The sequence below is a fragment of the Gottfriedia luciferensis genome (assembly GCF_002156865.1).
GTDB lineage: Bacteria > Bacillota > Bacilli > Bacillales > Bacillaceae_G > Gottfriedia > Gottfriedia luciferensis.
Genome location: NZ_NCTA01000013.1, coordinates 1 through 57,671 on the forward strand (window position 1 = coordinate 1; position 57,671 = coordinate 57,671).

Below are 57,671 nucleotides of genomic sequence, written 5' to 3' on the forward strand. Positions count from 1 at the left end.
ACTACAGGGTTCTCGCTTTCTTAAGAACAGGAACAAGGAAAAGTAGGATCCAGGAAAAGATTTTAAAGAATTTTATTAAATTCCTTTCCCTGCTCTTCCTGCACTTAACTTGTCTCAGCCTTCCCGCATCTCCCATAGGAGTCGAGCTCCCTTTCGTTCCAATCAATTTATTCTTCAATTAAAGTATTCTTTCAAAAACAATTTAAAAATTCTTTACAGTAAACAAATTAGTTTAAACGACAATTGCTCTAAACAGATTATCATTTATATTCATTAATTGATCATCAAAAATGACTTAATGACCTTTTATATATAAATAGTATTGTTTTCAGAGTGTAAAAACAGAACTTTGTCAGTAAATTATAAACATTTATCGCTGATAATTAAGCTTTGTGATGTTGATTTCAACTACAGGGTTCTCGCTTTCTTAAGAACAGGAACAAGGAAAAGTAGGATCCAGGAAAAGATTTTAAAGAATTTTATTAAATTCCTTTCCCTGCTCTTCCTGCACTTAACTTGTCTCAGCCTTCCCGCATCTCCCATAGGAGTCGAGCTCCCTTTCGTTCCAATCAATTTATTCTTCAATTAAAGTATTCTTTAATAAACAATTTAAATAGCCTTTACTTAGAAAACGTAAAAAGTATTGCTTTCAAAGTGTTGAAACAGAACTATGTCATTAATTATAATTATAATTATTTATCACTGATAATTAAGTTTTATGACCTTGATTTCCACTACAGGGTTCTTGCTTTTTTAAGAACAGGAACAAGGAAAGGCAGGATCAGGAAAAGATTTTAAAGAATTTTATTAAATTCCTTTCCCTGCTTTTTCTGCTTTTTCTGCTCTTCCTGCCCTTCCTTCCTGCCTTCCCTGCTCTTAACTTATCGTTCCAATAAAATTCATTTTTTCAACTTCGATCGAATCATAGACACCGTCTATGAGTTTACGTACATCTTGTAAAGTGTTTTGTAAAAGAACTGAAGCTCCTTTTGTACCGGTAAATTCTTCTGCTACGAAGAATGGTTGAGTTAAATATGCTTCTAATAGTTCTCCTCGTTTATATGTTAGTTTCTCATTTTCAGGTAATGAATCAATACCATGTACTGCTACTAGTGATCTTAATTCACGATATCTTCGAAGTAATTTTTGAGCTGATTTTTGTACTAAATTGTGGGTTTGATCTTGATGATTATCTTCTAATACTGTAGACGTTGAATAGATCGGATTAATAGCGGGATATTTATGTCGGAATGCCAAGTCTGCATCAAATTGCCATAAAGTTTCCAAAGGACCATATGGAAAATCCTCATCTACTGCTTCACCTTTTAAGTCGACTAAGAATGTTGTAACGCTTTCAATTCCTATATCTGCTAATTTTTGTTGAAGACGATTAATTTCACCTGTAATGACATGTGAACGATCCGCTGCAAATGCGATATCAGTTGTTTTTCCGACTTTTGCAATTGCCTCGTAAACTTCATCGATTGAATGACAAACTAGTTTCACATCAGACAAAATATCATCAATTTCTGGATGTTCACCTTCAGGTTTTAAAACAATCGTAAAGTATGATTCATTATTTAATTTATAAAGCATTTCTGCCAGGACCACTAATTGCCCCATCCCTGGTCTTGCAACTAAACCAACAGTACCACCTTTTACTAATGGAGCAAATAAATCAATTGTCTTAATTCCAGTTTCAATCATTTCGATCTTCTCCCCTCTTATAATCAGTTCATCTAAAGTACATTCTGCTAATGTTGCTAATGCAACTAAAGTTCTAACTTCAGAGCGACCGATTGGAATTTTACCTGTACATAAATTTGAAACAGTTGCTGGTCGAAGCCCTACAGATTTAGCAGTACTTGTTAAATTTGGTACTCTACGGCGTAACAATGAAACATTTAAGCGTAAATTTTCCATATTTCTCCTCCTTTAAGTCTAATTTATTCGAATTCACAGAAAAATGCAACTGTTTTTTACTCTTAAAAGTATTTTTTTTACGTTATAGAGTAAAAATGTATGTTTTTAGAAAAGCATTCTAGTTCTCAAATTTAAATTCTTGGATATTTGACTATCCGCCCAAACAAAAAAAATTTTATTTTCATACTTTAATAATGATTAAATGGAAAGGAGTTGAAAAAATGTACTTTTACCCAGATTATAGAACTTTTCCTGGTTTCCCAGGACAGCCAGGTCAACCAGGCGGATTTCCGGGTCAACCGGGTGGATTTCCAGGGCAACCAGGTGGATTTCCCGGAACTGGTGGAACAACTCAAGGTCAACCTACTTCTCCACCACCTTCATTCACTCCGACATTATCACAAGCTACACCATTTGCAGTAGATCCAGGTGCAATCGCTGGTTGTCGATTTAGAAATACTTATGTATGGTTGAATAATGGAGAATCATTTTGGTTTTTCCCAACATTTGTTGGTAGAACTTCAGTTGCAGGATTTAGATGGGTTGGCTTTAGATGGGTTTTCTTTGGAATCGATACAAGACGGATTAGGTCATTTACGTGTTTCTAAAAACTATTATTACCTAAAAAAAAGCCTTGTGATTTCATATCACAAGGCTTTTGAATGTTCTCAAACACTTAAGTTTATATACCTAACTCTTTAATAATTCTAATTGGTTTTGACTAAATAGATTAACTTGATTCCGTCCATTTGATTTTGCAGAATAAAGAGATTTATCCGCATAATCAATAGCATCCTTTGGATCAACTAACTCAGTTGGAATTAGTGATACGATTCCAATACTAACACTTACAAATGGTACAGCATTTGCATTTAGATTAGGAATCTTCAAATCTAAAATATCTCTCCTTATTCTTTCAGCAATTACTTTGGCTTCATTTTCATTTGTATTTGATAGTATACCAATGAACTCTTCGCCACCGTATCTTGCAGAGAAATCCACATCACGAAGTAAATTCACAGAAATAATATTAGCTACTTGTTGTAGGCATTTGTCCCCTTTTAAATGCCCGTAAGTATCATTGAATTCTTTAAAAGAATCAATATCAATAAGCATAATTGAAATCGATGTTTTATTGACTAATGCCTCATCCCATTTCATTTGAAAAACTTCATCAAAATATCTTCTGTTCGCAATTCCAGTTAAACCATCTGTAATTGATAGTTTATGCAATAAGTGATTTGCTTGTTTTAATTTTCTTTCAGCTTCCTTTTGTTCAGAAATATCTCTAAAAACAACCATTGTTGCTAATTGTCCTTCATAGATTACTTTAGATCCGGAGAAAGCTAAATCAATCTTTAGACCGTCTAAACGAATATATCTACTTTCTTTTTGCTCTTGCTTTTGTTCACCATTAATAAATTGGTAATACCGTCCATAAGATTCCTCTAGTGTTGTAGGATCAATTAGGTCAAATACATATAAACCTATTAATTCTGATATTGAATTAGCCCCTAGTAAATTAGCTGCTTTTTTATTTGCTAGTTTGATATACCCATTAATTTGAACAAATATTCCATCCGGAGACGTCTCAATTAACGTCCGATATCTTTCTTCACTTTCCTTTAAAGCAAGTTTTATTTGCTCACTTTTCTCTAAAAAATGAATAAATGAACTGATGATAAAACCACCAAATAAAATTGCTGACTCATATAGCGGCATGATCGGATAAAGCGGATGAGAAAATTTAATTGAATGATAGATAGTAAAATAACTGGTTAATATAACTAAAAATGAGATCATTGTGATCCATTTCATCCAATATTGTTTAACCCAACCACTTAGTAATCCACTAACAATTGAACTAATCGAAATCGTTACACAAGCATAAATTGAGCCAATATTAACACCATAATAGGAAAATCGGAATACAATCAGCATGAAACCTGTAATAATTGTAGCCCTAATCCCACCAAAATAAGCAGCTGATAAAATAGCAAGTTGTCTGAAATCTAAGATGTTATGTTCATAAATATGCACTCCAAAAAATATTAAGATAATCCCAAGGATTCCATGGATTACCCCAACTAGGATTGAAAATTTGTTTTGAAATCTTCGTTTTAAAATAAATTGGATTCGATTAAAACCAAATAAGAAAAATATTAGTAACGAAAAATTAAGAAATAAATCTTTAATCATATATACACCTTTGTTTATTTTAGCATCAGCTTTATCTTTTTAACTAGTTTAAAAACAAGCCCATAGATAAAGTATTATAGTATCTACCATCTATATAAGTATCTTCTTTCATCCTACCTTCAATTTCAAAACCTAAATTTTTATATAATTGAATTGCTTTATGATTATCTTCATTTGTAACTAATTGAATTTTTCTAGTTACTTCATTTCGTTTAGCCCAGTCAATTAAAGATTCCATCATTAATTTTCCAAGACTTAATCCCCAATATTCTTTTTTGATGACAATTCCTAATGTTCCTACATGTTTTGTACGTTCTTTTTGACTCGAATTGATTGATGCGATGCTAATTATTTGATTATTTACTGTACCTAATAAAATAATCGAATTGTTTTCATGAAATGTAGAATCTAAATAGACTTGATATTCTTCAACATCTCTTTTAAATTCATTTCCACCAAAAGATAAAAAATTCGTTTCTCCACCTACAATATTGTAAAAATCAATGATAGATTTTGCATCATTTTTGGTAGCTTCACGTACATTTATGACTTCTCCGTTTTTTAATTTAAAATCAAACATCGGATTACTGACTCCTTTACACATTAAAAAGAGCTGCAAAAGCAGCCCATCATGTTCAATATTTTTTATTTTCTACTCTAATTATCTAGCTTTATTTTATCATATTACTTTTAAAAATCCATTTTATTCTCTACGACCTTATTCCTTTCACTTGCAATAACAACTAAAAATGCTCCGGATAAAACAATAGTTCCACCTATTATTTGAAGGAAATTCATATTTTCATGGAAAAGAATTGTCGAAAATACAATTGTCACAACCGGTTCAATCATACTTAAAATCGATCCCTTTGTCGGACCAATCAATTTAACCCCAGCAAAAAATGCTCCCATTGATATTACGCTCGATATAATTGAAATGCCAAGGATAGATAACCAACCAATGAAATGAAAATGTATATGTATCGTTTTTGTCGATAATCCAACAATAAAGAATGAAATAGCTGCAAATAAAGAAATATAGGCACTCGTTACGACTGGTGGAACTTGTAATGAGATTCTCCCTCCAACTATTATGTAAATTGAATAGATTACTGCTGCTGCTAATGCTAATAAAATTCCGAGTAAATTTAAGTTTTCTGATGGAGCTCCTAATACACAGATAATTCCGATTAATGAAATGATAATTGATAGAAGTAAAATTTTTGTTAATTGTTCTTTGTTTACGATAAATGATAAGATTGCTACAAACACAGGGTATAAATATAAAATTAAAGCAGCTAGAGAAGCTGGTATGTATTTTACTGAACTAAAATAGAAACTTGACTGTAACATGTATAGTACCCCACCAAGAAGGACAAATAAAAATAGTTGATTCTTAGTAATTGAAATTAATTTTTTATTTAAAACTAAGTAGCTAAAAAAAAGAATTGTTGCAAATGAAAATCGTAAGAATAATAATGTATTTACACTTACATTTTGATCATAGGCATAAAGTGCAAAAATTGGCATTAATCCAAAGGCAGTTGCCGATATTAAAATTAATAAATATCCAAAGTACACTGTCTTAGCCCCCTTATCTTACTTATTTATGAGAATATTTAGATTAATCAAAGTTTATCATAAAATCAATTGTAATTCCCTATGTATTTTACTGTTCGATTTGGATTTAAAATAATCATGATAAATGAATTGGAGTGATGAAAATGGAATTATTAGGTATTCATCATGTTTCACTACTTACTGGGAAAGCCGAAAGGAATTATGAATTTTATACTAAAGTTTTAGGTATGAGACTTGTTAAAAAAACTGTTAATCAGGATAATACTTCTAGTTATCATTTATTTTATGGTGATGCAAAAGCGAACCCTGGGACAGAAATAACGTTTTTCGATATTCCAAGTTTAGGAAATACATATCCTGGCCATTCAAGTATTTCATCAACATCCCTGCGAGTGGCTACGACAGATTCACTAAATTATTGGAAAGAACGATTTATAAAAAATGGAATTGAGCATGAAGAGATTGTAAAAAGAGCAAATCGAGATACGCTTGCATTTCAAGATTATGAGGGGACAAGACTAATTTTAGTCGCTGATAATAAAGAGAAAGGTGTTCCCGCAGGAGAGCCTTGGGATCAAACTGATATCCCCCTTCCACATTGTATCATTGGATTAGGTCCAGTTACTTTAACAGTAAAAGATCCATTACCTACAAGTAAAACGTTAACAGATGTATTAGGTTTTCGACACATCGGATCGTATCCTTCTACTAGTGGAGAGTTTACAAATATTGAAGTTTATCAAACTGGATTAGGTGGTGCTGGAGCTGAGGTGCATTTGGAAGTTAGGCCAGATTCACCAAGAGAGAGACCCGGACGTGGTAGCGTACATCATGTTGCATTTCGAGTTCCTACAGTTGAAGAGTATAACAAATGGGCAGATAAACTTAATTCACTTGGGATTTCAAATTCAGGTAAAATAGATCGCTACTATTTTAAAGCACTTTATTTTAGAGAACCCAATCACATCTTGTTTGAATTATCAACCGATACTCCTGGATTTGATGTTGATGAGCAAATGGAAACTTTAGGAGAACGATTAGCATTGCCACCATTTTTAGAGCCTAAAAGAGCTGAGATTGAAGCAAGCTTAAGACCTTTAAAATAATGAATTGATTAGAATTTGTCAAAAAGAAAGACATCAGAACCAACTGATGTCTTTTGTAATTGAAAGATTTGACTATCCCTTCTCACCAATATTTATCCATCAATGACTTTGACCATTCTGCTTGTTTGACTTCACCTTTAGGTAAAAACTCTTTCATAATTGGTTTTATATCAATTATTGGTGTGCCATCGATTGCATCTAGCCCTTTAACAGTTAGAATACGACCACTGTGTTTCAAAAGCTCTACAGAAGTTAATCCTAATTTATTTGGTCTATTTTTTCCTCTTTGCGCAAATATTCCAACTTTCGGATAATTCATATTGTTTCTTGGATGTCTTGCATTGTATTGTATCATTTCATCAGTAACTTTATTAAAGTAAAAAATAATCTCTAAATGAGAAAAATCACTAATTCCACTTAATGCCTCTTCATTCATTTCTTCTACTAATTCAATTTCAGAGATAATTGAACCCCAATTATCATCTATGATTTCTTTTCTTGTATTTCGAACAAAAGCAACCGGATTAATTGTAAATGGCATAGACTATTCTCCTGACAAATTGTTTTTACCATTATTATACAGAATTTTAAAAAATCTAGTAAACTGGAATTAGCGTTTCTTTTTTTACTTTGCCCCTAATCTTCTAACTATTGATATACCTTTCATCGAACTCATTATTTTACCTCTAATTCATTTTTGCTGTAAGTAAATTTTTTCAATGGAAAGTTGGTTATTTTCAGCATTTTCTTTCCATCCAGCTGTGAATGATTCATCAAGCATACTATTTCAAGACTCTGATAAACTTATATAGTAGATATTAATTTTACATTCTTGTTATTCAGCCTTTCAAATCGAATCGTTCCTAATTTCAATAGATCAACATCTAGTGTGTCAATCTCATTACAAATGTACATATATCTACTTAAAATCAACTTTTTAGAATCGATCTGTCAGCTTTGTCTATAACTTTCTTACTAGATGTTTCATCACGCGCTAAATTCTTGTATAATAGGTAGGATGTAAAAATATTGATATATATATATTTGTTTTAGAAAGGACTTTATAATAGATGGCAAATAAAGAATTATTAACACAAGTTGCTAAACGCCGTATTTTTGGGATCATTTCTCACCCGGATGCAGGTAAAACAACTTTAACTGAAAAATTACTTCTTCATGGTGGAGCAATTCGTGAAGCTGGAACTGTAAAAGCTCAAAAAAATTCAAAATATGCAAAATCTGACTGGATGGAAATTGAGAAACAACGTGGAATATCAGTAACATCATCAGTTATGCAATTTGAATATGATGAAAAAATGGTATCAATCATGGATACGCCTGGTCATAATGATTTTGGTGAGGATACATATCGTGTACTTACTTCTGTTGATTCTGCAGTCATGGTAATTGATGCTGCAAAAGGTATCGAAACACAAACGAAGAAATTGTTCCAAGTTTGTCGTATGCGTGGTATTCCGATTTTTACATTTATGAATAAATTAGATCGTCAAGCGAAAGACCCATTAGAATTAATGGAAGAATTAGAGGAAGTTCTTGGAATGCCTTCAGTTGCAGTAACATGGCCAATCGGTAGTGGTATGCAGTTTGAAGGAGTTTATGATCGTTTAGAAAACGAAGTTCATCTTTTTAGAAAAGACGAAGTCATTAAGCTTGGTAAAGATGGCGTACACGGCCCTGAATTAGAAGCTCATTTAGAACCATCTAATTTAGAAAACTTACGTGATGAAGTTGATCTTTTAGAAGGTGCTGGGAATGAATTTGACATCGAGTTAGTACAATCTGGTGAACTTACACCTGTATTTTTTGGAACTGCTTTAGTTGATTTTGGTGTAACACCATTTTTAAATCATTTCCTAGACATGTCACCTGCTCCAGGACCTCGAAAAACAATCAATGGTGAAGTGAACCCGACTGATGAAACTTTTAGTGGATTTATTTTCAAGATTCAAGCAAATATGAATCCTGCCCATCGCGATCGTATTGCATTTTTACGAATTTGTTCAGGCGTATTTGAACGAGGTATGAACGTAATGCTTTCTCGTACAGGAAAGCAAATTAAATTAAGTCAATCAACGCAATTAATGGCGAATGATCGTGAAACAATCGATAAAGCTTATGCTGGTGACGTAATTGGTATTTATGATTCTGGTACTTATCAAATTGGGGATACGATTACATCTGGTAAACAAAAACTCTTTTTTGAGCCATTACCAACATTCCCACCAGAGTTATTCTTACGCGTTAGCCCAGTTAACTCACTAAAATCAAAGCACTTCCACAAAGGTGTTGAGCAGTTAGCTCAAGAAGGTGCAATTCAAGTTTATAAAAATGAATTCAATGAGGTTATTTTAGGTGCTGTTGGTCAGCTTCAGTTTGAAGTTTTTGAATATCGTTTAAAAAATGAATATGGATCTGATATCCGTAAAGACCATGTTGATTTCAATTTAGCTCGATGGGTTAAAACAGATGATGTTAAAGGACTGAAGAAATACCAGGACATGAGAAATATGCTTGTATTTGACCGTTTCGAACGACCACTTTTCTTATTTGCGAATGAATTTACATTTAATCGTTTTAAAGAACGTCATGAGGAATTAGAATTAGTGGAAGCACTTGATGTAAATAATGAAATTCAAGTCGATTAATAAAGAAGGAATTAGGCGGTAAGATAAATTACCGCCTTTTTTATATGAATTTAAAGTGGTTTTAAGCTCAAATAATAAAAGGAAAATTGAAAATTCTTATCAACATCCCCTATTCTGATTACGTTCTTCTGTGCATCTTATGTAATTAGCACATTTTTCTTTGAAACACTTAGTAACAGTTCCTGGTTTAAGTTGATCTTTAAACTTTTCATAACAGTAACATACTTCATCGTCTTGTTTAGGTGCATTCTTTCGACTAAAGACTATTGGTCCAATATCAGAAGGTTTTATATCCTCTATTCTATTATCTTCTTTGTACTTATCTAAACACGACTTACATATACAAGATTTTCTTACCTCTTCTGGTGGTATCTGATTAAATATGTCTCTTGGAAAATACTCATCATTACACCAACAAGTCTTCCCACTTGAGCACTTATTCTCATTTCCACACATGGGACAGAGCTTAATTGCCATTAAATCCCCTCCTCAATAATCTGGTTAACAAATTACGATCTCTGTATGATGATCCATATCGCTTCTTAGCGAAACTCCTATAAACTGAAAACGATTAAAATCTAAGGTAAAAGTATAAAAGCTCCCAATTAATATGAGAGCTGACAATACAAAGAACATTCGAAACGCTCACACCTTACCTAGTCATAGCGTTAATAAGTTTCCTAAACTTCCTTCTCCATGTATAAGTCAACGTTAAGTGTCCACAGGAGAAAGGCTAGCTACATCTTTCATTTTAATTTTATCATAAAATTGGTAATATTTAACTAACGATTTAATGAGATAAGCAAGCCCTTGTATTGTTATTTTACTATGGAGGTGCACAAATTTGATATCACAAGCTCTTATTCTACAAAAAAAACAAATTCTTATGGTTAAACAATTTGTCCAAAGAGGAGATATTGTTTGGAACTTTCCAGGTGGTGGTATAGAAGAAAATGAAACGCCAGAAGATGCTTGTATTAGAGAAGTCAAAGAAGAAACTGGATTTGATGTAGAAATAAAAAGTTTACTTTTAAAAACGTCCAACAAGTTTACATTTATTGCGAAGATAATTGGAGGAGAATTATCTCTTGATTTAAAAAATGAAGCAAATAGCGATCTAATTGAGGTTGCCTGGATTTCGATTGATGAAACAGAAAAGTTTGATCAAATCACAGCACCACTATTAAAAATGATCCAGAAAGACAATATAGTTATTAATTCATAAATTAAAAGATTGTAAAAGTGCTTAGTTACTTTTCATAATTTAAAGTAAAAAAATGCCGACTCTCTTTTTAAGTCGGCATTTCAGTGTGTAGATAAAGTCCTATTTATTTGATTTTCAGACTGTTGACTCTCTTTTTAATTCGGCATTTTTTGATTTTCAATGATGACATTAAATTACATGTTTTTCTGAACGAATGTCATTTAGGTTTTTTCTTGAGAAAATCTTAGATAGTTTATTTGGCATAGCAATTAACGCTGGTAAAAAGATTGGTAGTAAGATAAAACAAAGTACGACTAATCCTGTTATAACAGCAATAGCTAATTCAAACAATAATAGGATACCAGATGGCATAAGTGTAGCAAAAGTACCACCTAGTATAATAACGGCTGATATAATGACTCCACCTGTATGCTTAGAAGCTAAAACAATTGCTTCTGTAGGAGTCAGATGATTATATTCCTTAAATCGCATCATAAGAAATATACTATAATCTACTCCTAAAGCTACGATTATGATGAAAGAGAAGAATGGAACAAATGAAGATATTCCTTCATACCCTAACAAATCGATGAAAATATAATTTATCATAAACATAGCTGAATAGTATGCACCTAATAGAGATGCAGTAATAAAAATTGGTGTCCAGAATGATCTTATGACTAAGAATAAGACAAGTAAAACACCGATAATAACAATCGTAGTTGTTTTATTCAAATCACTGCTTAAAATATGGTTCATATCATTTGTTGTAGCACTTGGTCCCGACACACCAAACTTTGCATGTGAAAGATTCGTACCTTTTAACCCACTCGAAACAGTTGAATGTAGTTTATTTATCGTATTTAAAGCTTCCTTAGAATAAGGATCATTTTTAAGAACAATTGTTAGTTTTGTAATTTTGCGATCTTTTGACATGAATACGTCTAATGATTTTTCAAAGTTTTTGTCTGCTAAAGCCTCTTTTGGAATAAAGAACGTTTTATTTGAGCCAAATTGTGTTAAGAAATCATTTGTCTTACCTAATCCATCAGAAATGACTTTTAAGCCCCCATTTACATCAGAAAGCTTTTGTCCAAAAGTACTAAAACCATTCATACCAGAAACGAGTTGTTGTTGACCTGATTTCATTTGGCCTAGACCTTCTGTTACCTTATCCATATTCGTTACAATTTTACCTATTCCTGATGATGCATCACTTAGGCCGCTTTCAAGTTTATTTAAACCTACCGCCATTTGGGATAAGCCTTTACTCATACTAGAAAGATTTTTATTTGCAGTAGCAAACCCAGTTGTTACCGCATTGTAATTAGCATTTAATGCTTTTATACCTTCAGGTGTAATTTGATTTAACGATGCCGCAGTCTGATCAATTGTTTGCTTCAGCGCTTGATAATTTGCGTCATTATTTGAATTAGTATAACTATTCCCTAATGCAGTCGCCATTGATTGCATCTGTGCGATCGCACCTTTAATACTGAGTAAAGCTTGCGCTGTTTCTTGGTAATGACCTCCCATTTCTTTGTATCCGGCTTGCATTTTATTATAATTAGTTGTTAGCAATGAAAAGCCATTACTCATCTGCGTAAGATTTGCTTCAATTGTCGATAGCCCGTTGCTAATTGTTTGTGAATGACTAGCCCCATCATCAATCCCTGCTTGAATTTGTTTTAATCCATTCGATAAAGCTACTACTCCATTTTGAAGTCTTTCTGTGCCATCAACCATTTGATTGACTTTCGAAAAATCTGCAGATCCAAGCTTATCTTGAGCTAAACTCAAACCATCATGGATTTGATCAACTCCATCTTGTGTTTTTGAGATGCCATCTGTTACGCTTCCCATTTGGTTATCAACGTAAAAACTATCTATCTTTTTACCTTCTGGTTGTGTTACAGATGAAATTTGTTTAACCCCCTTAATATTCTTTAATCTTTCAGTTAAATTATCAATTACTGCAAGGGATTGATTATTGTCGAGTGCTTTATTATTTTCAATTACTACAGTAGAAGGCATTGCCTGACCTTTTCCAAAATGCTCTGAGACTAAATTAAAGCCTTTAGATGAAGGATATTTATTTCCAAGTTCACCAATCGTATCAAAGTTTAGTTTTTCCTGATGTAAGTACACCATTGGACCTACTATTAAAAGTATAACGATGATTGTTATAAAAGGTCTCTTTATAGCAAATGAGGATGATTCCCCCCAAAACTTATTCTCCTTATGACCTGCTACATTTTTAGATGGCCAGAAAAGCTTTTTACCTAAAACCTTCATTATGAACGGTGTTAGCGTCAAAATTTCAAGTAATAGGATCGTTACCCCGATTACTACTACAACTCCAGATTTATAAATTGGAGATTCTGCAAAAACTAATGCAAGGAAAGCAATAAATACCGTTAGTATACTATAAGCGATTGTTTTACCTGCCGTTTTGTAAGTATTTATGATCGACTCATCGATTGAATGACCAAGTGAAAGTTCCTCCCTAAAACGATTGAATAAGAGGATATTATAATCAGTTCCGATCCCAAATAGAATTAGTATAAGTAGCATTTGCGTAAGACTTGTAATTGGGAATCCAGCTTTATCGATTAATTGTGCGGCAATCCCCATTGAACAAAGATAAGAAAATGCTACTGCTAATAATGAAACAAATGGCGTTACAACTGACCTAAATGCTATTATTAGCACGACTAAAATAAAAATGACAGTTAATGCTGCACTCTTCTCGACACCTGCTTGTGAAGCCTTCAAATAATCATTATTTATAAAATCTTCCCCACTAAAATAATAGTTAACAGCTACTTTAGTAAGTTTACTTTCAATTTGATTTTTAATATCGTCAATTTCTCTAGATCTCTTATCAAGCTTATAACTCACCATTAGTGTCGTTCCGTCTTTTGAGATTAATGAACTTTTTGCACTAGGTATACTAAAAGGGTCAATGATGTCTGCAATGCCAAGTTCTGAACTGCTCTTTTTAATTTCTTGTACAGCATCACCTATTTTCTCCATTTCGGTACTTGAAATTTTATTTTTATCGTAAAAAACGATAATGTTATTCGTACCTTTAGAAGTATCCATTTTTTTTAAAATGTTATCAGCAATTACTGAAGGCGAGTTGCTATTTGCTCCTTGCTGTCCTTTATTTCGAAGGATCGCATTAATATCAGGCTGAAAAACTGTAAGTAATATTGTTGCAATCAGCCAGATTGAAAAGATCGCCCAACGGCCTTTTATGATATTTTTCACATAATCCCCTCCCTGTCATTTTTATTTTTTTCTGCAGTCTTCATTAGAAAAGTATAAAACATCAAAGAATTCATAATTATCCATTCCATCTGTCTCCATCTTTTCTTTAACAGCTGAAACTAATAATCGCATTCCTTTTTCCACAATTTCTTGCTCATTTTCATTTAATAGACCTAATACACCAATTAATGAGTTATTAGCAATTTCTGAAATACTAATATTTATTTCTTCTGCTACTTTGTCAGGGAGAGAAATCTCAACATAACGTTTATCCTTAGCACTTGGTGTTTTTAATAAAAGTCCTTTACTAGTAAGTCTTTCTACAATATCTGAAACTGTACTTTGCGTCATTTTAAGGTTTTTTGACAATTGCTTAATACTCATTGTCTTATGTGCAAATACTTCTGCAATTACTCTTGCTTGTGGTATTGTAACCCCATGTTCCTCTGCATGTTTTTGAAGACTTTTCATAAAATAACGTTGTAAAAAATCAATCGATTCGCGAATATATTCAGCTCTTTCCAGCATTTTTTATCCCTCCTTAAAACTACATCGTACAAGATACATCTTATACGATATATCTTATAAGATATATCATATTGCTATCCATTTTAGTTGTCAATTTAAAACACAGTTAGATTATTATTAGACTTTCATTTTAATAAAATTATTAATAACTTTAGCTTTGATAAAAAAGAAGGTTGATTTCCGTTACAGGATGCTCGCTTTCTTAAGAGCAGGAACAAGGAAATGCAGGATAAAGGAAAAGATATAAAAAGCTTTAGAGAATTTTATTGATTTCCTCTATATAATCCTTGTCCTTTATGTTTTCCTGCCTTTCCTGCTCTTAATTGGTCTCACCCTTCTCGCTACTCCCATAGGAGTCTCGCACCTTCCACTCCAATCAATTTCTTTTAATATTCTATACTTTAATTCTCAAAATCTTTTTTTGACTATGTGGTTTGTATACAATCCTATTAAGATGAACAATGCCAAAACTTTAACTTAGCTAAACAAAAAAAGGATCTTTTAAAAGATCCTTTTTTATATCTTACTTTATTGATATTAATAGGCAGTTTTCGATAATAATTGTTGATTGGAACAACTATTCCTTATTTTCATTCTTTAATATGTCTATTATGAACAAAACTGATTCTCCGTTCGAGTCGAATATGAGTGGCCACAAAATTACAAACGGTAATACAAGGAGTATAAAAAGATACTTCTACCAATAGTCCTTTCTAATGTTAATTAAATTTTAACGTAAATATAGGATGTCATTTAGCTCAAATTTCTTCTCTGAGACCCTATTCGCTAATGTCTTTTCTCCATGTAAGAGAACTCTTCACCTATTTCTAACCACTTATTTTAAAATTTATGCTTTTTTAGAATTGTATTGAAAAGTTGGTTCGTGTTTAGGTTCTTTTATCGATAAATAAACTGCAATCAGAATTAGGATACTGCCGATAAAAAATGAAGGATTAATTTCTTCGTTTAATAAAAAATAGCCAAAGATTGAACCAATTAATGGTTGTAAGAAGAAAAATAGTGAACCTGTAGCGGTATCAATGAATTCAAATCCTTTATTCCAAAGATAAAAAGCTCCCGCAGTTGAAATAGAACCTAAAAATAGAACACCCATCCAAATCCAACTGTTTGATGGCAAGTCAGTTAAATGGTTAGTTTGCTCAATTAAAGTAAACGGCAAAGTAAAAATGACACCAAATACTGTAGCCCAAGTTGTCACTGTTAATGAAGAATATTTTTTTGTCTGAACTTTACTCAAGACTGTATATAATGCCCATGTGATTGCAGCACCGACTAAAATGATATTTCCTATGTATGCACTACTATTTGAACTCCCACTTGGGAGTCCGATTACAACGATCACGCCAATAGTAGCTAAAATTATCGAGACGATTTTACGAAAATTTATCTTTTCTTTTAAAATTATAAATGCAAATAGTGAAATTAATGCAGGTGAAGCAGATGTTATTAATGAGCCCATTGCCGCTCCTGAAAGCTTTGTACCGACAAATTGTAGCCCTATTGAACCCGTATATCCTACTAAAGCAATGACTGCAATCGGAAATACATCCTTTTTATTAATCTTCCAGCTTCTTTTGAAATAACTAAAAATCCCTAAAGTAATTAACGCTAATATAAATCTCATTTCTAATAAAAGCCAAGGTGAAATATGATCTAAAACTACTTTACTTACAATATAGGTCATTCCCCAAATACTCGCGGCTAGTGACAAATAAATTGCACCTTTAAAAAAATTCATTTAATCCACGTCTCCTACTTTATTCCAATTCTTTTTTGACAGTTCAAAAACAACGTCAGTTACAAATCGGCCTTTAAAATAGGTGTTTTCTATTTTATTGACTTGCTGAAACCCTAATTTTTCTAATAATTTAATAGAAGCTACATTTTGCTCTACTGCAATTGCACATATTTTTTCTTTTTCTAATTTATTAAATAAATAATGAAACAAAGAATTCAATGCTTCATTTGCAAAACCTTTATTTTGAAACTTCGGTTCTAAAGTAAATCCAACTTCTACTTGATTCACAGGATTTAAAAGTGTATGTAAACCTATATCACCGATTAATTCTCCACTTAATTTATGTTCAATTGCAATTTGAGCCCAAGTTCCCGGAATATTTATTTCAGCAGATTTTTGTTTTTCGATAAAATTAATTGCTTGTTCATATGTGTAATCATCCCAACCTTGATATATTGCTACTTCAGGATTGGATCGATAGTTATAAAAGTTTGCAAGATCTTGCTCTTTAAATCTTCTAAGTCTTAATCGTTCTGTTTCTATCTCTATAAAATTATTTTTACTCATTTTACACCTCTTTTTAATGTCCTTCTTACATAAGTGTTCTTTCTATTATACTTTGAAATTTCGAAATAAACATACAATTCCCTTGTAAATGATAAAATAATGATTTTCACTAAATCGATCATATTATTTGGGGAAGTTCAAAGAATCAGAGGCTATCAGACTATAACTCTAAGATGAAAGAATTGAATGGAAGAATGGAGTAAAAAAAGCAAAAAAAAAAAAAAGAAAGAAAGACTTCAAAAAAATCTTTCCTTCTTTCTTATTAATATTGTGATAATTTATTAAATGGCGTTTGAATAATAATTGGCTTTTTCGAAGGGTCCAACCATTTAAGAATTGAAACTACATATGTTCTAGAAGTAGCCGTACAGCCAGCTGTATACCCAGAAGTACCTGCTATATGAAAGAATATTGCACTACCTTTCCCAGGTACTTTTGCTTCATTATAATTAATGACAAAACCATAATCATATAATGATCGATTCATATTTTCAGCACTTTTCCATCGACCATTATTTTGTGATGCTAATTGCCAAGTGTTATATAATTTACTGTTTGAATCGTCGACCCATACGTCATCTGAAGTAATTTTTCGATAGGTCAATTTCGTTCCCGGATTAGTATATCTTCCAAAAGCTGTAGTAATCGTATATTTCCCTTCTGGTGTTTCATAATCACCTTCATGCTTATTACTAATCATACCATTTTTGCCAATTACTCCTGAATATGTATGTAGCTTCTTCCAACCTGTAGCACTTTTTTCAAATGTTTCAATTAGAACATTTCGCGTACTCTCATTATCAGCTGATACGATAATTAATTGCTTTGAAGTACCTAGCGTCTTCATTTTGTTAACAGTAGCTACAGAAACAGTATTTGGAGATTTTTTTATGTATGAACTTGAAACCCATCCACTCTTCGTCCCACTTGTTATTTTAAACCAATTTCCACTTGTTCCTGTGATTGTAACAGAATTACCCTTTTTCAGTGTTCCAACAATTTTATAGCTAGTGCCAGGACCACTTCTCATATTTAATACTGTAGCCGTTACTGTACCATTAATTGTTGCAGCCTCGACAGTTTTAATTGTATTTGGGGTACTGTTTTCATAAAACAAACCTCCCGTTAAAATCGAAAGTGCCAAAGTTGTTTTACAAATACTTCTTATCATTTAATCAGCTCCATTGTCTAGTAAATCTATTATGATAAGCTTTTATTATACAAAACTAATCTTACATTTTAAGTACATTTTTATTACAAATTCTAATTTTTTTTTAATATTTCAGATAAAAAGCAGGAGGCCCCCCTTTATCCTGACTTACCTTGTTCCTGCTCTTAACGATTTGTCAGTTTCATTTTTCACAAAAAAAAAACAGAAGCGTAACAATCAGCTTCTGTTTTCTATCTTAATGTCCTGCCATCATTGATGATTTTGACTCGTCAAGTTCTGCTTGAGACATTTGATTTTGATCCTTATTTACTGGCTTTCGTAAAATGATTGCCAATAATGCACCCGCTAAAGCAATACCTGCGGCTAATAAGAAAGTATCACCAAATGCAGAAATCATTGCATCTAGTGGATTCTTTGCTTTTGCCATATAATCCTTTGTGCTAGAAGTTAAAAATCCAGCCATACCAGCTACTGCAAATGAAACCATAACTTGTTGTGCTGCAGCTGTTAAAGGAGTTACACGACTTACTAAATGTCTTGGTGCAGATTGTAATACATGTGTATTAATTGGCATCATTGATAATCCCATACCAGCACCCATCATAGCAAGTGTAAGCATAATAAATGTATTTGATGAATCAACTGAAATAGTTGAGAAAATGTAAAGTGCCGATGTTATGATTGTTAAACCAACTAATGCCATTGGTCTAGCGCCAACTTTATCATACATTTTACCACCTATAGGCATCATTAATGCCGATGCTAATGCTTGAGGTAACATAATTAAACCTGTTTCAAATGCACCATATTGCTTAACTGTTTGTAAAAATAGTGGAACAATTAAGAATGAACCAAATAACGCAATTTGCATAATCCATGTAATTAAAATACTTCTAATAAAATCAGTTGATTTAAATACTCTTAATTCCAATAATGGTTGTTTTTGGCGAAGCTCAACAAAAATGAATAGTAATAACGCTACTCCACCAACAATTAATCCAGTTAAAGTTTGTTTAGAAGTCCAACTTGTTGAACTTTGACTTACCCCATAAGCTAACATTGAAAAAGCGATTGGAGCAATAATAATGCCAAGTCCATCTAGAGCAGGAACTGACTTTGTTTCAAAATTTGGTAAAAATTTAGCCCCAATAAATAAAGCAATAATACCGATTGGTAAATTAATTAAGAAAATCCAGTGCCATGTAGAATACTCAACGAACCAACCTGAAATGACTGGCCCTAACGCAGGCGCTAATAACATTGGTATTCCAAGCATTCCCATAATCGAGCCGATTTTTTCAGGAGGTGCTAATCGGAAGATAATTGCCATACCGATTGGAGCAACCATACCTCCACCTAAACCTTGGATGATACGAAAAATAATTAATTGATTAGGTGTTTGTGCAACTGAACATAGTATTGACCCAATCGTAAAAAATAAAATCGTTAGTAAGAAAATTCGTTTTGCACCGAATCGATCTGACATCCATCCAGCAAGTGGAATAACTGCTGATAATGCTAGTGTATAACCAGTAATCGTCCACTGCATTTTTGTTAAATCAGATTTAAAATATTCAGTAATACCAGGTAAAGCTACGTTAACAACGGTACTATCTAAAATAACCATGATCATTCCGACGATTACTGCCATCATAGGACCTATAATCGTCTTTACACTAAAAGGCTTTTCCGCCGTATCGTGCTGACTATTCATAAACTAACCCCATTTCCTATTTTGTACTTCTTTATTGAAATTCGTTCAAATTTACAAACAAATAAAAGTGCGAAAAACTAAAAGGTGATGAATGTGTAAAATGAACAGAAAGTCTATCATACAAAAAAATAATTAAATTGTAAATAATAATTGTCCTTTAAATATAAACAGTATCTATACCAAGTACAGTATATGCGATAAAACTATTTGATTCAAGTTTAATTTTTTTTGTAATCCTTTTCCTTAAAAGAAAGGTTCTGTTAAAAAAGAATGTTGATGATTTCCGTTCCAGGATGCCATTAAGAGCAGGAACAAGGAAGGGCAAAGATATTAAAAGACTTTAGAAAATTTTATTGATCCTATATTCTTTTCCTGCCTTCCCTGCTCTTCCTGCTCTTAACCCCTTCCACTCCAATCAATGTCTTTAATGTGTTTTGTAAAATATCAACAATTAACATTAACAGAGCCAAAAGAAAAAATAACCCTTATGATTTTATTCATAGGGTTATTTTCGCATGACAATTTTTAATTATTTATTTTTTACATATTTCATCATTAGATGAGCAATTGTATGTTGCTCTTGCTCATCAGCTACATTCCAAAGATCTTTTAAGATTTGTTCTTCTGCATTTTTTGGTTCAACTTCATTTGCTAAATAGTTACCTAAGCGATATGCCATTTCAGAAATAGCACCTTCTCCAACACCCTTTTCATCTGTTGCATCTAAACGATCTCCTAAGAAATCTTTCCATTGATCCCAGTTATCTAAAATTGACATCGATTTCACCTCATAAAGTATATTGTTGAAGATTACATAAATACTATTTCCTTCTTTAAATGAAATTATGTATAAATTATTATCCGGGTAATATTTCCAGAAAATTAAAACAACAAATAAAGTAAACTCGTACATTGGTGAGCCTTTAGGCGAAGACAAAGGCTTAACTGAAAATATACTTAATACCTAAAAGTCTCTACACCGTTGCCATTTTATACTTTCTTAATGTACAAAAAAAAGCTAACTTCATCTATTCGATAAAATCAGCCTAAATTTAACTTTATTTGTTTTCATTCATAAAAAATATTGCTAATGTACCAGGACCAGCATGTGCACCAATTGCTGATCCAATTGAATTAATGACAAATTCTTTACAGCCAAATGCCTCTGTCATTGCATTTCTTATTTCAATTGCTTTATTTAAATCGTCGCCATGTGAAATACCGATTATTTGATTTGATAAATTTGTTCCACGAGATTCCATAATTTCAAGCATTCTTTTTACTACTTTTTTTGATCCTCTAACTTTTTCAAGTGGTACTAATTTGCCTTCTTCAACGTGTAGGTTCGGTTTAATATTTAATAAATTCCCAACAAGTCCTGCAACTTTACTTAATCGTCCACCGCGCACTAAATACTGTAAATCGTCTACAGTAAAAATGTGTTCAATCGTTTGGATACTATTTTCTATACTATGAATTATTTCATCTTTCGTTGCACCACTTAAAGCAAGTTTTGCAGCATTCACTGCTATTAACCCTTGTCCAATCGAAGCGCTTTTTGTATCAAAGATTTCTAAATCAACATTAGGATACTCCTCACCAATTTCATTTTTCACCATCGTTGTTGATTGATATGTACCTGAAAGTTCAGATGAAAATGCAATATAAATACAAGTTGTATTTTCTTTTGCGTATTTTATAAAAGTATTGTATATATGCTCATATGAAGGGAGAGAAGTTTTGAACACTTTACCATTACGCATTTCATTAAATAAAGTTTTTGAATCTAAAGTTTCTCCGTCAAAATATTCCTTTTCATCTTCTGAATATACCCTAAGAGGTATGACATCAATTTTGTATTGTTCTATGATTTCTTTTGGCAAGTCTGCCGCACTATCCGTTATTATTTTAACATTCATCATTCTTACCTCAGTTTCAAAAATTAATTTTATTAAAATATTTTCTCATAAAAAAACGAAACAGAAAATAATATATTCTTAATTTCTTACTATTATTTAATAATTAGCTAATTCAAAACAATATACCTTCTTTTTTTTGTATTCTTCACAAAAAGTTAAAAAATTAAAATTCAACTGTTTTATTAGGATAATAGCCGTATCGATATTCATTATGATTTTTCATTTCTTCTTCTCTGATCCTATTCCTAAGTGAGTATATTATGAGTATTGAACCGAATACTTGAACCCAACTACCAAATAGTAAAAGCTGTTCACCTAAATTAACTTTTTCATTTAGTAGTGCAACATTACCTATTCCATCAATTAAAGCACCTAATCCAATTAATTCATTTCCATATGCTTCTATTTTTGCTAATTGTGTACCTCCTTCTAACGCGCCAGTAGTTTCGACTTGAGCACCAATTGCTTGGATTACACTTCCAATTGCATTTAATTTATGTCCCTCTTCTTCCAAACCTTGTATTTCTAAATTTGTTGCAATCGTATTTGTAATATTTCCCGCTGCTTGAGTCCAAGCACCAAACATGATTGTTAATTCAACCTCTTCTTTATCCTTGTAATATAACTTTTCTCGTCCAATTGCCTGAAGAGAGTTACCAAATGCTTCGATTGCATTACCCTTAGCGAATAAATCCCTCCCAAAATTTTCACTTACAATTTTTTTACTCGACACACCAACAGCAGAAGTTAAAGTGCCAAACAATAAAAAATAAGCACCAATTAATACGATATCATCTCCTGGCTCGCTCACATTGACACCCCCTTTTAAAAAAATTTAATCCATTTTATTCAATTTTAAATTTCATTGACAATTAATACTCTTTTAATTAATATAATAACAATTAATATTTCGAATTTTAAAAGCGATGAAGAGAAAAGTAATAAAGATGAATTATATACAGAGAGCTCCAGTTAGCTGAAAAGGAGTAATAATACACTTTATGAAAAAAGACTTGGAGCTTCGTATGGAACTAAAGGTTATTCCTTTAGGGATGGTACGACGGGATCTCCCGTTACAGAGATAAGGTATAAGCTTTTAGCCGTACCTGATAAGGTTGATATGGTAACATATTAACAAACTGAGGTGGTACCACGAAGTCAACAAACTCTCGTCCTCAAGATGAATAATCTTGGGGGTGAGAGTTTTTTTATTTATTAAACATTTAAACTTAACGATTTAACTAATAATTAGAGGTGATAACACATGCATTGGGCATATAAAATTGCAAATGAAATTATTGAAAAGTATCCGAACAAAGAAGTATATGTTTGTGCTTCTGGTATAAGTCCATCTGGATCTGTTCATATTGGAAACTTTCGAGAAGTGATTACAACTTATTTTGTCGTTAAAGCATTAAACAAATTAGGTAAAAAAACGAAATTTATTTTTTCATGGGATGATTTTGATCGATTAAGAAAAGTACCCAAAAATATTAATTCTTCATTTGAAGAGTATATTGGTAGATCCTATTCCAATATTCCAGACCCTCATGGATGTCACGCTTCATATGCCGAACACTTTGAAAAAGAATTTGAAACATCCTTATCCAAATTCGGAATTGAAATCGAGTTTATTTATCAGAGCAAGGAATACACTTCAGGAAGATACAATCATGAAATACTATATGCGCTTGAGAAAAGAAATGAGATTTATGATATTTTAATGAAGTTTAAAACGAGTGCACCAAATAGTAATGAACGAAATGAATTTTATCCAATTACGGTATATTGTGAAGCTTGCCAGAAAGATCATACAATGATTACTCATTTTAACAGTGAGAACAAAAGTCTACAATATCGTTGCAACTGCGGTTTCGCAAATCAATTATTTGTCCTAACGGCTAAAAATATAAAATTAAATTGGAAAATAGATTGGGCAATGCGATGGATGAAAGAAGATGTTGTTTTTGAACCTGGAGGAAGAGATCATTCTTCTGAAACAGGTAGTTACAATGTTTCAAAAGAAATTGCAAAAGAGATTTTTAATTTCGAAGCTCCACGCTATGCTCCATATGAATTTATTGGTATTAAAGGTCAAAATCAAAAAATGTCTAGTTCTTCAGGTAATATCATTACACCTTCCGAGTTATTGAATATCTATTTACCTGAAATCATTCTTTTTATGTTTGCTAAATACAACCCTACCGCTTCGTTTAACATTGGTTTAGATGAAGATGTTATTAAAAACTATTCTGAATTCGAAAGATATTATTCTAATTATAAAAATAAAACTTTAAATGATTCTACAATAAAAGATTCATTAGAACTTGCTGATCATCGTAAAAGGAATGTTGACTATCCAAAATTTAATCATGTTGCTAGTATTTTACCACTCGTAAATTTCAAGCTTGATCTATTACATGAAGTTTTTACTAAAAATGGAGAATCTTACTCTTTTAACGAGATTCAAAAAATAAGTGACCTTGCTGAGTATTGGATAAAAAATTATTATCCACAAAGAAATAGAATGATAAATCAACATCAGGCCACTGATTATTACAGCACTTTAACAACACAACAAAAAGATTGGTTGAAAACACTTTGTAATCTTATTCAAACAACTGGAGATCAAGATCTAAACAATCTAATGAAACAAATTTACTCAATTTGTTTTGATGAAGATAAAAAAATAATGAAATCAAATCAAAAACAACTTTTCACAATGATTTATCAGCTTGTGTTAAACGAACCAAGTGGCCCACCTATTCCATTATTATTTCAAGTCATTAATACAAAACAGCTACTTTCTTTATTAGATTTCACTATTTGTTAAAAATGAAGAAGGAACTCATATTTCGGAGTTCCTTCTTCACTGTAATTTATTGAATTCGATTTTTAAATGCTTCTTCCGTTACGATATAATCCTCTTCACGATCTTCATGTTTTCGGTCTTCTGGAGCTACTAATGTACCTTTAGGATGTGTTGGCTCATGCCCTTTTTTCTTATGATTAAAGCTTTTACCTCTTGCCATCTAAAATCCTCCTTATTCAAATCATCATTAATACTATTCGTCATTAAAGTTTAACTTATTGATGGAAGATAATAACATCGAATGATTTTTTTAGACTACCTGTAATGGTAAAATGATATTATCAAGTATCGAAAAACGAGGTAAATCATGAAAAAGGAAATTGCGATTAATATTACAAATCATATTAAAAAATGGATGAAATCGAATAACTCATTTTATGTAATTGAGGAAATTCCAACGACATTCAATACTTTACAAAACTTTCAACAATGGGCTAATGGGAAACAAATCGTTTCTGCTTTTCATTTAAATAAAATTGAAGAGGAAAGTTATTATTTATTATTTATTGATTGGCATCGAAATGAAAATTATTACTTAGTCATTTATGTTGGAAATAAGTCAACAACAGCTGCAGAAATTAGAGAAGTTCATGATTTAAATGGAAAGCAATCACTCGTATGGAAGTACAATCCTTTAAAGCGAGATGGTAAAAATGCCGAACGCAAAGCATATTTTAAACAAGTATTTGGCTCACTACAAGTAGATATTCCGATCCCGAATTCAAGTAAAGATGTAGATCAATTTTTTAATGATTTATACAAATTATGTAGAAATCGTCAATCAGCTGACCGTATAACAGACGTATTTGATATTTAATACAAGGTACTGTAAATGGATATTGTTACTATTTAAAAGATATTTTTAAAAGAGATTATATTTCACTTAATTTTAAGAATAAAGTCGTTAAAGATATTGATTGGAGTGGAAGGTGGGAGACTCCTATGGGAGTAGCGGGAAGGGTGAGACCAATTAAGAGCAGGAAAGGCAGGAAAACATTAAGGACAAGGACTTTATAGAGGAAATCAATAAAATTCTCTAAAGCTTTTTATATCTTTTCCTTTATCCTGCATTTCCTTGTTCCTGCTCTTAAGAAAGCGAGCATCCTGGAACGGAAATCAACCTTCTTTTTATATGATTACATAAAAAAACAAATGTGTTGAAAGTTTCCTTTTTCAACCATTTGTTTTTTATTGATATGTAGGTTATACATTTACTGTATTTTGAAATTTTGCTTTTTTATTTATTACAATTGGCGTCATAATAAAACCAATGAACATACCAGCTAAATGACCCGTTAAACTTGTAGAAGGAATAATTAATGATGATAGTAATCCGATCCCTAAAAATGTCATTACAAACTTTCGATCATCTAAAAAAAGCATGTTTTTTCTAAATAAGGTAATAAATAAGTACATCCCTAAAAATGCATATCCAACACCAGATGCCCCTGTCTCAACTGTATTTGGCGTATAAAATAAATTTATCATCATGCCAGTAAATAAAACTGCAATTAAATAAAATAGAATAAATTTTACTGAACCCATTGCTCTTTCTAATGGTCTGCCTAATATGATTAAAAATGTCATATTCATAAAAAAGTGAACATAGCTTCCATGCATAAAAGCATATGTGAATAGTCTCCAAACTTCTCCTTTTTCAACTAAACTATGCTCATACCCACCAAATTTAATAATATTTTGAATACTATAGCCACCTGAAAAAGTTGTGATCATCGTTAAAATGGAACATAAACAAACCATAATTGTCGTTATTGGATATTTCTTAATAAATGTCTTAAAATCTTCTGTTACTAAAAACATCAATCTACATCCCTTCTGGAGTAATTACATTTTAATTTATTCCTTATATAATTCGACATATTTTCGTAAAATCCTATATTATTTCATTTTGTTTTATAAAACCTTTGTTCAAATCACAATTGTATTTTCATCAAAATAAGTCGGGATATCTAACCGTTGCCAATATATAACAATATAAAAAATCACATTAATTTTTAATGTGATTCAGTGTGTAGTCAAAGTCCTTTTTTATCTGATTTTCAGACTGATTGAAAACGCTTGTCTTTCGAGGCCGAAGCCTGGCGAGGAGCGGAGTTACCTTAGACGGTAATGAGCACTACAGGCAGGCGAAGTAACGAAGAAAGCGAGCGTTTGGCGGGCAGTCTGAATCAAATTAAATTTTAATGTGATTTTGGTAGATTTTATTGTAAAAACTTCAAGTAATGAATTAATTAAGAATTAATCATCAATGGAACATGATTTTGAAAAATTTTTAAAGGAATAAATGTATTAATATATTTTGCGCTTGTAAAAACAGCAACCATATTATGTTTTGGCGAAATAATAATAAACTGGCCACCATACCCCATTGCAAAAAAAAGATTCGGATCGATACTTTTCATTTCATCAGAACTTGTTGTCCACCAATGATAACCATATGAACCAACGTGATCATATGTGTGATATTTGGCATTTGTAGAATTTTTTATCCACTCGGATGAAATAATTTGTTTATTTTTCCAAGTACCATTTTGAAGCATCAAAATCCCAATTTTTAGCATATCTTCAGATTTTAAGCTTAAACCAAATCCACCTATATTTATTCCTTTTGAATCTTCGTGCCATTCATATTCCAGAATTCCTAAAGGTTCAAATAGCATCTTCCTTGCGAAATCGACTAATTTTTGTTTCGTAGCCATTTGAATAATTGCACTTAAGACTTGAGAGGCACCTGAGTCATAAATCATTTTCTCTCCTGGTTTCGAAACCATTTCTTTCTCTAATACATAACGAATCCAGTCTTTACTATTAATCATTGGGAAAGGCCTACCACCCCACTCTCCCCATTCAGGCCATTCATATCCTGCTGTCATTGTAAGTAGATGTTCTATTGTAATCTCTCTTTTTTCAGGTTCAATGTTTGGAAAGTATTGTAATATTGGAACTTTTACATTCTCAATAAATCCTTTATCAATTGCAATCCCCATTAAGATCGATAAGACACTTTTCGTAACAGAATTTATTTTAAATAATTTACTTTCACTTTTCAGATTTTTATTGTATCGATAAACGATCTCATTATTATGATAAATTAGGCAAGTTGAAATTCTTTCTTTCTTTAATTCATTCTCTAGTTTTATATAATTCATTGATTCAATTTTCAAGTCATTCCTCCATATTTATGAATAAAAATATTTCTCAATATCTAGTCTAACAATTACTCCCTCATTTTTCCAAATGAAATGTACCTTATTCTTCAAACCAACTCTTTTTCATAACGAAAAATGTTAGCTTTTCAATGAGTAACCAAATAACTGATGCAAGAATACCTAAACCGATACAACTTAAAATTAATTTTAAATTAACTAATCCCCAAATGATTTTAATATTTACAAGCTCTTCATAAAATAAAATAAATGAGAAGCCGCCTATGCCTCCAACGAGTCCAAAAACGATCAACTTTTTATATTTACCAATCATTTTATTTGATATTTTAACAGCAACAAATGAAAAAAATATCACAAAAATGCAGCTACTTAAAATAACTAATGTATCAATGAATTCGGAGACTGGTTTATCAATTGTTAGAATGCAAGAAAGAATCAATGGGAAAACAATTGAAGTCAAAATGGTTATAATAAGATTTCGCATGGGATATTCTAACCACCTTATCTAGTCATATTACTAATAGTATATTTAAATATTTTTATTTTAGGATAAAACTTGTGCAAGTCGAATACTTAAAAAGGCAGGAAAAACAGGAAAACAGATAGGAAATATATTATTTTTAAGAATTCAATAAAATTCTCTAAAATCTTTTAATATCTTTTCCTTTCACTTTCCCCTTGATCCTGCATTACCTTCTTCCTGCTCTTAAGCATGCATCCTGTAGTGGAAATGAACATCACTCAACTTCCTTTACGAAAATTTGGTCATTATTTAACAAGTATTTTCAACAGCGTTATTGTATTTTTCAATCTCTTGTTGCTTATGGTTGCATTTAAATCCCTCTTTCTTTTAGAGACATATACAAAAAAGAGTTGCAAAAGCAACTCATCAAGTTTTTATCTATAACCTAGCAAATTCTAATCGAACCAAGTTTCTTTTAAAGGATTTTTATAATACTCAAACATTAATTCAATTTGAGCTGCAGTATTTCGATTTATGGATAGTTCAGGTAAATCATTCAGTTCAAAAAAATCAATCCCATTTGTTTCAGTTCCAGTAGTTGGATTTCCACCAACAACTTCACAAAGTATAAATAATTTATAATAATGAAATGGTTGAGGTGGATGTGAATGCTTTTTCATATCCATCACTGCTAGTAATTTCTTTGGTTCGACTTTATAACCGGATTCTTCAACTATTTCTTTTACTACGTTTTCGGATGCTGACAGTCCTACATCACAAAACCCGCCTGGTAAAGACCATTTATTTTCTAAAGTTTCTTTTACCAATAATATTTTACCCTCATTAAAAACTACGCCTCTTACATCTAATTTTGGTGTTGGATAGCCTATTTCATTGCGAAATAATTGTTGGATTTTTTCAATGTGCATATCCGAATATTGCTGCATAATTTCTGCACTTATACCCCTTAATTCTTCATATCTTTCTTTATCAAAAACATCTTTTGTAAACGTTAATCCTGCCTGTGAAATCGCTTGGATTCTCTGCGCCCATTCTAGCCATTTCATATTCATTTGAATCCCGTCCCTTTTGATCTCTATCATTATTCAACATGCTTCAAAAATGTTAAACATACTTTGTCCTATTTTAGTTTACGCATTATTGAAGTTGTTGACATACTAATTGCCTAATAAAAAAAAGAAAGCTCTTTAGAAATAAGAACTTTCTATTTTAATTAGATGATAGAATCGTTTAAAGTTAGCATGACTGGACAATGATCACTACCCATGATCTCTGAGTGAATCTCCGAATTTACTAATTCAGTTTGTAATCTGTTGGAGATAATAAAGTAATCAATTCGCCATCCGATATTTCTTTCACGAACTTTTGCCATATAAGACCACCAAGTATATGAACCTTCCTTAGTTGGATTCAGAAAACGAAAACTATCCGTAAATCCGCTCTCTAATAATGCTGTCATTTTCCCACGTTCTTCCTCAGTAAATCCTGAGTTTGAACGATTTGATTTTGGATTTGCCAAATCAATTTCGTTGTGCGCAACATTTAAATCACCACATAATATAACAGGTTTTTGTTCATCAAGTTTATTTAAATAAATTTTAAATTGATCTTCCCATTCTAATCGTATCGGTAATCTAGCTAAATCTCGTTGTGAATTAGGCGTATACACATTAACCATAAAAAACTTCTCATATTCTAATGTTAATACTCTACCTTCAACGTCCTCTTCTTTTCCATTAAATCCAAAGCTTACATTTAATGGTTTATGTTTTGTAAAGATTGCAGTTCCCGAATATCCTTTTCTTACAGCAGAATGCCAAAATTGATGATAACCTTCTAGCTCTAATGTTATTTGATCCTCCTGACATTTCGTCTCCTGAATACAAAAAATATCTGCTTTTTGTTCATTAAAATATTCTAAAAAACCTTTTTGCACACAGGCTCTAATCCCGTTCACATTCCAAGAAATTATTTTCATACTTTTTTCTCCAATTTACGTTTAGGCTTTGGTTTTACTAATGATGAGCGATAATCAAATTGATGTATTTGACCATGATAAATTGAAGTTTTCTCATATAAATCATCTAAAGTAGCAATTTCATAATGCTTCGTTAAATGAAGAAATAATCTTGCGCAAGCTTCTGCATCTGCAAGAGCATGGTGATGATTATCTAAAACGATTCCAAACTGGTTTGATAAAATATCCAATGAATAACGAGCTTGTTTTGGCAATACCTTTTTAGCAAGCTGAAGTGAGCATAATAAATTATTCGGTGTAGAAGGAATACCATATCTTGATAGATTATCTTTTAATGCATAGCCATCAAAAGGTAAATTATGAGCAACTAAAGTTTTACCAGCGATTTTATTTTGAATTGCTTGATAAAATTCTGGGAAAATAGGTGCATCTTGTACATCTCTTGGTCTTATACCATGAACAGAAATATTCATAGAATAAAATTCTTCTTCAGGATTTATTAAAGAATAAATTTGATCAACAATCTCTCCATTTTCAACAAAAACAAATCCTGCAGCACAAATACTATGTCGGTTATAGTTTGCTGTTTCAAAATCAAATGCAACAAATGAATTCATTTTTTCAACTTCCTCTGTTTATATAATAACTCTATTATAAACTGTTTTATAAAAAGATGCATTTTTGGTTCTTAAAAAAAGTTCACATTTTAGCCATAAATTATTGTACAATATGTAGATTAATAATCTCTTAGACATTAAAGATTTAAAGGATGTTGTTTATGAAGTTTGTACAATTAATTGTTCAAATAAGCTTTTTATACTTATTATTTTTTATTGGGAATCTAATCAAGCAACAATTTCATCTAATGATTCCTGGAAGTATTATTGGTATGATCTTATTATTTTGTTTACTTTATTTACCATTTTTTAAGGATAATTGGATACGAAATGGAAGTAATTTTTTGAGTAAACATTTGACCTTATTATTCATTCCGGCAACTGTTGGAATCATGCAATATTCCTCATTATTAAATTTTCATGGCTTCATTTCAATTTTAATTGTACTAGTTAGTACAGGGATCGTATTTAGTGTAACCGCAATTGTTAGTTCATACCTTTCTAATAAAACTGCTGATGAACAAAATGAAGCTAGTATTTTAGGGAGGGATCTGAATGAAAGACTTTGAAACTATCTTTTTTATTGTCTTAACCATTTTGTGTTATCTCGGTGCAAAAAAATTATATTCAAAGTTCACATACGCTTTACTAATACCGATCGTAACATCTACTAGTGTCATTATTTTATTTCTTGTAAATTTTCACCTTTCGTATAAAAATTACATTCTCGGTGGGAAATGGATCAATATGTTATTAGGTCCTGCCGTTGTTTCATTTGCTTATCCCTTATTCGAGCATAGAGCAACCCTTAAGAAGCATAGTCTTTCTATTTTAATCAGTGTTTTTGCCGGAACTACCATTGGATTATTTTCGGGAGTGTACTTTTCAATATGGTTTGGATTAAAAGAAGTTATTATGCTTTCATTAGCAGCAAAATCCGTTACAACCCCTTTAGCGATGGGAATTACTTCTATTATAGGAGGTATTCCATCTTTAACTGTAGTTTATGTTATGGTTGCTGGAATATCTGGTTCGATGTTTGGACCAATTCTATTGTCACTTTTTAAAATAGACCATCCTGTAGTCATTGGTCTCTCTTATGGAATTGCTTCACATGGAGTTGGGACAGCTAAAGCAGCTGAATATGGGAAAATTGAGCAAGCAATTAGTTCAATCGCAATGACATTAAGTGCGATATTAGCTTCATTGCTTATTCCATTTTTAATGCATTTAATTGGAAAATAATAAGAATCCTCGTTATTTGATTGAAAACACTTTTTATCGGTGCGCGATACTTGATGAGGAGAGGAGTTACACTACACGCAACTAGTGAAGTAACGAAGAAAGCGAGCGTTTGGCGGCATTCTGAAAAGCCACATAATTTATGTGGCTTTTATAGTTTTCTAGTTTACCAAGGACGACCCCAACCCCATGGTCTTCCCCATCCCCAAGGATGATAATATCCACAAGGTCCTCCCCATCCACACCCAGGACGGCCCCATCCCCATGGTCTTCCCCATCCCCAAGGTCCAAATGCTGCTGCACCTAATAAAAAGGGAAAAAAGAATGGGAAGAATCTTTCATCCTCTTGTTGTGGAACTTGGTAATTTGGATAATATGGTTGCTCGATTTGTTGACGATAATCATACATGTAAATTCACCTCCGTACTAATTAATGTACGAAGAAATAGACAATTATGAGCAAGGCCAGTAGATAGGCAATCGTACAAAAATGAATTAAAAAGGTAGTTTCTTTTACTTTGAAAGATAATCTATTCTGATACGTCCCATTTACTCACTCATTAATGAATGATACATTTCGTACTGCGCAATTTTATCTTTTGTAAAGCCTAAATGGTACAAGTAACCTTCTAAACTACTATTATTAGGCGTTGTCACTGAAAAGGCTTTTAATTTTAATTCGTTAAAGCTTGTTTCTAATAATTTAGTTGCTATTTTCTGATTTCGGAATGCTTTATTGATCATTAAGAAACTTATTCTACCATTTGAATTAATAGCTAATGCTCCAGCAGTTTTATGATTGACCTTAGCTAAATAATAAGTAAAATTGGATGATTTTTCTAAATATTCAACGTCATTTTGCCAGTTAATGTGGTAGTTCCAATCTTTAATCGTTTCCTTGAACGTATTAAAATCAACTTTGTTTATTTCTGAATTTGATACTAATTGTGTGTTTGGAAAACTTGTTAATTCTTTTTTCGAATAATATGAAAGATCATAGATTTTTTCATACCCAAGTTTTTTATAAAAATTAATTGCTCTGTCATTTCCTACGATTACTTCAAGGAATAATTGCTTACAGTTTTGCTTTTTTGCCTCTTCCTTGTGTAATTCAAATAATTTTTGACTTACTCCAAGACCTCTAAAATCTGGGCTAATTGCTAAAGTACCGCACCTCATTGTTTTTATATTTTCATAGATTTTAATTCCACCAAGTATAACACCGACAGCTACATTTTCATGGATCGCTACGAAAGAATGCTCCGGTTTATTTCCTTCAGGACCAAAAAACAGGTTAATAAACTGTTCTTTAGATAAATCAAATTTTACCATATAATCTGAAAATCCTATTGTAAATGCTTGATAAGCCAATTCAATATCCACTTCACTACAACGGAAATAGTTAATTTTCTCAAGTTCAATATTATTTTTCACATTTGTTTCCATCCATTCACGTCCTTTTCTTCATCATTGTTTGCTAACAATTAGTTCCTTCTCATTTCTTTCTGATTCTTGTTCGACACTTACTATTTTCCTAAATAGTAAGAAAACAGTTACGCAAATTATCATTATTATTAAACTCCCATGAAACAGCCATACAAGATGAGGCATTGTCATAATCGATAATAATGGTGAAACTACTACAAAACCAATTGTAAATCCAATTCTGTTTAATAAATTTGCTATGCCAAAAATCCTGCCTCTTATTGAATTTTCAGTTTTTTGAATCATTGTTGAGAAATACGTTCCTGCTGCATTATCGAAAAACCCTGTAAAAAAAGCAAAAAAGAAAACAATCCATAGTACTCGATTTGATAAAAATAATATAAAGCCTAAAGAGGTCAAAATAGACGTACCGTAATACAAAAAAAGATAATGCTGTTTTGGCCAAGTTATTTTCGGAATGATCCAAGTAGAAATAATTCCACCAATTCCCCACGCTCCCCAGATCAGCCCTTGATAAAATGTTGATTTGTCAGAGTTTATTTTATCTGCCAAAATTGGTACACCGACATTATGAGAACTAGCCGAAAATGTTTGAAACAAAAAGACGATGAATACGAAAAGAAGTATATTTTTCATAAACACATAATTTTTTACTTCTTTTAAATCATAAATAAACTTTTTCAAACTATTGTTCCCGTTATTTTTTACCGTATTTTCCCACTTAAAAAAGATTAAAACAAATGCTGATAAAAAATAAGAAATGGAATCAATCCCAAAAATAACGCGATAATTTACCACAGTTGACAAAAAGGCAGAGCATAAAAAACCTATAACCATACTAATAGCCGCGAGACGAGAGATAAATGCATTAATTTTTAATATGTTTTCTTCACCAAAAATTTGGGGAAGATCTGCACTAAAGCTTACTGAAAAAAAGCTTCCTAACGCCCCAATAATAAATGCTACAATTGCAAACATTGTTGGCGTTGGAATGATACAAAGGAATAAAATGCATATCCCCCTAGTAATATCACTAAATATCATTAGTTTTCTTCGATTATATCGATCTGCTATTACGCCAGAAAATAAACTGGTAACAATTCCGCCACATACACGAAGCGCTAAAATAGTTGCAAGCCAAGATGTACTTTTCGTCATCGAATAAATAACTGCATTCATTACAACTAATTCCATCATACTTCCAATATCTGAAAAGGCTTTAGTGTATAAAAAATAGACTTTCTTCCCCACTTTGATCCCTTCAATCTAATATAAATATGATGAAATGCCTAATAATGCATAGCAAAATAAATAAGTCTTATTTGAACGATCATGAAAATCCCCCCTTCCAAAAATAAAACTGACTGTTAAGTTTATTTTATCTTATGAATAATGTATGTCAAATGTTTTATTTTTAACATACAAAATTTTCAGATATTAAATTTTGTAGGAAGTTTATCTTCTACACTTCCTAAACTCATTTATTTATTAAAATATAATTCATAATCATTTCTTCCGTTGCTTTAAATTGCTCTTTGTAAATGTCATCATCTTCTACAACTGAATAATGTAAACAAATACCATCAATATAAGCCCAAAACAAACTAGAAATTGTAACAGGATCGATAGTGTCCTTAAACTCACCTGCAATTTTTCCTTGTTCGATAATTTCACTTAAGAAGATTCGATATTGATCTTTGTATCGATCAATCATAATTTTTTGCAAATTTTCATGCCTTGCAGAATTAATCCAAAACTCCATATGTACTCTAATCATATTACGCCATTCTTCGGTTAATGAAATTTCACTATACATTTGGAATAACTCTTTTAATTTATCTTTAGCTGAATTTAATTTTTGAAAACGAGCATTAATTTTTTCAAAAGTTTGAACTGTCTTCTCCTGCATTAAAGTTAAGTATAGTTCTTCCTTACTTTTGAAATAGTTATAAATTAGCCCTTTACTTGTCTTCGAATAGGCTACAATATCGTCCATCGTTGTTGAGTGGTATCCTTTTTCTCCAAAGCAAATTAATGCACTTTCTAAAAGACTCTCCCTCTTTTTTTCCTTGTAATCATCTGAAACTTTAGGCATTAAACCCATTCCTTTTCTGTGAATTATTTAAACTGACTATTTAGTTTAGTTTAACAATTAAAATATGAGATTTCAATACATCCATCCGAATAATTCGTAATAATCGAACTATTTTGCCTCAAGTCTGCTAACAAAAAAAGTGACTAGAGTATTTCGACTCAAAAAGTCACTTTTATCGTATCGATTATTTTTGCTCAAGTTTAGCTTGTACAGATGCTAGTTTACCTTCCATTGTACTTTTCTTATCACGGCGATCATCAATACGAATAGTTGTTGCAACTCTTGAAATTCCGTTTTCGAAAGGTACTTCATGCATTTCCTGAACAACTTTAAGCAATAATGGTAACTCACCTTCAATAATTGTATTCATTGGAGTTAGTTGGTATTTTACTTCACCATTATACTTTTCTAATACTTTATGTATATTTGCTACATAAGCACTCACACTTGGTGTTTCTGTGCCAATTGGTACGATTGAAACGTCAATAATTGCCATTTTTGTTTGCTCCTTTATTCATCAAATTGTTACTTGTCTATCTTAACATGTTTGGAATGATAAAGAAAACTCGCCGATTGGCGAGCCTTTAGTCGAAGATAGGGAACTTCTCCGCTGGCAATTTATAAATTCTTAAAGTGAAAGTAAAATAGTCTATTAATATCCCTTTTCAATTTTCACTATATTTTTTAAGGACACATTATTTTCTAATTTTGAAAGTGTATCTATAAAACATTTTACCCCATCATTTGGTAAAGTTACGGCTGAAATATGCGGTGTAATTTTCACATTAGGCATTTGCCATAAATCTGAATCAGCAGGAAGGGGCTCAAAAGCAAAAACATCTAGGATTGCTTTTCTAATATGACCTTTTTTAAGTGCTTCTTTTAAATCGTCTTCACAGACAGTTACTCCCCTACCAACATTAATAAAACCTACGTTATGTACATTTTTAAATGTATCCATATTTAATAGATTTTGAGTTTCACTTGTAGATGGAAGAACACTAATGATCCAATCAGTATGATCTAAAATCGTACTAGCTTCTTCAAACTTTACTACTTTTTCAAACAAAGGCTTTTCATTTCCACTCATCGAAACACCATATACTTTCATTCCTAATGTCGAGAGTGTCTTTCCGATATAGCCACCAATTTCTCCAGTTCCATAAATAACTACTTTTTGATCTTCTAATGATTTTGGAATATGGAATTCCCATTTATTTTCCGATTGTAGATTCGAAAATAAATCGTGTAATTGCGAATCTTGTAATATATAACTTAAACAATATTGGCTCATTTTAGGACCAAAAACATCAATTGTTCTAGTTAATAATACATCATTCTTCCATTTTATTTTCATAAAACTATCTACGCCCGCTGCTAATGAATGAACCCATTTTATATTTCCAAATTCAAAATTAGGAGTTGGTCTAAAACCAACATATGTATCAGCCCACTCATAATCCTCTTTTGTAACTTGGTCCTCCGGCAAAAAACGAAACTCTTTATTAAGATTATGCGATTCAATAATATCTTTTAGTTTATGATGAATTCGACTCGTAACTAGAACTTTTTGAATTTCCATTGGCTTCTACTCCTTTAATGATCTTAATTAAATTTTAGCATAAAATTCCGAAAAGAATGAATAGAAAAACAATACAAGGAAGAGTTAAGGAAGTAGATAAGTTAATCTATTCGTGAGATAGGATTATTGGCTCAAAGGTTAAAAAATGAAAGAAAATGCAAGAAAATCAAGGTATTTGATAAATTACCCTGCTTTCCCTGCACTTCCTGTTTTTCAATCATATCCTGCCTCTAAAGTACTTTACTTAAGAAACTCTTTGTTCGTTCATGTTTTGGAAAATCAAAGATTTGAATCGGACTGTTTTCTTCAACAATATATCCTTGATCCATAAATATCACACGGTCACCAACTTCACGAGCAAATCCCATTTCGTGCGTAACAATTATCATTGTCATTCCTTCTTTGGCTAATTGCTTCATTACCTCAAGTACTTCACCAACCATTTCTGGGTCAAGTGCTGATGTCGGTTCGTCAAATAACATGATTTTAGGTTCCATTGCTAGTGCTCTGGCAATGGCAACACGTTGTTTTTGACCACCTGATAATGAGTCAGGATATGCATTTGCCTTATCTGAAAGACCGACTTTATTTAATAATTCGTATGCTTTCTTTTTAGCATCTTCTTTTGATCTGTTTCTTACTTTAGTAGGTGCTAGCATAATATTCTCCAAAACGGTTAGATGTGGAAATAGATTAAAATGCTGAAAAACCATACCTACTTCTGTTCGAATTTCGTTAATATTTGTTTTTTTATCTGTTAGATTGACACCTTCGATCATTACATTACCAGCTGTAATCGATTCTAACATATTAAGACAGCGAAGGAAGGTTGACTTTCCAGAACCTGAAGGACCGATCACAACAACTACCTCTTGAGGTTGGATTGTAATATTGATATCCTTTAGTACATCTAATGAACCAAATGATTTTTTTAAGTTTTCTACTTTAATCATCCTGTCGTCAACCTTCTTTCAATGCGATTTAAGATAAAACTTAATGTTAAAGTTAAAACTAAATAAATAACTGCTGCAGTTATATAAGGTTCCCACACTTTAAAATATTGACCTTGCATTGCTCGACTCCAATACATTAATTCAGGTGCAGCGATAATTGCAGCAATTGAAGATTCTTTGATTAATACGATAAATTCATTGCCTAGGGGTGGAATCATTCGTTTCACTGCTTGAGGTAAGATAACATATCTCATAGCTTGTACATGTGTCATCCCCAATGAACGAGATGCCTCCATTTGACCTTTATCAATTGATTGAATACCAGCACGAAAAATTTCAGCAATATAGGCAGCTGCATTTAATGAAAGTGCAATTATTGTAGCGGCAATTGGATTTGTTTTATCAATAAATAATGGAACCAATCCGAAATGGATTAATAGAATTTGAACAAATAAAGGTGTTCCCCTAAAAAAATTGATATACCATACGAAAGGGAGTGCTAACCACTTATTGGATTGCATTTTACCTAATCCTATAAAAAGTCCAATCATTGTACCTAGAATGATACCAACGAAAGATAAGCCAATTGTTAATGCGGTTCCTTTCAGGAAAAATGGCATGTATTCTCTAACAATTTCAAAGTTAAATGACATATCTTATCCCCCATTTAGTTAAAATTGCGTAACACATTTTGCGTTACGCAATTTTTACTCCACTATTTATTTTGTTCTGCTTTTAATGTTTCAAGGTCAGGTTTTGCACTAAAATATTTGCTATAAATTTTTTCATATGTTCCATTATTTACAACTTCTTTAATGGCTTTATCTAATTTACCTTTAATTTTACTTCCTTTTTGAAGTAATAAACCATAATACTCAGGCTCAAAACTATTTTTATCATCAATAACAACTAGTTTTTTGTCTGGGTTATTTTTTGCATACGCTTCTATTACGCCATTATCTGCAACAACTGCATCTGCACCGCCACTTGTTAGTTCTAAGATTGCTAAATTATTATTTTCAAATTTTTTAAGGTTTTTATTGTTTTTACCAAACAATTTTTCAACTGCTTCTTGGCCAGTTGTTCCATTTTGTACAGCAACCACTTTCCCTTTTAAATCAGCAGCAGATTTAATACTACTACCTTCAGGAACTAAGATTTTATTGATAGATAGGAAGTATGGTGTAGTAAAATCGTATGTCTTTTCACGTTCTGCATTAATTGAAATTGAAGACATCCCAACATCAGCAAGCTTGCCATCAATTTCGGCAAACAATGGATCCCAGCCAGTATTAACAATGTTTATTTTTATGCCTGCTTCTTTTGCAACTGCCTTTGTAAAATCAACATCAAACCCTACAATTTTACCATTTTCAAGATATTCGAATGGTGCATAAGCAGCATCAGTATCAACTTTATACGTTTTATCCGCTGTACCGCTCGTTTCAGCATCCTTCCCGCAACCTGATAAAATTAATGCTGTAGTAACTGCAAAAGCAAAAGATAGTTTTTTTAATTTTTTCATCTCTTTACCCCCATTTTTTTAATTATGTAAAATTAATCTGACTAGACTAAATATATTGAAAATTTAATATATTTAGACTTTTAAATAATTATATCTACTCTTGTTTAAATATGCAATACAATGTCATTTATTGTTAATTTCTCTATTATTCATTTCATTCTATTAAATAGTGAGTTATGTTTGGACTTAGGTATTACTATTTTACTAATCTCAATTTCATTTCATTCTCCTGAATTAACTTTGAGAGAAAGAAAACTCTTTGGCGTACTTAATCCCTAAAAATTGGTAAATGCGTTGTGTTTTCTACACCGCTGCCGATTTATACTTTCAAAATGCACAAAAAAATACCGGAAATTATTTCTAATTTCCGGCAACGTATTATTTGATTAAGATCGAAATCTCTGAATAACCATGATTTGTTTTATGCACTTCAATTACTGCAGGCATTGCATCTTTTACATCCTGTACGTGTGAAATAACGCCAATTAAACGTCCAGATTTTTGTAGTTGTATTAATGTATCAATCGCTTTTGACAATAATTCATCATCTAATGAACCAAATCCTTCATCTATAAACAACGTATCAATTGATACACCTCCTTGATGGGCTTGGATAATATCTGCCATACCAAGCGCTAAACAAAGAGATGCATTAAATTGTTCACCGCCAGATAACGTTTTTACGTCTCTAGCTAAGCCAGTGTAAGAATCATAGACTTCCAATCCTAGACCACTTTGTTTTCTACCTTTTTCAACTGAATCCTTACGCTGTAATTGGAATTGGCCATTTGATAAATGATCAAGTCTTATATTTGCAGATTCAATTATTTGTTCAAAATAATCTAGCAATACATACCGTTCAAATGAAATCATTTTATCGTTATCGCCTTTTGTAACTTTATATAGATCGGTTAACCCTGCTAGATTCTTTTCTGTTTTTACAAAATCCTCTTGATAAACAAGCAAATCAGCTTTTAATTGATTTAGGCGCTTTTCAAGCTCTTGTATCCGTATGATTTCATTCACAGTAGTATCGATATTCTGATTTATAAGTTGCAAATCGTTCCTCAGTTCACTTACATCTATTTTATCCATCGATTGGACATGCTTTTCAAGTAATTCTCTTTCTGTATTTAATCGCTGGATCGTCTCTTCATAAATAGAAAGGTCGTTTCGGAATCGTTCGATGAATTGGATATGCTCAATCGCTTGAATAAAGTCAGCTTCATGATGAAATTGTTGCTCAGTTAATTTTTCATCATATAAAATCGTTGCCTTCTCAATCTCATCCGTAATTTTGATAAGATCGTTTTTAAGATGCAAAATAGTCGTTTCTTTTACTGTTTTCTGTTCAGTTAAATATTTATATTCAACTTCAATTTTTGTAATTTCATTTTTCAATTTATTGATATTATTTTCATACTCATTTTTTTCGATTTGCCACTGTTGAACTGTTCTAAGAGATTCAGGTAACTTAGATTCAATTTGAATCAGATTAATCTTTAATTCATTAATTTCGTTAACATACTTTGATAGTTCTTCAGATTTTAATGACACTTTTGAGGACAAATCAGCAATTAATTGTTCTTTTACTTTGACTAATTTATTTATTGCTTCGAATTCTTCCTTCTTCTTTGTCAGATTTGTAAGATTTACTCCATTATCATTAAACTCTTTTGCTAGTGCTTTTAAACCTTCATTTGAAAACTCAAAAAAACCATATTCTTCATTAAATGATTGTACATCTAATTGAATTGTATTTTCTAAACTAGTTATCTCACCTTGTTTTGTAGCAAGTTCGTTTTGAAGGAGATTCACTTTATTTTTTACTATTTCCGCTTCTTCTTCATTTACTGTTCCAATAAATTTGGCTAGCGTTGGGTGATGTGTACTACCACATACTGGACATTCTTCTTGGTCCTTTAAATCTTTCGCTAAAAAAGCAGCTTTTTGATGCTTCATTTCAAGTTCAATCTTGTTCAATTCGCTTTTTAAATCATTTAGTTCTGAATTTTTACTAAGATTCTCATTAACTTTTTGCTCTAACTCTTTTTTTGCAAAGACAATCCTTTTTGCAAAACTACCTTTTTGCTGGATTTGTTGTTTTAGAAGTGAAGTCTGAGCCCATTTATCGTGAATACCTTCAAACTTATTCAACTCTAGCTTTAACCTATTTAATTCTTCATTTTCATTTTTGAATTCAGTTTGTATTAATTTTTCTTCACTTTCTATCAAATTTAGTCGTTTTGATTTTGAACTTAACCCAACGGATAGATTTTGAAATTGATCAAGATCATCTTTTAATGCTAGTAGATTGTTCAATTGATTTTCAAGGCGTACTAATTTTTTATTTTTTTCAGTTAAAGAAGCTACCTCACTAGAAATTTGTTCAATCTTTTGCACTATATCCATTAAACTCTCATTTTCGATTAATAGCTTATCATTTGAAATTTGAAGAGAATTTTTTAACTTTTCGAGTTCATTTTTAAATGGCAACACTTTTTCAGCATTCGATGCTAATTTTAATTTCAACTTTTTATCTTCAATTTCAACTTCTTGTTCTTTCATCATTGTTAAAAGTTCGATAATCTCAAGTAGTCGATCAATGTTCTTATTATGTGTTTCAGCAGAAAAAAGCTTTTGCTGAGTTACTTCTAATTGAGATTTTTGTAACTTTTCATTTTCTACAAGACTTTTTAAATCCTTTATTATGCTAGAAATATACTCTGTCAAAATATCATTAACAATATGAAGATTAATTTGAGCGTCATCTGTAATCTGAATACCTTTTTCACTTAATAACTCTTCAATGACTTCTAATTTAATAACAATTTTTTGCTTTAAATTACTAAAGTGACTCTCCATTTTTTTTCTTTCAAGATTCAACGTTTCTGTCACTTTTTCATATAGTTCTGTTTTGAAGATTTTACGTAAAATCTCTTCTTTTTCCTTTGTATCTGAAACTAATAATTTTCTAAATTCACCTTGTGGTAAAAGAACGATTTGTTTAAATTGGTCTGCATTAATACCTAATAATTCTTCTACTTTTTTATTTACGATTGAAGTTTTATTAAACTCCTGGCAATAAGGTACTTTTTCATTTTCAACAATTTTATAGAACTCTATTTTATCTCCGGTAATTCCTTTGTTTTGTTTCTTTTGATGTCCTTTTTGTCTAAAAATATTATAATGATTACCCTTTAATTCAAATGTTAACTCAACGCTTGTATATAAATCATCATCTGCAAAATGACTTCGTAATAAGGATTGATCATTTCTATTTTCACCACTTGCCTCTCCAAAAAGAGCAAAGCAGATTCCGTCAAAAATAGTTGTTTTACCAGCACCTGTCGGACCCGTAATGGCAAATAATCCTTTTTCATTTAAGAGTCTAAAATCGACATCGATCTTATCCTTATAAGGTCCAAATGCATGGAGAATTACTTTTAAAGGCCTCATAACGATTCCTCCTTTTCAAAGATGTCATGAAGTAAATCCTTCATTAATTGTTCATCTTCATCCTTTAACTCTTCGTTTTTCATTTCTTTATAAAAAGATTGAAATAATTCCAACTGGTTTTTAGACCGTTTTTCAACAAAATTTAATTGATTTGTTAAATCCATTTGCTGATTTGACCGTTTACGGCTAACATGCATTGCATTCGGATAAACTGTTCTGATTTGCTCCATTGGTTGCACAATCATATGTTCATCCGTTAATTTGACAAAAACATAGTCATTATTTACTGGATGTTTTCTAATCTCTTCAATTGTTCCTTCGATTGACCTTAAGTCTCGTACTGGGTGAAAGTCTCGTTTTACAACTGAAACCTCACCTGAACCGTTTAACTCAACAATCAAACATCCTTTTTTGTGATTTTCTTCAGATAAAGAATATTTTAATGGAGAACCGGAATAACGAATCGATTGATTTCCAACGTAATGCGCTCGATGTAAATGTCCTAATGCTGTATAATTAAAATGTTTAAAATTTTGATGTGAGACATACTCTGCTCCACCGATCGAAAGCGTACGTTCACCCTCTGTTTCTTCATCTGAAGGTTCACCGTTATTCGTTACGAATGCATGTCCAATAAAGACATTACGGACAGTTGTATCCAACATTTCATCTCGTATTTTATTTATTATTGCTTTCATTGCATCGTCATGGGAATGTATATCTTCGTTTTGCAAGATATAGCGTACAATACTCGGTTCTGCATAAGGAATCAAATAAAAATGTACATCACCATCTTCATCACTTAAAACAACTCTTTTAAAAGGATTTTGAAATTTACCGACTAAATGTAATCCCTCTTTTTCCATAAAACGACTACCAAATTCAATTCTTTCAGCACTATCGTGATTACCAGCAATCGCAAGAATTGGTGTATTACATTCGATTACAATCTGATGTAGCACCTCATTTAATAATTCAATCGCTTCAGTTGGCGATATGCTTTTATCATATAAATCACCAGCAATTATCACTGCATCTGGTTTTTCTTCTTTTATAATTGTGATAAATTCATCTAAAATAAATCGTTGGTCTTCAGTCATATGTACACCATGTACAATTTTACCAAGGTGCCAATCTGCTGTATGGATAAACTTCACAAAATACACCTCTTTATTTTTATTCGTTATTCCTATTTTACATCAATATGCGAACATTTGTATGCTTTTATATTCGTTAAATTTTAAAATTGCATCATAACAGTTAAAATAATTGAAATACTACTAAATATCATTCAATATAGAGCTATAAACATATTTAGGAGGCAATTATGGAAAATATTAAAGATGTAAAAAAATATGAAGAAGTAATAAATAGCAATGAACCAATCGTGGTGAAATTTTATGCAACTTGGTGCCCTGATTGTACACGTTTAGATGCGTTTATTGGAGAAGTAATTGAAGAGCATCCTTCATTTAAATGGTACACGATGGATCGTGATGAATTTCCAGAAATCGCTAGTGAACAACAAGTAATGGGTATTCCAAGTTTACTAGTATATAAAAACGGTGAAAAAATCGGTCATTTACATAGTGCAAATGCAAAAACTCCTGAGCAAGTTGAAGAGTTTTTAACAACATTTGAGTAAATCGTGACTGATATCCTGTAACAGAAATCAACAAGCCAAAACAATAAAAACAACCTGCCCTAATCTTTTGAGCAGGTTGTTTTCGTTCATAATCTATCGATGGCTTCACAGTTCAAGAAAGTTTGTTTTTTTAGAACAACGATCGATATAAATAGTGAAATCGTAGCTAATTGAAGAACTCATCAATCTAACATTTTGTATGGAAAAGAATTTGATAAACAGACTACGTTAATTGTCCTTTTTCATGTAATGAAATAAAGACATTCTTACAAAGACTATACCAAGCAAATCCGATTAACCAGCCGGCAATAATATCTGAGAAATGGTGTACATGCAAGTAAATTCTGCTCATCGAGATTAAAAAAATCATGAAAAATGCTAAAAAATGAATCAACTTTTTATGCTTCATTAATTTTGGTTCAATGACGAATAAAATAAAGCTTAAAGTTAGAAAAAAGGTTGAAGCCATCACTGCATGCCCACTTGGGAAACTAAATCCACTTTCAAAATAGTACATTGATGCTGGTCTTGGTCTTTCGTAGAAGTCCTTTAAAATCGTAACAATAACTCTACCTGTTAAAAGCGTAATAACTAATGATATACCACTCCAGAGTCTCTTACGTAGAATGGAATAAATTAACATAATGATAGAAAAAGTTAAGTAGATTTTTGAAGAGCCAAAATCTCTTAAGAAGTAACAAAATGAATCTAGTCCATTTGTACGAATGGCTTCAAAAAACTTAAAAGCTGATTGGTCTAAACGATGAATCAGTTTTGAATCATAAATTAAACCTAAAATAACAAAAAGAAAAACTGAAGTAAAAATAAGTATCCAATTGTTTTTTTTCATAATATCCCCCAACTAAAAATTTTCGATCTACATAGCTTGTACGTTGGATACAATGAGAAAAACGACGAGAGCACCCGTCGCCACTTTCATGACTATTCATCTTCTTCATCAATTTCATCAATCATACATTTTTCAAGTAAGTATTCAAAAGTAATATCCGCTAGTTCTTCGATCTCCTCTTCTTCAGGTACATAACCTCTCTGAATGAGCTGTTGATAGAAAAATTCTGCTATTTCTTCCGTATCAATAACTACCTCAATTTCTTTCACTAGCATCACCCCTTACTAGTTAATATGTGAAAAATGAGAAAATATGAAAAAAACCTTTCCAAGCACAAAAAAATATTAATATGTAACCTTTAGCATAATACAACAATGACAAGCATATATTCAATTAAAACATGTTAAAGGAGCGATTTTCCCAATGGTAAAAATGGACAAGCTAGCAAATTTAAAAGAAATCATGTTAAATGAAGAATTATTTGAAGAGACTGTTGAAAAACTGACTTCTATTGCATTTTTTATTTTAATAGGGATAGGCATACCATTTATGTTTCATATAATTCTACAATTATTGTAGAATATCCTCTCTCTCTCAATTTGTTTTCTTTTCTGAAAACTTATTTAAATTTTTAAGCACAAGATCCATCACAATTTTATATTCTTCATCTTGGAAAATTGAATATAAAACAGCATAATCATTGTAAATATCTAATAATCCATCGATGATTTCTTGTTTTGTCGTTTTATTTCTATTTTTGTTAAAGTCATTCATTGAGCGTAATTTTTCTAAGTCTAATTTTGAAATACCATTTTTATCATTTCTTAATTTTTTTAAGATTGCATTTGCAGTTTGAGCTGATGCAATCAATGTTAAATCTGTTTCATCGGCCTCTAACCATTCACCATCTGTAATACGAGCTAATTCATAAATCGTATCTTCCCAAGCATCATTTTTATATCGCCAAACCTCTGTACGATATCCAACAATACGAAAAATTTCTTTTTCATAACCATTTACTTGAACGAGATCCCCAAAAGAAAAGGAATAATTAACCTCAATCCATTCTTTTTCAAGTTTTTTTCCATCATATTCATTAAGTAGTTGAAGTGTATTCTCAACATAAAGTCCATCATGGTTATTTACTTCATAAACAAATACGCCGTCCATCAGTTTAATATTTGTTATTTTACCGACAGTACCATATAACGTTATCACGACAATATCATCTACGTTATATTTTGGTTGTTTTTTCTTTGTCATCCTTCTAACCTCCTTCTCCATACGTCGTGACTATTACGTTTTTACTGTATACTATGCAATCACCAAATAATTGTCTGTCATTTTCAACGTAAATAAAAAAAGGGATTAGCCTATTTTGTAAGGACAGATTTAGTGACTTTAGAAATCAAGAAAAGAGATAGATAAATATAGATATAAAAAAAGTGCAACTTAGTTTAACTAAGTTACACCTTATCGATCTTCTACATATAAATCCCATGCTTTATCAAAAACGGTCATTGATAATTGGTAAGTTCCATCTAATTCCAAGTAGGAACTAATCTCATCATAGTCCGCTGATTGTTTTGGAAACGAATGATCATTAAAAAGATGATCTGCTAGTATCCCAATATCTGTAGGTATTTTGTAGTTTCTATGTTTCATCATGTAGTGGTAAAATGACTTTCTCATGAATCTCCCTCAATTTTTCTATTATATTTTAGATTTTATAGTAGTTTTTAAAAATTAGTTTGCTACTCGGGCGAAAAGATGCCTTCTTGACTCCGATTTGATAGGAGACCAGTCGTTATTCACACAACCTTTAAATTAAAAATACTAGTTATATGAAGAGAAGTCAAAATAATTTCTTTTTAATAATCTTGGTTGCTTCATTAATTCCTCAAATGAAACAGAAACCGGAAGCAAGCCAGTGGAAATTAGAAATAATTGATCTTCGATTGATTTAACCACTTCTTCTTTCTGGTACGTAAAATTGCATTTATCACAATGAAATGACGGTACATTTGTAATCGTAATTGCGCGAGAACCATCTGGCAATTCCCAATGTACGACAGTATTTGTTTCTTTTGCGTCCTCTTCTCCGCACCAATCACATTTTAAGCTATTATTCGTCACCCTTTTCACTTCCATCCATTTTTTTAATTTGTGCTTTAAATTTTTTCTCCTTTAATTCATCTCTTTTTTCTCGTTTATTCTTTAATGAACTATGAGCTGGATCATCTTGATATTGCTCTCTTTTTTTCATTCTTTCTAAGTCCATTGGAATTAGACTTTGTACTGTATCATTCATGATACTAGCAATCCCAACTTTAGATGCTTTATTTAAGTAATTAGGGTAGATTAAAGAAAAATATTCTTCAGCAGTATCTTCTTTATAGTTTTCAGGCTCTGGATAAGAAGTGATCACACCCTCAAAATTTCGTAATACAGTTTTTTTACTACTTTGCGAAACGATATAATTTGGCTGAAGTGATATTTTACCTCCACCGCCAGGAGCGTCAACTACAAATGTAGGGACTGCATAACCAGATGTATGCCCTCGTAATCCTTCAATAATTTCTAATCCTTTCGCTACGGGAGCTCTAAAATGGCCAATTCCTTCCGATAAATCACACTGATAAATATAATATGGTCTTACTCTAATTTTTACTAAGTCATGCATTAGCTTTTTCATAATTGGTACACCATCATTAATTCCAGTTAAAATAACAGATTGATTCCCTACTGGAACGCCAGCATTTGCAAGCATTTCGCATGCTTTTTTAGCTTCTTCTGTTACCTCAATACTTGTATTAAAATGTGTATTTAACCATACTGGGTGATATTTTTTGAGTATTTCACATAAATTTTCAGTTATTCTTTGCGGGAATACTACTGGTGCTCTAGTACCAATCCTAATAATCTCGACATGATCAATTGCTCTTAAATTTTTTAAAATATATTCTAATATATTGTCATTTATTAGTAATCCGTCTCCGCCTGAAATTAGAACATCTCTTATTTCTTCATTTTGACGGATATATGCAATTGCATCATCTAATTGTTTTTTAGGGACTCCCATTCCTATTTGACCTGAAAAACGACGTCTTGTACAGTAGCGGCAATACATCGAACATTGATTCGTTACTAAAAACAGTACACGATCTGGATAACGATGGGTTAAACCAGATACAGGACTATCATCATCTTCTCCTAAAGGATCTTCTGCATCATATTTCGTTTTATTTAATTCTTTACTTATAGGAACAGATTGCATGCGAATCGGGCAACGTGGGTCTGTTGGATTCATTAATGAAGCATAGTACGGCGTAATATTTAAGGGAATCGTTTTCGTTGATATTCTAACTCCTTCTTCTTCATCCTCCGTCAAGTCAATCACTTGTTTCAAATCATCCAATGTTCTAACAGTATTCGTTAATTGCCATAACCAATCATTCCATTGCTCATCCGTTACATCTTTCCATAAAGGGATATCTTTCCAATGCCTTTGAGGTTTATAAAGCTGATTTTTCATTTAAGGTCCTCCTTGTATTCTAGGACAGTTTAATTTTAAAAAGTTAAGTAGAAATTCTAGTTATATACCTACTTCTTTATATGCATTTAATAAATAGAAGGTGAAAAGACTGAAAATACAATTTCCAATCTACATAATAAAACCGACTAACTAGTAGTTAGTCGGTTACAGTGGCTGACGCTCAATAGTTTTTAGCAAGTTACAAAAGTAGCACCGATGATGATTAATAAAATAAACAATACAACGATTAACGCAAAACCTCCGCCGCATCCCCAGCCATGACCATAGCCGCCGCAGTAGCCTCCGCCGTAGTAAGGTGAATAACCTTTCATGTATATTGCCTCCTTCACATACGTAATAGAAATTACACTAAAGTATATGTAAAGTTCACAATCCTTGTTACATGGGCATTTGTCTATATTTTAGGTAAAGGTCATTTCGATTTAGATTTATTTTATTATAAGGCTTTGTTTAAAAAGAAAGTTGAAAATCTCCGCTGCCAATTTATACTTTCTTATAGTGCAAAAAAGTCTTGGAAATCATATTCCCAAGACTTTTCATATTTTTAATTAAAAGAATAATGATAAAACAAAAGTCCATATACATACGAAGGCCAACAAACCAAAACTGTATTTTAATGTCATCTTTGTTAAAGTTGACTCATTACCTGTCTCACCTACAGCTGCAGTTGCGATTGCAATTGATTGAGGTGATACTAGTTTAGCCATAACGCCACCAGCGGTATTTGCTGAAACCAATAATGAAGGATTTGTTCCTAAAATATTACTTGCTGAAACTTGAATTGGTGCAAATAATGTATTGTTATTAACCACAGAGCCTGTCATAAATACACCAATCCAACCTAATATAGGTGATAAAAACGGGAATGCATCTCCAGTATGTGCAACAGCTTGACTCAATGCGATCGTTAAACCTCCATAAGTCATTAATTTTGCAATACTAATAATGGCACAAATCATAATAATAGGAATCCAAAATTCTTTAATTGTTTTTCCAAGAAGTGCAAGGCCTTTTTTTAAATTAATTGATTTAGATGTAAATATAGTGACTAATCCAGCTAATAAAATTGCTGTACCTGTTGCCCCAATTAAATCAACGCTCACATTGATTGTAGATCCAGGAACAACAAATTTTAGAACTGTTGAAGCTAGCGCCCCACCTTCAACAAATAATCCTTTGAATGATTTTAAGCTCCAAATTAATACAAAAATTGTTAGTAAATAAAACGGTGACCATGCTTTAATAATTTTACTCATTGAATATGTTTCTGCTTTAAATACTTTCCCACTTAGTAAGAAAATATTTTTAGGTTGCCATTTTTTAAGAAATAATGCTAAAACACCCATCGTTAATAATGAAGGAATAATATCTGCTAGTTCTGGACCTAAAAAAACAGTCATAATAGCTTGAGATATCGTAAAAGTAATTGAAGTTACTAAAATTGCAGGTAAGATTTCTTTTATTCCTTTAACCCCATCAATTAACCAAATTAATAGAAATGGTATTGTAAAGTTAATGATTGGTAAAGTTAATGCAGTCATAATCGAAACTTTCATTGATGTTACACCGTGTAATCCAAATGTATCAACAATCCCTACTGGAATTCCAATTGCACCAAATGCACCAGAAGCACCATTTGCAATTAAGCAAAGCATTGCTGCTTGTAAAGGTTTAAATCCAACAGAAACTAGTAATACTGCACAAATTGCAATTGGCACACCAAATCCTGCTGCTCCTTCTAGAAATGCATTAAAACAAAAACCGATTAATAAAAATTGAATACGTTGGTCACTTGAGATCCCAACAATACTACTTCTTAAAATGTCAAACTTACCTGATTGAACTGTGATTTTATATAACCAAACTGCCATTACAATTATATAGCCAATTGGCCATAATCCTTGAATTGTTCCTTGAGCAACACTACCAATTGATTGACCGATTGGCAATTTAAATACGGTTAGAACGATGATAAATGTAATTCCAAGATTTAGTAGTGCCGCATAAATACCTTTCATTTTTAATACGGTTAAGCAGATAAGAAATAATAAGATTGGTACTGCTGCCACTAATGCTGAAATTGCAAGATTATCAAATGGGTTATAACTGTCTACTAACATAATGTTTGCTCCTTTAAACTTATTTTTTAATCTGAAATCAACTTTCTTTTAAATAAGTGCTTAAACTTTAATAATGTGAAACAATTCACATATATACTTAAAAAAATATTTCAATCATCTAATACAAAGTACTTTGTATGTGAAGTATTTAACAATGTAGAGTTTAGACTAATTTCCCATTGTTTACAAGCTCCAATTTTTACCATTTTTCAGGAGAAACATTGAATTGAGATGTATTTTCAAAAATATGGAGGGAAATATAAATTAAGTAAAAAATATTGTTCCGTTTAGAAAAGTGTGTTGAAAAAAATGGGCTGGCTTTACTCACCCTCCTTTTTTCAATCTCAGCCTGAAAATCATCACTTTCTTTATTTTTCACAGGGACCCCTACTTCTCAGCACAAAAATTTTCATTTTATCAATTACTTTTACTAAATTAGAAGGAGAAATCATTATGATTAAGTTTTTTCGAATATGCCTTCTTTCATTTCTAGTTTTGTTCCTAGTTAGCTGCCAGATTCGACCCTCAAATGAACCAGCAAATGAATTAAGGTCTCAAAATGAACAAAAAATGAGTTTTAAAAATAAATTGTTAAAAAACTCGTTATTTTTCTTAGTCATAGGAGTTGATTCTCGCGGCGAGAAAAAATCGAGATCCGATAGTATAGCAGTTGTCCAATATAATGTCGATGACCGAACATTAAAAGTCGCCTCAATTTTAAGGGATTCATATGTCAAAATAAGTGGATATAAATATCATTATGGCAAAATTAATCAAGCCTATTATTTAGGTGGGCAGAAGCTTTTAAAAGAAACAATAAATAATAATTTCGGAATTCCAATTGATCATACTGTAATCATCGACTTTAAAGGATTTGTTGGAATCGTGGATACTCTTGTACCAGAAGGCATTACTGTAAATGTGAGTCAAACGTTAATTGACGATATGAATTTAAAAATGAAGCCTGGAAAAAATAATTTACATGGAAAACAGCTTTTAAAATATGTTCGATTCCGACATGATCAGAATAATGATTTTGGAAGAGTTGAACGCCAACAAGAAGTATTATTAAAAGTAGTAAGCTCTGTTCGAGATAAGTTAAATACTTTTGGAGGAATAGCAAAAGTTCCACTTCTTTTAGACGAAACAACAAAGTATGTTTCAACAGACTTAAAATTAGAAGAAGTCCTCACATTAGCATCGGTAGCTTTTTCTCAGCCTATTGAAAAAATAGATACACTAAGTATTCCTGTTAGCTCCGCTTTTACAAATGAAACTGTTGAACATTCTGGTGCAGTACTAAAATTAAACTTTTCAAAAAACAGACAAACAATTAAGCAATTTTTTAAAGAGCCCGCACCAGTAATTAAAAGTAAAAATAATGATGAAAGTAAGTAATTAAAAAAGAATTAACAAAAATAAAAAAGCTCTCGAGGAGCTTTTTTATTTCATGCTGTTGAAAAAAATCTTGTCAAAAAATCCTAAACTTTCGTAAAGGAAGTTGAGTGATGTTCATTTCCACTACAGGATTCTCGCTTTCCATGGGGCGAAACCTAGCCTCTTCGGCAAGCCTGCGGGGTCTCAGCCTTTCCGCATTTCCCATAGGAGTCGAGCATCCTTTCGTTCCAATCAACTTATTGTTCAATAAAAGTATTCATAAAAAAAACGATTTAAATTTAATCAGTTTAAACGACTAATTCAAAAAAGCATCGACTTTTAAAATTTGAATTCATATTTCTAAATATTAGTATTTAACTATAAAAAGATGATCTAATTAATGATTTGAGATTGACGGAGTTATAAATATTGCTCAAAACATATTTGTATTCTTTAATAGAACATCAAAAAATACTAACATTAACATCAATAAAGGTCACATAATGACCTTTTTTATATTGACTGTTACATATGTCAACACTCTGAAATAAATAACAGTCAAAAATTGGGCATTAATTGAAACATTCACTTAAAATATTTCCTAAGTAAATTCCACTTGCAGCAGCCTGTGATAATGAATGGGTAACACCAGAACAATCACCAATTACGTATAATCCTTCAATGCTAGTTTCAAAGTTTCTATTCGTTTCAATCATTGGCGAGTAAAATTTCCCATCCATACCATATAGAAGAGTATCCTCATCGATCGTTTCACCTATAAACTTTTCTAATTGATTTAAAAATCCTTTTAAAATTTGCAAGTAAAATTGAGGGATTTCACTCGTTAGATTTCCGGATTCAGCTGCTAAAGTAGGCTGTATACAATTGTTTATCATTTTCACTTTTGTAGTTGATTCGTTATTAAGCAAATCTCCTAATCTTTGAACAACGATACGATCAGTACCATTATTTATTTTTCCAATTACTTCATTTGCGTAAGTATTCGCTTCTTTTAAAGAAGGAAAATATTTTGGCGTGAATAAAGTAAAGTTTAAATTTGTAGTCCCTGCTTCTTTTTCTCTGAAGTTTTGCCCATCAGGCATCACTAAGCCCTCTTGAAATTTTCGAATGATTCTTCCTTTAGGGTTCATACAGTATGTAGTTGAAATGACACCTTCATGCTCAAACGAAAGCTTTGTTTCAAAGGTTTCTTGTAAAATTGAACGAAGTTGCTGTTCGTGCATTTCGACTCTAATCCCCAAATCCAATCTTGTTCTCCCTTGCTTTACTCCAAGGTTAGAACACTGATTTTTTAACCATTCAGTTCCTGATCTACCAGTTGCAAATACTAAATTTTTGGAATCAAAAACACCTTTATTTGTATTTAAAGTAAATACATTATTCTCTTTTTTTACTTGTTGGACATCTACTTCAAAAAAAATATCAATTTTACTAGCTAACTCAGAATACATTCGTTGGAATATTTTTGTAGAAAGGTTTGTACCTAAATGTCTAACTTCTGTCGTTAGCATTTTAAGATTACTTTCTTCTGCTTTTCTTGCTAATCTCTCATTTACTGTTGAATATTTTGAAACAGCACTACCACCGTAAAGACACAATATATTGTCGACTTCTTCCATTAATTTTTGTAAACTTTCTCTACCAACTTTTTGTTCTAGTTCTCCCCCAAAGTCGCTTGAATAATTAAATTTCCCTTCAGATTTACCTAAACCGGCAAAACCGAAATACCGATCACATTCAATACAATCACATATCTGATGTTTATCTGAACAAATTCGATCCTCTAATTTTTTACCCTTTTCGATTATTAATATCTTTTGATTCGTATTTAATAATGTATATGCTAAAAAAATGCTACTTACACCTGAACCAATAATTGTAATATCGTACATGCCTTTTACACCTCTTAAATAATCAATCATTCTATTCATTTACAAATATAGTATAAAATAATTATACTCGAATTAATAAATGCCGTCTTTTTATGACTAAATTAATGGCTTTGTTAATAGAAGGTTAATTTCCGTTGCAGCTCTCTTATTATTGGGCGTGAGGTCTTAACCTCACTTACAAGTCTGCGGGGTTCCGCTCCTCCTGCTACTCCCATAGAAATCTTCCATCCTCTACTCCAATCAAAGTGTTTAAAATATTTTTCTTAAATTCTATTAAATCTTTTACGATAATGTCTTTTGTAAAATACGTACTATTCATATCAATCGATCCAAATTTAAAATAAAAAAGTCAGCACCATAGGAGTTTAATTTTCACAAGTTGCCGACTTCTTTATCAATTCATGGTAATTAAATATTATTTCTTCAAAGGTCTCCATTAAGCTGACTAATCATATGTATTTTGATTGAGACTGAGGAAACTGTTCGCTACCTCAAGGATTAACTTAGATCCTTCCCCCATAAACTATTTAACAAAATCATATACAAACTAAGCACGATTGAAAGGATCGTAAAACTAATTGGTACAAACTTATATTTGGAAGCTTTTCTAATTGATCCAATAAAAATAACAAAAGAAAGTATTGAAACTACATAATATAAATAAAAGAATTCATATTGCGTAAACGGTCCTAAAAACAAACAAAATACTGATAGTTGCATTAGAAAAAACAAAGTAGAGATTGCAATCCACTTTAAATTACTTTTTATTTTTATCACATTAATTATTGAATAGATCAGCATGACAACCATTAGTACAGTAAAGAACCATTCAAATAAATAAAACAGATTCTCTTTATATACTGCAAAAAAATATCCAATTACTAACAGTGGTATAATTGATAACATTAAAAGTAAGTTTATTTTTAACGATTTAATTTCTTTCAATTTATCTCCTCCCGTTTACACATTTTAACATATAATTTTGATTAAAATTTCATTAATTTTTTTAATCCATTTTTTAACAGTTAAAGTTCGATTTCTATTTTATTTTTACCTCTACTTTATTCACTATGAATCTAAAGTAATTAGATTCTTTTAATATAATCTTAATCTTTTAAAATTGAAATATTCTCTATTGTTCATGAAAAATTATCAACTTATCAAAATTAGATGAATTTGTTCACCTTTATGTAAGGCGATGCTTCTATTTAAAAAATTTAGTTGGTTGATTATCTTACAAAATAATTTATGAACATTAAATAACCTGAGCCTTAATGGACTCAGGTTAAATCGTTATATATATGATTATTTATTTACAGTTTGAAAGACTAAGTCAAAAAAAATCCTATGGGAGTTAGACATATTTCTCCAAACATATTAACATTCATATCAATTGCATCACTTTGAAAACAGCCTAATGAATAGTAGGCTGTTTTGGCTTAAACAGCGGTAAAAATGGATCGGAAATATTTATAAAAGTTTAAAAGTTAATAAACTTTGCTGGATTAACTGCGTTTGATTTTGCCTGATTCCATTGACCATCATGTAGTTCGAAGTGAAGATGCTGACCAAAAGAATGACCTGTATTCCCCATCGTTCCGATTTTTTGTCCTTTTGAAACAGTTTGCCCTGTTGAGACTTGATAATTTTGCATATGAGCATAAACGGATGTAAATACTTTTCCATTGATATTATGTGTAATAAATACAACGTTTCCATAACTAGATGAATGATAAGCGCGTATTACAACGCCATTTGCAACGGAGACAATTGGTGTACTCCCTGTTCTAACAATATCTACGCCAAAATGCGTTTCATGATCAAATGATCGATATCCGAAACCTGAAGATAAATACCCTTCCGCTGGTCGAGTAAAATCACCACCTGAAATACTTGAAGCAGCTTTTATTGCCTTTTCCTGTTCTTTTAATAGTTTTTCCTGTTCTTCTAAACTCAAAATGTCTTGTTCCTTTTCATTTACATCATCCTTAAGTTTGCTAAGTATAGCCTTCAATTGAGTTTCTTGATTAACAAGTGTACGTTTTAAATTTTGAAGATCTTTTTTATCATTTTGTAACTTATTTTGAGTTAACAATATGTCTTTCTTTTTTAATTCAACTTTTTCAAGATCGTTCTGTTGTTCCTTTACAATATCTTGATCAGTATTCATAAATTTCCCAATAGCATTTATACGTTGAAGTAAATCACCAATACTTTTTGCATCAAAAAGAACGTCTAAATTCCCACCAGATTTTTGGATAGTAATTAAACGATTATTTATGATTACTTGACGTTGATCTAAACGTTTTTGATATTCTTCTCTTTCAGCTTCTAATTCCCCTAGTTCTTTTTTACCATTTACTATTTCTGCCTCTTTTTGGCTCATCTTTATCGTTGCATTCTCAATTGATGAGTAAATTGTATCTAAAGAGTTTAATAACAATTTCTGCTGTTCTTTTAATTGATCCATCTCATTTTTCGCTTTTTGAGCTTCTTCTTGAACTTTCACTCGTTTATTTTGAATACTCTTAATCTTTGAAGTTGATATATTCTCTGCAAATACCCCACTTGGAAATAAAGTAAATGATAAACTTGCAGCTACTAAAATTAATTTATTAATCGTTCTTTTCATCGTTATCTCCCTAAGCTTGACATATACTTATACATGTTAACTTAGAAATGTAACAAGTTTATGCAAATTGGACTACACTCTTCTTACAAGTTTTTTACAAGCTCTTTGCAACAATACAAATAAAAATCAAAAAACTTATAAATAAGCTAAACTCTGTTTTAAAAAAATGTTGATGATTTCCGTTACACAATGCCCTAAAGAGCAGGAACAAGGAAAGGCAGGATTAAAGAGAAAGGAAAAGAGATTAAAAGACTTTAGATAGAATTTTATCGATCTCTAAGTAATTCCCGTCCTTTATGCTTCACCTGTCTTTCCTGTCTTTCCTGTCTTTCCTGCTCTTAACCCCTTCCACTCCAATCAATCTCTTTAAATTGCATAAAATCTTTTCAATTATGTATTTTGTAAAAAATCAACAATTAACATTTACAGAGCCTATGAATAAAAAATGGGGGTCGTTTGATCGACCAAAATAACAAATAAAAGTGACCTTTCAAACGTCTCTGAGGTTTTGGCTTTCTTATTACAAT

The 57,671-nt window shown here is 31.4% G+C and carries 56 protein-coding genes and 1 other annotated feature; of the genes, 11 read left to right on the forward strand and 45 right to left on the reverse strand.

What is annotated here, in order from left to right:
* Nucleotides 1-876 precede the first annotated feature (876 nt).
* Nucleotides 877-1,923 carry an ATP synthase beta subunit C-terminal domain-containing protein gene (locus tag B7R67_RS10875; protein ID WP_088070315.1) on the reverse strand — a complete coding sequence of 349 codons (1,047 nt, stop codon included), beginning with the start codon at nt 1,921-1,923 and terminating at the stop codon, nt 877-879.
* A gap of 221 nt (nt 1,924-2,144) precedes the next feature.
* Here B7R67_RS10875 and B7R67_RS10880 point away from each other — a divergent pair, with 221 nt between their 5' ends.
* Nucleotides 2,145-2,531, forward strand: coding sequence for a transporter (locus B7R67_RS10880; RefSeq protein WP_088070317.1), 387 nt, complete (start codon nt 2,145-2,147; stop codon nt 2,529-2,531).
* Nucleotides 2,532-2,613: 82 nt separating this feature from the next.
* Here the strand turns inward: B7R67_RS10880 and B7R67_RS10885 are convergent, their stop codons facing one another.
* From B7R67_RS10885 to B7R67_RS10895, 3 genes are all read right to left on the reverse strand, one after another.
* Nucleotides 2,614-4,122 carry a diguanylate cyclase gene (locus B7R67_RS10885; RefSeq protein WP_088070319.1) on the reverse strand — a complete coding sequence of 503 codons (1,509 nt, stop codon included), beginning with the start codon at nt 4,120-4,122 and terminating at the stop codon, nt 2,614-2,616.
* A 43-nt stretch (nt 4,123-4,165) separates the two neighbouring features.
* On the reverse strand, nt 4,166-4,702 hold the full coding sequence (locus B7R67_RS10890) for a GNAT family N-acetyltransferase (protein WP_088070321.1): 537 nt from the start codon (nt 4,700-4,702) through the stop codon (nt 4,166-4,168).
* A 110-nt stretch (nt 4,703-4,812) separates the two neighbouring features.
* Nucleotides 4,813-5,703, reverse strand: coding sequence for a DMT family transporter (locus B7R67_RS10895; RefSeq protein WP_088070323.1), 891 nt, complete (start codon nt 5,701-5,703; stop codon nt 4,813-4,815).
* Between the two features lie 143 nt (nt 5,704-5,846).
* Here B7R67_RS10895 and B7R67_RS10900 point away from each other — a divergent pair, with 143 nt between their 5' ends.
* Nucleotides 5,847-6,809: a ring-cleaving dioxygenase gene (locus B7R67_RS10900; protein ID WP_088070324.1), complete on the forward strand. Its 963-nt coding sequence runs from the start codon at nt 5,847-5,849 to the stop codon at nt 6,807-6,809.
* Nucleotides 6,810-6,891: 82 nt separating this feature from the next.
* On the opposite strand, the gene tsaA is transcribed toward B7R67_RS10900, so the two are convergent.
* Nucleotides 6,892-7,350, reverse strand: a complete 459-nt coding sequence (gene tsaA / locus B7R67_RS10905) for a tRNA (N6-threonylcarbamoyladenosine(37)-N6)-methyltransferase TrmO (protein ID WP_088070326.1) — start codon at nt 7,348-7,350, stop codon at nt 6,892-6,894.
* A gap of 529 nt (nt 7,351-7,879) precedes the next feature.
* On the opposite strand from tsaA, the gene B7R67_RS10910 reads away from it, so the two are divergent.
* On the forward strand, nt 7,880-9,475 hold the full coding sequence (locus B7R67_RS10910) for a peptide chain release factor 3 (protein WP_088070328.1): 1,596 nt from the start codon (nt 7,880-7,882) through the stop codon (nt 9,473-9,475).
* A 99-nt stretch (nt 9,476-9,574) separates the two neighbouring features.
* Here B7R67_RS10910 and B7R67_RS10915 read toward each other — a convergent pair whose 3' ends face one another.
* Nucleotides 9,575-9,952 carry a cysteine-rich CWC family protein gene (locus B7R67_RS10915; protein WP_088070330.1) on the reverse strand — a complete coding sequence of 126 codons (378 nt, stop codon included), beginning with the start codon at nt 9,950-9,952 and terminating at the stop codon, nt 9,575-9,577.
* Nucleotides 9,953-10,319: 367 nt separating this feature from the next.
* On the opposite strand from B7R67_RS10915, the gene B7R67_RS10920 reads away from it, so the two are divergent.
* Nucleotides 10,320-10,700, forward strand: coding sequence for an NUDIX hydrolase (locus B7R67_RS10920; RefSeq protein WP_088070332.1), 381 nt, complete (start codon nt 10,320-10,322; stop codon nt 10,698-10,700).
* Nucleotides 10,701-10,868: 168 nt separating this feature from the next.
* Here the strand turns inward: B7R67_RS10920 and B7R67_RS10925 are convergent, their stop codons facing one another.
* The 9 genes from B7R67_RS10925 to B7R67_RS10965 form a co-directional block, all read right to left on the reverse strand.
* Entirely contained in the window at nt 10,869-13,952 is a 3,084-nt protein-coding gene (locus tag B7R67_RS10925; protein WP_088070333.1) for an MMPL family transporter, read from the reverse strand.
* A gap of 21 nt (nt 13,953-13,973) precedes the next feature.
* Entirely contained in the window at nt 13,974-14,480 is a 507-nt protein-coding gene (locus tag B7R67_RS10930) for a MarR family winged helix-turn-helix transcriptional regulator (protein ID WP_088070335.1), read from the reverse strand.
* An 847-nt stretch (nt 14,481-15,327) separates the two neighbouring features.
* A complete protein-coding gene (locus B7R67_RS10935) occupies nt 15,328-16,239 on the reverse strand; it encodes a DMT family transporter (protein WP_088070337.1) in 912 nt (303 codons plus the stop codon).
* Nucleotides 16,240-16,806 (reverse strand): GNAT family N-acetyltransferase, encoded by a 567-nt coding sequence (locus B7R67_RS10940; RefSeq protein ID WP_088070339.1) that lies wholly within the window; start codon nt 16,804-16,806, stop codon nt 16,240-16,242. It lies immediately after the preceding gene.
* A 262-nt stretch (nt 16,807-17,068) separates the two neighbouring features.
* Nucleotides 17,069-17,977, reverse strand: coding sequence for an SH3 domain-containing protein (locus B7R67_RS10945; RefSeq protein ID WP_142289544.1), 909 nt, complete (start codon nt 17,975-17,977; stop codon nt 17,069-17,071).
* Nucleotides 17,978-18,212: 235 nt separating this feature from the next.
* Nucleotides 18,213-19,691, reverse strand: a complete 1,479-nt coding sequence (locus B7R67_RS10950) for a DHA2 family efflux MFS transporter permease subunit (RefSeq protein ID WP_088070342.1) — start codon at nt 19,689-19,691, stop codon at nt 18,213-18,215.
* A 529-nt stretch (nt 19,692-20,220) separates the two neighbouring features.
* Complete coding sequence (locus B7R67_RS10955; RefSeq protein ID WP_088070344.1) at nt 20,221-20,469, reverse strand: DUF3243 domain-containing protein; 249 nt, start codon at nt 20,467-20,469, stop codon at nt 20,221-20,223.
* A 280-nt stretch (nt 20,470-20,749) separates the two neighbouring features.
* Complete coding sequence (locus B7R67_RS10960; RefSeq protein WP_088070346.1) at nt 20,750-21,610, reverse strand: DegV family protein; 861 nt, start codon at nt 21,608-21,610, stop codon at nt 20,750-20,752.
* 163 nt (nt 21,611-21,773) lie between these two features.
* The gene (locus tag B7R67_RS10965) at nt 21,774-22,421 is read right to left on the reverse strand and encodes a DUF6944 family repetitive protein (protein WP_088070348.1); all 648 of its coding nucleotides are present in this window, start codon (nt 22,419-22,421) and stop codon (nt 21,774-21,776) included.
* A 106-nt stretch (nt 22,422-22,527) separates the two neighbouring features.
* Nucleotides 22,528-22,790: a binding site (T-box leader), on the forward strand.
* An 84-nt stretch (nt 22,791-22,874) separates the two neighbouring features.
* Between B7R67_RS10965 and lysS the strand changes: the two genes are divergently transcribed.
* Complete coding sequence (gene lysS / locus B7R67_RS10970) at nt 22,875-24,443, forward strand: lysine--tRNA ligase (protein WP_088070350.1); 1,569 nt, start codon at nt 22,875-22,877, stop codon at nt 24,441-24,443.
* A gap of 46 nt (nt 24,444-24,489) precedes the next feature.
* Here lysS and B7R67_RS22300 read toward each other — a convergent pair whose 3' ends face one another.
* Nucleotides 24,490-24,642 (reverse strand): hypothetical protein, encoded by a 153-nt coding sequence (locus tag B7R67_RS22300; protein WP_167374910.1) that lies wholly within the window; start codon nt 24,640-24,642, stop codon nt 24,490-24,492.
* 147 nt (nt 24,643-24,789) lie between these two features.
* Here B7R67_RS22300 and B7R67_RS10975 point away from each other — a divergent pair, with 147 nt between their 5' ends.
* Nucleotides 24,790-25,299 (forward strand): hypothetical protein, encoded by a 510-nt coding sequence (locus B7R67_RS10975; RefSeq protein WP_088070352.1) that lies wholly within the window; start codon nt 24,790-24,792, stop codon nt 25,297-25,299.
* A gap of 386 nt (nt 25,300-25,685) precedes the next feature.
* Here the strand turns inward: B7R67_RS10975 and B7R67_RS10980 are convergent, their stop codons facing one another.
* The 6 genes from B7R67_RS10980 to B7R67_RS11005 all read right to left on the reverse strand — a co-directional run bounded on the left by B7R67_RS10980 (nt 25,686) and on the right by B7R67_RS11005 (nt 30,749).
* Nucleotides 25,686-26,303: a rhomboid family intramembrane serine protease gene (locus tag B7R67_RS10980; protein ID WP_088070354.1), complete on the reverse strand. Its 618-nt coding sequence runs from the start codon at nt 26,301-26,303 to the stop codon at nt 25,686-25,688.
* 431 nt (nt 26,304-26,734) lie between these two features.
* Entirely contained in the window at nt 26,735-27,667 is a 933-nt protein-coding gene (locus B7R67_RS10985; RefSeq protein ID WP_088070356.1) for a serine hydrolase domain-containing protein, read from the reverse strand.
* An 85-nt stretch (nt 27,668-27,752) separates the two neighbouring features.
* Nucleotides 27,753-28,154 (reverse strand): hypothetical protein, encoded by a 402-nt coding sequence (locus B7R67_RS10990; protein ID WP_088070357.1) that lies wholly within the window; start codon nt 28,152-28,154, stop codon nt 27,753-27,755.
* A gap of 434 nt (nt 28,155-28,588) precedes the next feature.
* On the reverse strand, nt 28,589-29,206 hold the full coding sequence (locus B7R67_RS10995) for an NUDIX hydrolase (RefSeq protein WP_088070359.1): 618 nt from the start codon (nt 29,204-29,206) through the stop codon (nt 28,589-28,591).
* 161 nt (nt 29,207-29,367) lie between these two features.
* On the reverse strand, nt 29,368-30,132 hold the full coding sequence (locus tag B7R67_RS11000) for an exodeoxyribonuclease III (protein WP_088070362.1): 765 nt from the start codon (nt 30,130-30,132) through the stop codon (nt 29,368-29,370).
* On the reverse strand, nt 30,129-30,749 hold the full coding sequence (locus tag B7R67_RS11005) for a 3'-5' exonuclease (protein ID WP_088070364.1): 621 nt from the start codon (nt 30,747-30,749) through the stop codon (nt 30,129-30,131). Before B7R67_RS11005 ends, B7R67_RS11000 begins: the two co-directional genes overlap by 4 nt.
* Before the next feature lie 161 nt (nt 30,750-30,910).
* Here B7R67_RS11005 and B7R67_RS11010 point away from each other — a divergent pair, with 161 nt between their 5' ends.
* Together B7R67_RS11010 and B7R67_RS11015 are read left to right on the forward strand one after the other, a co-directional pair.
* Nucleotides 30,911-31,318: a CidA/LrgA family protein gene (locus B7R67_RS11010; protein WP_158095075.1), complete on the forward strand. Its 408-nt coding sequence runs from the start codon at nt 30,911-30,913 to the stop codon at nt 31,316-31,318.
* Nucleotides 31,305-31,994 (forward strand): LrgB family protein, encoded by a 690-nt coding sequence (locus tag B7R67_RS11015; protein WP_088070368.1) that lies wholly within the window; start codon nt 31,305-31,307, stop codon nt 31,992-31,994. Before B7R67_RS11010 ends, B7R67_RS11015 begins: the two co-directional genes overlap by 14 nt.
* Before the next feature lie 163 nt (nt 31,995-32,157).
* On the opposite strand, the gene B7R67_RS11020 is transcribed toward B7R67_RS11015, so the two are convergent.
* The 11 genes from B7R67_RS11020 to B7R67_RS11070 all read right to left on the reverse strand — a co-directional run bounded on the left by B7R67_RS11020 (nt 32,158) and on the right by B7R67_RS11070 (nt 44,208).
* On the reverse strand, nt 32,158-32,400 hold the full coding sequence (locus tag B7R67_RS11020; protein ID WP_088070370.1) for a hypothetical protein: 243 nt from the start codon (nt 32,398-32,400) through the stop codon (nt 32,158-32,160).
* Between the two features lie 140 nt (nt 32,401-32,540).
* Complete coding sequence (locus tag B7R67_RS11025) at nt 32,541-33,437, reverse strand: GNAT family N-acetyltransferase (RefSeq protein WP_088070372.1); 897 nt, start codon at nt 33,435-33,437, stop codon at nt 32,541-32,543.
* 21 nt (nt 33,438-33,458) lie between these two features.
* Nucleotides 33,459-34,688 (reverse strand): MFS transporter, encoded by a 1,230-nt coding sequence (locus tag B7R67_RS11030; RefSeq protein WP_088070383.1) that lies wholly within the window; start codon nt 34,686-34,688, stop codon nt 33,459-33,461.
* Between the two features lie 226 nt (nt 34,689-34,914).
* Entirely contained in the window at nt 34,915-35,532 is a 618-nt protein-coding gene (locus tag B7R67_RS11035) for a TetR/AcrR family transcriptional regulator (protein ID WP_158095076.1), read from the reverse strand.
* Nucleotides 35,533-35,716: 184 nt separating this feature from the next.
* Nucleotides 35,717-36,028 carry an MTH1187 family thiamine-binding protein gene (locus B7R67_RS11040; protein ID WP_088070387.1) on the reverse strand — a complete coding sequence of 104 codons (312 nt, stop codon included), beginning with the start codon at nt 36,026-36,028 and terminating at the stop codon, nt 35,717-35,719.
* Between the two features lie 156 nt (nt 36,029-36,184).
* The gene (locus B7R67_RS11045; RefSeq protein ID WP_088070390.1) at nt 36,185-37,114 is read right to left on the reverse strand and encodes a D-2-hydroxyacid dehydrogenase; all 930 of its coding nucleotides are present in this window, start codon (nt 37,112-37,114) and stop codon (nt 36,185-36,187) included.
* A gap of 230 nt (nt 37,115-37,344) precedes the next feature.
* Nucleotides 37,345-38,067, reverse strand: coding sequence for an amino acid ABC transporter ATP-binding protein (locus B7R67_RS11050; protein WP_088070392.1), 723 nt, complete (start codon nt 38,065-38,067; stop codon nt 37,345-37,347).
* Nucleotides 38,064-38,720: an amino acid ABC transporter permease gene (locus B7R67_RS11055; RefSeq protein WP_088070394.1), complete on the reverse strand. Its 657-nt coding sequence runs from the start codon at nt 38,718-38,720 to the stop codon at nt 38,064-38,066. Before B7R67_RS11055 ends, B7R67_RS11050 begins: the two co-directional genes overlap by 4 nt.
* Before the next feature lie 62 nt (nt 38,721-38,782).
* Nucleotides 38,783-39,592, reverse strand: a complete 810-nt coding sequence (locus tag B7R67_RS11060; RefSeq protein WP_088070396.1) for a basic amino acid ABC transporter substrate-binding protein — start codon at nt 39,590-39,592, stop codon at nt 38,783-38,785.
* A gap of 378 nt (nt 39,593-39,970) precedes the next feature.
* On the reverse strand, nt 39,971-43,051 hold the full coding sequence (locus tag B7R67_RS11065; RefSeq protein WP_088070398.1) for an AAA family ATPase: 3,081 nt from the start codon (nt 43,049-43,051) through the stop codon (nt 39,971-39,973).
* Nucleotides 43,048-44,208 (reverse strand): exonuclease SbcCD subunit D, encoded by a 1,161-nt coding sequence (locus B7R67_RS11070; protein ID WP_088070400.1) that lies wholly within the window; start codon nt 44,206-44,208, stop codon nt 43,048-43,050. The genes B7R67_RS11065 and B7R67_RS11070 overlap by 4 nt, the downstream gene beginning before the upstream one ends.
* Before the next feature lie 170 nt (nt 44,209-44,378).
* Here B7R67_RS11070 and B7R67_RS11075 point away from each other — a divergent pair, with 170 nt between their 5' ends.
* Nucleotides 44,379-44,696, forward strand: coding sequence for a thioredoxin family protein (locus B7R67_RS11075; RefSeq protein ID WP_088070402.1), 318 nt, complete (start codon nt 44,379-44,381; stop codon nt 44,694-44,696).
* 223 nt (nt 44,697-44,919) lie between these two features.
* On the opposite strand, the gene B7R67_RS11080 is transcribed toward B7R67_RS11075, so the two are convergent.
* A complete protein-coding gene (locus B7R67_RS11080; protein WP_088070404.1) occupies nt 44,920-45,546 on the reverse strand; it encodes a phosphatase PAP2 family protein in 627 nt (208 codons plus the stop codon).
* Nucleotides 45,547-45,638: 92 nt separating this feature from the next.
* The gene (locus B7R67_RS11085; RefSeq protein ID WP_087997714.1) at nt 45,639-45,815 is read right to left on the reverse strand and encodes a YozD family protein; all 177 of its coding nucleotides are present in this window, start codon (nt 45,813-45,815) and stop codon (nt 45,639-45,641) included.
* 154 nt (nt 45,816-45,969) lie between these two features.
* On the opposite strand from B7R67_RS11085, the gene B7R67_RS22120 reads away from it, so the two are divergent.
* Nucleotides 45,970-46,125, forward strand: a complete 156-nt coding sequence (locus B7R67_RS22120; RefSeq protein WP_158095077.1) for a hypothetical protein — start codon at nt 45,970-45,972, stop codon at nt 46,123-46,125.
* 15 nt (nt 46,126-46,140) lie between these two features.
* Here B7R67_RS22120 and B7R67_RS11090 read toward each other — a convergent pair whose 3' ends face one another.
* The 7 genes from B7R67_RS11090 to B7R67_RS22125 form a co-directional block, all read right to left on the reverse strand.
* The gene (locus tag B7R67_RS11090; protein WP_088070406.1) at nt 46,141-46,809 is read right to left on the reverse strand and encodes a hypothetical protein; all 669 of its coding nucleotides are present in this window, start codon (nt 46,807-46,809) and stop codon (nt 46,141-46,143) included.
* A gap of 210 nt (nt 46,810-47,019) precedes the next feature.
* Nucleotides 47,020-47,238 carry a YozE family protein gene (locus B7R67_RS11095; protein ID WP_088070408.1) on the reverse strand — a complete coding sequence of 73 codons (219 nt, stop codon included), beginning with the start codon at nt 47,236-47,238 and terminating at the stop codon, nt 47,020-47,022.
* Between the two features lie 144 nt (nt 47,239-47,382).
* Nucleotides 47,383-47,682, reverse strand: coding sequence for a YokU family protein (locus B7R67_RS11100; protein ID WP_235822138.1), 300 nt, complete (start codon nt 47,680-47,682; stop codon nt 47,383-47,385).
* Complete coding sequence (kamA, locus tag B7R67_RS11105; RefSeq protein ID WP_088070411.1) at nt 47,672-49,081, reverse strand: lysine 2,3-aminomutase; 1,410 nt, start codon at nt 49,079-49,081, stop codon at nt 47,672-47,674. The genes B7R67_RS11100 and kamA overlap by 11 nt, the downstream gene beginning before the upstream one ends.
* A 191-nt stretch (nt 49,082-49,272) precedes the next feature.
* Complete coding sequence (locus tag B7R67_RS11110; protein ID WP_088070413.1) at nt 49,273-49,413, reverse strand: YjcZ family sporulation protein; 141 nt, start codon at nt 49,411-49,413, stop codon at nt 49,273-49,275.
* A 237-nt stretch (nt 49,414-49,650) separates the two neighbouring features.
* Nucleotides 49,651-51,222 carry an L-lactate permease gene (locus tag B7R67_RS11115; RefSeq protein WP_088070415.1) on the reverse strand — a complete coding sequence of 524 codons (1,572 nt, stop codon included), beginning with the start codon at nt 51,220-51,222 and terminating at the stop codon, nt 49,651-49,653.
* Nucleotides 51,223-51,421: 199 nt separating this feature from the next.
* The gene (locus tag B7R67_RS22125; RefSeq protein WP_158095078.1) at nt 51,422-51,601 is read right to left on the reverse strand and encodes a hypothetical protein; all 180 of its coding nucleotides are present in this window, start codon (nt 51,599-51,601) and stop codon (nt 51,422-51,424) included.
* 74 nt (nt 51,602-51,675) lie between these two features.
* On the opposite strand from B7R67_RS22125, the gene B7R67_RS11120 reads away from it, so the two are divergent.
* Entirely contained in the window at nt 51,676-52,620 is a 945-nt protein-coding gene (locus tag B7R67_RS11120) for an LCP family protein (RefSeq protein WP_158095079.1), read from the forward strand.
* 551 nt (nt 52,621-53,171) lie between these two features.
* Here B7R67_RS11120 and B7R67_RS11125 read toward each other — a convergent pair.
* The 3 genes from B7R67_RS11125 to B7R67_RS11135 all read right to left on the reverse strand — a co-directional run bounded on the left by B7R67_RS11125 (nt 53,172) and on the right by B7R67_RS11135 (nt 57,144).
* Nucleotides 53,172-54,512, reverse strand: a complete 1,341-nt coding sequence (locus B7R67_RS11125) for an NAD(P)/FAD-dependent oxidoreductase (RefSeq protein WP_088070419.1) — start codon at nt 54,510-54,512, stop codon at nt 53,172-53,174.
* 498 nt (nt 54,513-55,010) lie between these two features.
* Nucleotides 55,011-55,457, reverse strand: a complete 447-nt coding sequence (locus tag B7R67_RS11130) for a hypothetical protein (protein ID WP_088070421.1) — start codon at nt 55,455-55,457, stop codon at nt 55,011-55,013.
* A gap of 535 nt (nt 55,458-55,992) precedes the next feature.
* The gene (locus B7R67_RS11135) at nt 55,993-57,144 is read right to left on the reverse strand and encodes a murein hydrolase activator EnvC family protein (protein WP_088070423.1); all 1,152 of its coding nucleotides are present in this window, start codon (nt 57,142-57,144) and stop codon (nt 55,993-55,995) included.
* Between the last annotated feature and the right edge of the window lie 527 nt (nt 57,145-57,671).

Bases quoted from the DNA above. Each gene is read 5' to 3' on its own strand.
- tsaA (WP_088070326.1), bottom strand. From the start codon at position 7,350: ATGCCATTTACAATTAATCCGGTTGCTTTTGTTCGAAATACAAGAAAA.
- B7R67_RS10875 (WP_088070315.1), bottom strand. From the start codon at position 1,923: ATGGAAAATTTACGCTTAAATGTTTCATTGTTACGCCGTAGAGTACCA.
- B7R67_RS10935 (WP_088070337.1), bottom strand. From the start codon at position 16,239: ATGAATTTTTTTAAAGGTGCAATTTATTTGTCACTAGCCGCGAGTATT.
- B7R67_RS11120 (WP_158095079.1), top strand. From the start codon at position 51,676: ATGATTAAGTTTTTTCGAATATGCCTTCTTTCATTTCTAGTTTTGTTC.
- B7R67_RS11075 (WP_088070402.1), top strand. From the start codon at position 44,379: ATGGAAAATATTAAAGATGTAAAAAAATATGAAGAAGTAATAAATAGC.
- B7R67_RS11035 (WP_158095076.1), bottom strand. From the start codon at position 35,532: ATGCCTAAAGTTTCAGATGATTACAAGGAAAAAAAGAGGGAGAGTCTT.
- B7R67_RS10975 (WP_088070352.1), top strand. From the start codon at position 24,790: ATGAAAAAGGAAATTGCGATTAATATTACAAATCATATTAAAAAATGG.
- B7R67_RS11060 (WP_088070396.1), bottom strand. From the start codon at position 39,592: ATGAAAAAATTAAAAAAACTATCTTTTGCTTTTGCAGTTACTACAGCA.
- B7R67_RS11095 (WP_088070408.1), bottom strand. From the start codon at position 47,238: ATGAGAAAGTCATTTTACCACTACATGATGAAACATAGAAACTACAAA.
- B7R67_RS11125 (WP_088070419.1), bottom strand. From the start codon at position 54,512: ATGTACGATATTACAATTATTGGTTCAGGTGTAAGTAGCATTTTTTTA.
- B7R67_RS10910 (WP_088070328.1), top strand. From the start codon at position 7,880: ATGGCAAATAAAGAATTATTAACACAAGTTGCTAAACGCCGTATTTTT.
- B7R67_RS10930 (WP_088070335.1), bottom strand. From the start codon at position 14,480: ATGCTGGAAAGAGCTGAATATATTCGCGAATCGATTGATTTTTTACAA.
- B7R67_RS10980 (WP_088070354.1), bottom strand. From the start codon at position 26,303: ATGTTTTTAGTAACAGAAGATTTTAAGACATTTATTAAGAAATATCCA.
- B7R67_RS10945 (WP_142289544.1), bottom strand. From the start codon at position 17,977: ATGATAAGAAGTATTTGTAAAACAACTTTGGCACTTTCGATTTTAACG.
- B7R67_RS11010 (WP_158095075.1), top strand. From the start codon at position 30,911: ATGAAGTTTGTACAATTAATTGTTCAAATAAGCTTTTTATACTTATTA.
- B7R67_RS10940 (WP_088070339.1), bottom strand. From the start codon at position 16,806: ATGAGTAAAAATAATTTTATAGAGATAGAAACAGAACGATTAAGACTT.
- B7R67_RS10890 (WP_088070321.1), bottom strand. From the start codon at position 4,702: ATGTTTGATTTTAAATTAAAAAACGGAGAAGTCATAAATGTACGTGAA.
- B7R67_RS11000 (WP_088070362.1), bottom strand. From the start codon at position 30,132: ATGAAAATAATTTCTTGGAATGTGAACGGGATTAGAGCCTGTGTGCAA.
- B7R67_RS11005 (WP_088070364.1), bottom strand. From the start codon at position 30,749: ATGAATTCATTTGTTGCATTTGATTTTGAAACAGCAAACTATAACCGA.
- B7R67_RS10955 (WP_088070344.1), bottom strand. From the start codon at position 20,469: ATGTCAATTTTAGATAACTGGGATCAATGGAAAGATTTCTTAGGAGAT.
- B7R67_RS22300 (WP_167374910.1), bottom strand. From the start codon at position 24,642: ATGGCAAGAGGTAAAAGCTTTAATCATAAGAAAAAAGGGCATGAGCCA.
- B7R67_RS10885 (WP_088070319.1), bottom strand. From the start codon at position 4,122: ATGATTAAAGATTTATTTCTTAATTTTTCGTTACTAATATTTTTCTTA.
- B7R67_RS10995 (WP_088070359.1), bottom strand. From the start codon at position 29,206: ATGAATATGAAATGGCTAGAATGGGCGCAGAGAATCCAAGCGATTTCA.
- lysS (WP_088070350.1), top strand. From the start codon at position 22,875: ATGCATTGGGCATATAAAATTGCAAATGAAATTATTGAAAAGTATCCG.
- B7R67_RS11135 (WP_088070423.1), bottom strand. From the start codon at position 57,144: ATGAAAAGAACGATTAATAAATTAATTTTAGTAGCTGCAAGTTTATCA.
- B7R67_RS11050 (WP_088070392.1), bottom strand. From the start codon at position 38,067: ATGATTAAAGTAGAAAACTTAAAAAAATCATTTGGTTCATTAGATGTA.
- B7R67_RS11025 (WP_088070372.1), bottom strand. From the start codon at position 33,437: ATGGAAACAAATGTGAAAAATAATATTGAACTTGAGAAAATTAACTAT.
- B7R67_RS11065 (WP_088070398.1), bottom strand. From the start codon at position 43,051: ATGAGGCCTTTAAAAGTAATTCTCCATGCATTTGGACCTTATAAGGAT.
- kamA (WP_088070411.1), bottom strand. From the start codon at position 49,081: ATGAAAAATCAGCTTTATAAACCTCAAAGGCATTGGAAAGATATCCCT.
- B7R67_RS10950 (WP_088070342.1), bottom strand. From the start codon at position 19,691: ATGAATAGTCAGCACGATACGGCGGAAAAGCCTTTTAGTGTAAAGACG.
- B7R67_RS11015 (WP_088070368.1), top strand. From the start codon at position 31,305: ATGAAAGACTTTGAAACTATCTTTTTTATTGTCTTAACCATTTTGTGT.
- B7R67_RS11040 (WP_088070387.1), bottom strand. From the start codon at position 36,028: ATGGCAATTATTGACGTTTCAATCGTACCAATTGGCACAGAAACACCA.
- B7R67_RS10880 (WP_088070317.1), top strand. From the start codon at position 2,145: ATGTACTTTTACCCAGATTATAGAACTTTTCCTGGTTTCCCAGGACAG.
- B7R67_RS11055 (WP_088070394.1), bottom strand. From the start codon at position 38,720: ATGTCATTTAACTTTGAAATTGTTAGAGAATACATGCCATTTTTCCTG.
- B7R67_RS11020 (WP_088070370.1), bottom strand. From the start codon at position 32,400: ATGTATGATTATCGTCAACAAATCGAGCAACCATATTATCCAAATTAC.
- B7R67_RS10900 (WP_088070324.1), top strand. From the start codon at position 5,847: ATGGAATTATTAGGTATTCATCATGTTTCACTACTTACTGGGAAAGCC.
- B7R67_RS11045 (WP_088070390.1), bottom strand. From the start codon at position 37,114: ATGGAAATTCAAAAAGTTCTAGTTACGAGTCGAATTCATCATAAACTA.
- B7R67_RS22120 (WP_158095077.1), top strand. From the start codon at position 45,970: ATGGTAAAAATGGACAAGCTAGCAAATTTAAAAGAAATCATGTTAAAT.
- B7R67_RS11080 (WP_088070404.1), bottom strand. From the start codon at position 45,546: ATGAAAAAAAACAATTGGATACTTATTTTTACTTCAGTTTTTCTTTTT.
- B7R67_RS11115 (WP_088070415.1), bottom strand. From the start codon at position 51,222: ATGTTAGTAGACAGTTATAACCCATTTGATAATCTTGCAATTTCAGCA.
- B7R67_RS11110 (WP_088070413.1), bottom strand. From the start codon at position 49,413: ATGAAAGGTTATTCACCTTACTACGGCGGAGGCTACTGCGGCGGCTAT.
- B7R67_RS11090 (WP_088070406.1), bottom strand. From the start codon at position 46,809: ATGACAAAGAAAAAACAACCAAAATATAACGTAGATGATATTGTCGTG.
- B7R67_RS10960 (WP_088070346.1), bottom strand. From the start codon at position 21,610: ATGAATGTTAAAATAATAACGGATAGTGCGGCAGACTTGCCAAAAGAA.
- B7R67_RS10990 (WP_088070357.1), bottom strand. From the start codon at position 28,154: ATGCGAAATCTTATTATAACCATTTTGACTTCAATTGTTTTCCCATTG.
- B7R67_RS10915 (WP_088070330.1), bottom strand. From the start codon at position 9,952: ATGGCAATTAAGCTCTGTCCCATGTGTGGAAATGAGAATAAGTGCTCA.